This window comes from Chlorogloeopsis fritschii PCC 6912, assembly GCF_000317285.1.
Classification (GTDB): Bacteria; Cyanobacteriota; Cyanobacteriia; order Cyanobacteriales; family Nostocaceae; genus Chlorogloeopsis; species Chlorogloeopsis fritschii.
The window spans coordinates 403,700-461,370 of sequence record NZ_AJLN01000116.1 but is presented as its reverse complement, the minus strand read 5'-3'; the positions used below and the strand labels follow the sequence as shown (position 1 = coordinate 461,370).

The following is a 57,671-nucleotide window of genomic DNA, read 5'->3' as shown; positions in this document are numbered from 1 at the left end:
ACGCATCAATCGAACTCCAGAAGAAGCTTTCTTGGGTTTTGTTGGCGCAGGGCAGCCGTTTGAAATTGTTGCTCAGTCACCATTCACGCTCCAAGCATACGCACACGTTGACCAAACTATGGTGTTGTGGATGTACTGGCACGATTTAGACAACTGGCCTCACTTCCGCCGTGAAGTGATGGATGCCTTCAGGTTACAGCACCAGCGCAAGTTGCTGTGGTTGAGTGCTTTAGGACAGCGACGCACAATAGACCGACTTTTAGGATTCCTCACATTGTTGATTGAGGAATACGGAGAGCCGGCTATGAGCGAAACCGATCCTGAAGTAATTCGTGGTTATTGTTTACCTTTCCCCCTCACCCACGCCCAAATTGGCAGTGCCATTGGTTCGACTCGTGTCACCGTCACCCGTTTGATGGGTAAGTTGCGTCAACGCGGCTTGATTTTAACTCAAGGGGATAATCTCATCTGCTTGCCAGCAGAGTCAATTAATAGAGCCAGCTAAAGTGCGATCGCACAATTTCTAATGAGAAGTTGCCTTACCGCACAAAGAGTGTAAACCACACTATCTTGAAGGAAAGGCACTACTCTCCAATCAGAAAAACCATCCAAATGAGTTTTGTTATTTTCATAAATTGAAGCAAAATTCCATGGGTGTGTGCAAAAGCAAGCACTATTGTGGTTATCTATTCATGACAGGTGTCAGCGTACTTTGACAAACCCAGCTTGGGAGATAAGTTCTTGTCCCTGTTCAGTTAGCAGTAAGTTGGCATAAGCAGTACCCGCTCGCTCCTCAATTTGAGCATTCTGTTTGACCACCACAAATAGATTGCGGGTGATTGGGTAATTTCCTGACTGGAAGGCCTCAATGTTCAATGTGTTCCGTTTACCAGGGCATTCTGAAGGGAGAACAAATGGCTCTTGGTAAGGAGGAACGTACTGTCCTTGCGTTCGCCCCAACGGCAAGGGCCTAATTGAACATTGGGGAACAACTTCTGGGGCAGAAGCATAGTATATGCCACCAAGATTACTAGCCACTTTTTGTAGGGCTTGAGTGGTGGTAGAAATAAACTCTACATTAGATCCAAAAGCTTGACCTCCCAAAATATCTTGGGAAAAAAGTTCTACTGTGCCGCCATCACTAAGGCGACGAGAATATGCATTAATAGGAATATTAGGGCCTCCTACTTGGCTCCAGTTTGTGATTTTACCACTGTAAATTGACCTTAATTGGTCTATTGTCAATCCTGGAACCGGGAGATTGGGATTTACTGCTACTGCTAAACCATCAATCGCTACAGGAATTTGTTGCAGACTAAATCCACGCTGCTTGGCACGAGATAGCTCTTCATCCAATATTGGTCGAGATGATTGGGCAAATGCTAATTTACCATCGATTAAGGCTTGAATACCCGTACCAGTGCCAGGAGTACCAGTATTAGGTTCTACATAACGCATTCTAAATTCTGGTCGCCCAGCTTGAAGTGCCGAATCAACAATCAGCCGGATTGGTGCCCAAGAAGTACTACCTCCATAGTTGAATAATCCGGTGGGCACATCTTGTACGGAAGCAAAAGTCTTACTGCTAGGTTCTGACTTAGTAATATTAGAACTCGGAGTAGTAGATTGAGGCTTGGAGACTTGATTTATAGTCAAGTCAGTTTTTCTTGTAAACCACCAAAATCCGCCAGCTATAAGTCCTACTGTAATCAGTAGGGATAATATCAGAATTGGTGTCTCATTTTTTTGTGACATAGTAATTTACCAGGTGTTGGTTGCTAGTTGTGGATTGTCAAAAAAAATACCACTAACCAATAACTACTATCCACTAACTAAACTTAATTATCGAATTCTGACAAATCCAGTTTTAGAGATTAATTCTTGACCTTGATTTGTAAGCAGCAAGTTAGCATAGGCTTCTCCTGCTTGCTGATCGCTGTGGCTATTTTGTTTAACAATTACAAATAATCTACGGGTGATAGGATATTCACCACTTTGAAAAGCAGCTACATTTAGCTGGTTACGTTTTTGTGGACATTGAGAAAGAGGGACAAATGGCTCTTGGTAAGGAGGAATCAACTTATCAATTGAACGTCCCAGTGGTAAATACTTAATGCTACATTGACCAATAACTTCTGGGGCAGAGGCGTAGTAAATACTGCCAGGATTTGTTGCTACTTCTTTTAAAGCTTGGGTTGTTGTGGAGATAAATTGGACGTTGTCACCAAACTTCTCCCCTCCTAAGACATTTTCACCAAAAAATTCTACAGTGCCTCCCTCTTGTTGGCGGCGAGAATATGGTGTAATTTTTAAATTCGGCCCGCCCAATTCTTGCCAATTGGTTAATTTGCCAGTGTAGATATCCTTGAGTTGGGCAACGGCTAAACCGCGAATATTAAGCTGAGGGTGAGTCGCGATCGCAATACCGTCAATTGCTACCGGAATTTCTTTGAGTGTGAAACCCCGTTGTTGTGCTTGTTTAAATTCCTCATCTTTAATTGAACGTGAAGACTGGGAAAAAGCTAGCTGGCTGCTTAACAGCATTTTAATTCCGCTTCCAGAACCAGGGGCACCTGTAGTTGGATCTGTATAGCGTAGTTGAAATTGAGGAAATACAGTTTGAACGGCTGTATCAACTTCTTTACGAATTGGTGCCCAAGTAGTGCTACCACCGTAGCTAAATAATCCCACAGGAACATTTTGAACTTGAGCAAAGTTATTAATATCAGTTTGTTTAATAGTTTGAGATAGATTATTGCTACTTCGGAAGAATTTTATACCAGAGTTATTTGCTAACCACAAAAATACACCGCCTACAAGTCCCAAGGTAATTATCAGGGCTAAAACCAAAACTGTAGTTTCGTTTTTTTCAGTCATCACAGTTTTTTAACTTTCTGTTAGTAATACCAATTAAAAAAACATTCTAACAAATGGATTCACAGCAATTAGATACAGAAGGTGATTTCAAATTCAAAAGGGTATGAGGCTATTTTCCATCTTTTTATTAATTTATTTAGGTTAAGAAATGGTTAACCTTACATATTTTTAATCAGAACTCCACATCTAGTGTAAATTAAGAAACCAACCCTGGCGATTGGAAATCGCGGCTAAACAGACAAAACTCCGAAGTTCTGAGTGGAGGAAACCTCCCTCTGGGTACCCTACGGAAATGCCTCCGGCGAACGCAGTCGCACGCCACCTGCACTCAAAGAGGGAACCTCCAAGGGCGCAGTGGCTCCCTAAGTCGGGAAAACCACCTAAGGCGATGCTCACCTCACCCCTACGGGAAGTTGCTTTGCGTCTTGTGAATTCTTTCCACCTCCGTGGGTTTAAAACTCTGGTTTTTTAGTTAGTCTGCGGAGGAAAACTTAAGTTGGTGTAGTAGCGAATTATATTCGCCCAAAAATTAAGAGTATCAAGCTATTAAATCAGTAACTCTAGTTAAAAAATTAAAGATAATAATTTATAAATCAGACGAAATAGTGTTGTAACTGCAATTGCCACTAATCCAGCTGCTACAGATAGAATAATTACTTGTTGAATACCAAGACTCGCCTGCAATAAAGGTACAAAAAAAATAATTGCAAAAGTAATAGTAGGAATAATTAATAAATCCCATTTTTCAATCCATCGCCGCGTTTGAGCAAAAATTAGTATTCCTAAAATTAGCGCGGAGGCAGCGAGAGCCATAACTGGGGATTTCAACAAACTATAGAGGGCGATCGCAATTAATCCACCTTCAAACCCACTAAATCCTGCACCTGCTAAAAACTCCCAAGTGGAAAATGGTGCTACGGAGGAAGTTCGAGATCGTCGCTGTTGTTGTGGTTGATTTGCTACAGGCTGCGGTTGTTGTAATTGGTTAGGTTGTTGGGGGTGAATTTGGGTAGGTACAATCGGTTGCGGCGGTGCATTCAGGGCATCCAAAACTTCCTGGGCTGACTGAAAGCGTTGATTGGCAGCAGGTAAAAGCATCTTGTCGAGAATATTAGCAAGATGAGGGCTAATTGCAGTTTGACTGCGCCATTTCCACTGATTGCTATACACATCAAATAGCTGATTTACATTCTTTTCACCCGTGAGCAAAATCACAATTGATACAGCCAATGCGTATAAATCTGTAGACGGAAATACCTGTCCCCCAGACATTTGTTCTGGTGGTGCAAAGCCCAAAGAATAAATTCCTGTTGAAGCTGCTGCTCCAGAGGGAGCATTTGCTACCTGCTTAACTGCGCCAAAATCTAACAAGTAAAGTCTGCCATTGCGATGGCGCATGATGTTAGAAGGCTTGATATCTCTGTGAATAATGCCTTTATGATGGACAAACTGCAATACCTTTAGAACGTCTCGCAGTACTTCCAATACTTCTGGTTCGGAAAACTTGCCTTTTTGGGCTAATTCCTCGTCAAGATTCTGTCCATCAATGTATTCCTGAACGAGATAAAAAAATTGGTCTTGCTTCCCCCGTTGGGAGAAACTAGGAACTATCACCGGGAAAAAAGCATATAAATCGGGAATTTGGTCGTGTTGAGAGCCGATCTCTTCTAAGACTACAGCTTCTCTCTCAAACAAATCTTGGGCTAGTTGCAATTGAGTGGTGGTTAAATTGCCTGCTGGTTGGAATTGCTTAACCACACACTGACGCATCCCAGGAGTATAGCGATCGCGCGCCAAAAATGCTGCCCCAAATCCTCCTTTACCTAACAACTTTGTAGGCAAATAGCGGCCAACTAAAATTAGGGGCATACCACAAGCAGTGCAGTATTTTTGCTGTACTGTTCTTAAGGTGGAATGATCGTCTAAATCTTGAAAATAGTTTTGTGGACGGGGGCAACCGGGACGAGTGCAATAAATTTCCATACTTGTCAATAGTCATCAGTCATTTGTGAGCCAGCGCGCAGAAAGGGGGTTCCCCCCCATGTAGACGCCCTCCGGGCGGCTTCCCGCAGGGTACGACTGGCGTAGACGCCTGGAGGGCGACTTCCCGCAGGGTACCCGCAAGGGTCATTAGTCAGCAGCCATTACTGAATGACAAAGGACAAATGACAAATGACGAATGACTAAATTTTAACTCTCATCAGAGTGGGATGTGTCCGTGTCTACAGTTGTATTTATTGCCATACTGCGATGATGGTGTGTCGATTTTAACACATCAAGATTCCAGCCAGGGGCAGCAAACTGAGGCAAAATTTCTTTACTAAAAGCTTCTGCTGCCTTGGAGCGATAGCGATTGGGATTAAAAATTAGCCACAGTGTTCGCTTAACGATCACACCTTCAATGGGAGTACAGTGTAAAACTCCCATTTGTAATTCTTTAGCGATCGCTGACGTGGAAACAAAAGCGGCTCCCAAACCAGATTGCACAGCATTTTTAATTGCTTCTATAGAATTGAGTTCCATTTCCACTTTCAAACGCCGTGTATCAATATCATGACGTGCTAAAACCTGATCTATGACCTTACGGATTGTCGATTGGGAATCGAGAGCTATGAATTGTAATTTATATAGGTCTTCTTTTTGAATGGTTTCGAGTTTTGTAAAAGGATGAAAAACAGGCAAAATTAGCGCCAATTCATCTTCAGAGTAAGGAATGATTTCTAGCGATTCTGCCAACTCACCAGGAATTTCACCACCGATAATTGCCAGATCGACTTGTCCGTTGACTACACTCCAGGCAGTTCGGCGAGTAGAGTGGACATGCAATTGCACCGCCACATCGGCATATTTTTGTCGGAACAACCCAATCATTCGGGGTAACAGATAAGTACCAGTAGTTTGAGAAGCCCCAACAATTAAAGTACCGCCTTGAAGATTTTGTAGATCTTCGATCGCACGGCAGGTTTCCTGACATAGACTGAGGATTTTTTCTCCATAACTTAGGAGTAGATGTCCTGCTTCGGTTAATTGTGCGCGGCGTCCTCCACGATCGAATAAGGGAACATCGAGTTGCCGTTCAAGGTTTTGTACTTGTAAGCTGACGGCAGGTTGGGAGACGTAGAGGCTATCAGCAGCACGCTTAAAGCTCCCTTCTGCGGCGATCGCTTTTAGAATACGTAATTGATCTAAGGTGAAAGGAAGGTCAGACATAAGGCTCAACCCACAAACAAGAAAGGAGCAGCATTGGCAATAAACCAGCAATTCATAGTATTCTGGCTAGGCGTAATTTATTGCATCTTAAACTTGGAGGCTTTATCCGCAAAAGACAGTAACACAACATCTTGACTAAAGTCCCCCTTTGAATACTTTGTGGTATTGATTGTACTGAATTAAGCTCGCTTTAAGTTACTTCACTTATGTTTATGATGCTGCCACCTTGGTTAACCACCAGCCATTTCACCATCTTGGGATTACAATTAGGTTTTGCAATTGCCCATAGTGGAGGAGCTGCTTTGCGGCCTTGGGCAGAAAAACGGATCGGCCCGCGACTCTATCGCATTATGTTTGCGTTGACGAGCCTACCTTTGGCTGTAATCTTGATTATTTACTTTTTTAACCACCGCTATGATGGTTTACAGCTTTGGCAGATCCAAAGTTTACCTGGGGTAAAACCATTAGTCTGGATTTTATCAGCAATATCTTTTTTATTTTTATATCCTGCTACTTTCAATCTACTAGAAATTGCTGCCATCACCAAACCACAAGTCCATCTCTACGAAACAGGAATTATTCGTATTACCCGCCATCCTCAAATGGTCGGACAGATAATTTGGTGTGTCGCCCATACTCTTTGGTTGGGTACTACATTTACTGTTGTTACTTCTGCGGGGTTGATTTTACACCATTTGTTTGGAGTCTGGCATGGCGATCGCCGCTTAAGCTGGCGCTATGGCACGGCTTTTACTGCTGTGAAGCAGCGCACAAGTATTATTCCTTTTGCTGCTATTGTTGATGGGCGTCAACATCTGGAGTGGCGAGAATTTTTTCGCCCTGCCTATTTAGGAGTAGCTATCTTTGTAATACTCTTATGGTGGTCTCATCCCCTGTTGTTGACGGCAACTAGTAAGGTACAATGGTGATCCAGGTTGAAACAAAACTGACAGGAGCATAGGATAGAAATTAGATGAGCATTTTGGCTCACTAGTTACTACCAAATCAATGTAGGATGAATTGAAGTAGCTGTCAGGGAGGGTAAGAGCAAGCGATTTCAGACATTAATATTTGGTAGTTGCTAATTAACTATCAGTTATGGGAGTAAATCGTACCGAGCATTTAATTTTTCTTCCCTGTAGCGGCAAACAGGAGTTGATAACCTTAAAATCCTACTATGATTGATGCGTTGGCTTTTGTGTCGGCATCAATAATGATCAAGATAAAATCAAGGCTGAAATCTTTGTACATCTGTTTATGCCCTGAAAGCGTCTATCGGCAGTTACTGACTTAATCTACCTTCCTGTCGATACGCTATTTGGATATGAAAACCCTATAATTTTAGAGGCATCATGGTGTTGTCGGTTAGTGAGCGGACGTTTACTCAAGAAGTTTTAGAATCTCCTATTCCTGTTTTAGTAAATTTTGAAGCTCCTTGGTGTGGCTTGTGCCGCATCATTCACCCCTTGTTATTGCAATTTAAAGCTCAATGCGGCGATCAAATTAAATTAGTCGGTATTAATGCTGATGACAATTTCAAATTGTCCACTACATATCGACTCAAATCGTTACCAACTTTGCTATTGATTGAAAATGGTATTGTTAGGCAACGTTTGGAAGGTTTTCGTGGGCGTGAAGATTTACTTCAAGCTCTAGAAGAAATTAAACTTAGCTACGGCAAGCATCATAAAGTCCACACAAACACTAAAACAGCAGAACTGGGATATCGTTTAGCATAAAAAGACTTAATAGTCAATAGTTACAAGGTGGCTTTTTGAGTAGGATATGACCACTGAGGGGAGGTCAGCCCAAGAAGCTAAGGGTGAAGGATAGCGGAATCCTTAGCATCACGCTATCAACTTTTGGCTCATGACTGCTAAAAAATGCCAAAAATATAAAACCATGTTTAATTACCTCACCTAATCAGTATCGGGTGGGGTATTTTATCCTGGAGGGTGTGTGTCACAATTATTAACAGATCCGACAAGTTAGTCAACCAAAGGTTGAAGTATGAAGTATGAAGTATGAAGTATGAAGTGTGAAAGATTAATTTATCCTTATGCCTTCTGCCTTATGCCTCTTTGAAGTTCAAAGTAGAGTCTTTCTTTGCTCTGACTTCTCTAGTGACTTGTACCTTCATCCTTTTTCATGAAGAATTCTAAAAGTAGGCGTCAGTGATGGAAGTAATCTATCAATATGCCTGGCTGATTCCGGTATTACCCCTTTTAGGGGCAATGTTGGTTGGGCTGGGATTAATCTCTCTAAATCAGGTGACGAACCGCTTACGACAGCTTAACGCCGTGCTAATTATCTCCTTGATGGGAGCGGCGATGGGGCTGTCGTTTGCCATATTATGGAGTCAATTGCATGGTCACGCCCCTTATATTCGCACCCTAGAATGGGCGGCAGCTGGAAATTTTCACCTGAGCATGGGCTACACTATTGACCACCTGACAGCCTTAATGCTGGTGATTGTGACAACAGTAGCTTTCTTGGTCATGGTTTACACGGATGGCTACATGGCGCACGACCCCGGCTATGTCCGGTTCTATGCCTATCTCAGCTTGTTTGGCTCCTCAATGTTAGGTCTGGTGGTTAGTCCTAACTTGGTGCAGATTTATATCTTCTGGGAACTGGTAGGGATGTGTTCCTATCTGCTGGTTGGTTTCTGGTACGATCGCAAATCAGCAGCAGATGCAGCCCAAAAAGCGTTTGTTACCAACCGTGTCGGTGACTTTGGTCTTTTGTTGGGTATTCTGGGGCTATTTTGGGCAACAGGAAGTTTTGATTTTCAAGTTATGGGCGATCGCCTTGCCCAACTGGTGCATACAGGTTCGATCAGCAATGTGCTGGCAGCTTTGTTTGCGATTTTAGTTTTCTTAGGCCCGGTAGCTAAATCAGCCCAATTTCCCCTCCACGTCTGGCTACCAGATGCAATGGAAGGCCCTACGCCCATCTCTGCCTTGATTCACGCGGCAACGATGGTGGCAGCAGGCGTCTTCCTCATTGCCCAGATGTACCCAGTGTTTGAACACGTCCCAGCGGCAATGAATACAATTGCCTACACAGGGGCGTTTACGGCTTTTTTGGGGGCAACAATAGCCATTACCCAAAACGACATCAAAAAGGGTTTAGCTTACTCCACCATTTCCCAACTTGGTTACATGGTGATGGCAATGGGAGTAGGCGCTTACTCTGCTGGGCTTTTCCACCTGATGACCCACGCCTACTTTAAGGCGATGCTATTTTTGGGTTCAGGCTCGGTGATTCACGGTATGGAAGCAGTCGTCGGTCATGACCCTGACTTAGCCCAGGATGTGCGGTTGATGGGTGGACTGCGCAAGTTTATGCCGATTACGGCACTGACCTTTTTGATCGGTTGCGTGGCAATTTCTGGTATCCCGCCTTTTGCTGGGTTCTGGTCAAAAGATGAAATTCTCAGTGCCGCCTTTGCCTCTAATCCACTGCTATGGGGTATAGGCTGGCTAACAGCTGGAATTACTGCCTTTTATATGTTCCGGATGTATTTCACCACCTTTGAAGGTCAATTCCGGGGCAATAAAACTCAGTTGTGGGAGAAACTCAAGTCTCCTATCGGCATGGCGATTGTTGCGGGTTTTGAAAGAACCCCCGCTTTTGGGCCTGGTGCAATGACTAAAGGAGAACTGGAAGCCCACGAAGAACATCACGATCACGACAGCCACGGTCATGGTCATAGTGAATATCCACACGAGTCCCCTTGGACGATGACCCTGCCGTTAGTACTGCTGGCAATTCCTTCGGTTTTGATTGGTTTGGTGGGGACACCTTTTGCTAACTACTTTGAGGAGTTTATCTATTCTCCCAACGAAACCCTTGAGGAAGTGGTAACAAAAGCCGCAGAAGTTGACCTGCATGAGTTTTACATTATGGCGGGTGGTTCAGTCGGAATTTCCTTGATTGGGATTACGGTCGCTTCTTTAATGTATTTGTGGGGTAAGATTAACCCAGTGGCGATCGCAAACAAAATCAAACCACTTTATGAGCTATCTCTCAATAAGTGGTATTTCGATGACATTTACCACCGCGTCTTTGTTCTCGGCTCGCGTCGTTTAGCTAGACAAGTGATGGAAGTTGACTACCGCGTTGTTGATGGTGCTGTCAACCTTACAGGCTTTTTCACCCTTGTCAGTGGTGAAGGCTTGAAATACTTTGAAAACGGTCGCGCTCAGTTCTACGCCTTAATTGTGTTTGCAGCGGTCTTGGGCTTGGTGATTGTCTTTGGTGTAACTTAAATTAACCAAAGTTGAAGTAATCACTGCTGCTATCTCATGAGTTATTTATTGCTCAACAAGTGTGTTTTATGAGGATGAGGGCAGGTAAATGTATTTACCTGTCTTTATCTTTTTTGATTTTTGTTAAATCAACCTAACAAATGAAGGCCCGATCGCGAAAAAACTGCTAGTTAATAGCTAGTAGCCTAAGCCCTTACATTACGAACGACTTCGATGAATACAGCTAATTTTCCTTGGCTGACCACGATTATTCTGTTACCTGTAGTAGCATCGCTGCTAATTCCCATCATCCCAGATAAAGACGGCAAAACAGTACGCTGGTACGCCCTGATTGTTGGGTTGATCGATTTTGCCTTGATTGTTACTGCCTTTTATTTTGGGTATGACTTCTCCAATCCTGATTTGCAGTTGTTTGAGAGTTATGCCTGGGTTCCGCAGCTGGATTTGAATTGGTCAGTAGGGGCAGATGGCTTGTCAATGCCCCTCATTATTTTGACTGGATTCATTACCACATTGGCGGCTTTGGCGGCTTGGCCTGTGACGCTAAAGCCCAAGCTATTTTACTTTTTGTTGTTGGCGATGTATGGCGGTCAAATTGCTGTATTCGCCGTCCAGGATATGCTGTTGTTTTTCCTGGTGTGGGAACTGGAATTGATTCCGGTTTACCTGCTCTTAGCAATTTGGGGAGGAAAAAAACGGCAGTATGCAGCAACTAAGTTTATTTTGTACACTGCCGGCGGTTCCTTATTTATTTTGGTAGCTGGCTTGGCGATGGCATTTTATGGTGATACGGTCACATTTGATATGCGATCGCTTGCTGCAAAAAATTATGCCTTAAACCTTCAACTTTGGCTGTATGGTGCCTTTTTGATTGCCTACGCTGTCAAGTTGCCTATCTTCCCACTCCATACCTGGCTACCAGATGCCCACGGTGAAGCCACAGCCCCTGTACATATGTTACTAGCTGGTATTCTGCTGAAAATGGGCGGTTATGCCTTAATTCGGATGAATGCTCAGATGCTTCCCGATGCTCACGCTTATTTTGCCCCTGTATTGGTGATATTGGGGGTAGTTAACATTATCTACGCAGCCCTCACATCCTTTGCGCAGCGTAACCTAAAGCGAAAAATTGCTTACTCTTCCATTTCCCACATGGGCTTTGTGACGATTGGTATTGCTTCCTTTACCGATTTGGGTTTGAATGGGGCAATGCTACAAATGGTATCCCACGGATTGATTGGGGCAAGTTTATTCTTTTTGGTAGGAGCAACTTACGATCGCACCCACACCCTAATGTTGGATGAGATGGGTGGTGTCGGCAAGAAAATGGGGAAGATTTTCGCTATGTGGACAACTTGTTCCTTAGCGTCATTGGCATTACCAGGAATGAGTGGTTTCGTGGCAGAGTTAATGGTGTTCGTAGGATTTGCCACAAGCGATGCCTATAACCCGACTTTCAAAATTATTGTCGTGTTCTTGATGGCAGTTGGGGTGATTTTAACTCCAATTTATTTGCTGTCAATGCTGCGGGAAATTTTCTACGGTGAAGAGAATAAAGAATTAGTTTCTCACCAGAAACTCGTCGATGCTGAACCCCGCGAAATCTTCATCATCGCCTGCTTGTTAGTGCCAATTATTGGGATTGGTTTATATCCCAAGATTTTGACTCAGGTATACGATGCTTCTACAGTACAGCTAACTGAAAGATTGCGAAATTCTGTACCGTCATTGGCTCAACAAAAAGCCCCTGCGGTGTCCTTAAATGCTCCTCAAATTGGGGAAGCAGTAAGGTAAAAGTAAAAGGCAAGCTACCTAAATAAACCCGCCCCTACTAACTATTGTACGGGCGGGTTTTAAAGGTAATCTCTTTAGAATGACGAAGATATCTAAATAAACCCGTCCCTACTAACTACTAACAATTTTTACAATTTGATATTTTGCAAATGACTGCGGGGATTATAGGTACGCATAACGCGGATTTTTTCATAGTACTCCCGCTCTTGTGAACTGATTTCTCTGGGAGTAGCGATCGCAATCTTCACCAACTGATCGCTACGTCCACCTTTAGGTTGCGGCCAACCCTTGCCTCGCAGGCGCAAAGTCTGCCCAGAACGTACTCCAGCCGGAAGTTTAACACTAACGCTGCCATCGGGAGTAGGTACTTCAATAGAGGCTCCCAGCACGGCTTCATCTGGTGTGATTGCTACCTCACAGACCAAATTATCACCTTCAAATTGGAAGAAAGAATGGGGCTGAAGTTCAACTTTTAAGTACAAATCTCCTCGTTGTTGCGTAAAAGGGCTGACTTGTCCTTTACCCCGCACGCGCAGACGGGTTCCTGGTTTTGCACCAGGGGGGATGCGAACATCAATAGTTTCGTTGCCCAGACTGAAGCGCTTTTGAACACCATGAAAAGCTTCAGAAAAAGTCAGGGAAATTGTTGCTTCACTGTCTTGGGTAGTGCCTGTGGAAGCAGCATCTTGAAAGCCAAAATCACCAAAGCCACCAAAACCACCAGGAGCAGCACCTGTGGAAGTGCGGTAACTATAAGTTTGTCGCCCACCACGAGCACTACCACCGCCACCACCAAAGCGTCCTAACAACTCATTGATAAAATCATCAAAACTACCGTATTGACTGAAGTCAAAGCCACCCGTATCAAAGCCAACACCGCCGCCAGGGAAACCTTGACCGACTTGTTTCCAGTATTGGCCGAATTGGTCGTATTTGCTACGTTTTTCTGGATCTGACAAAACTTCGTAGGCTTCGTTAATTTCCTTGAAGCGTGCCTCTGCCTGTTTATTGCCAGGATTGACATCGGGGTGATATTTGCGGGCTAATTTCCGAAAGGCTTGTTTAATTTCCTCTGGACTGGCAGTTTTACTAACTCCCAAAATTGCGTAATAGTCTTTAAAATCGGTTGCAGCCATCTACCAGCCTCCACTAGCAATTCCCTTTATGTTTTTTTCTAGGTAAAATTTGAGTCGTTATTTTGTACCCGGTATAATTCCAGGCATACTAAGTCTGATTTTAAGTTAACAAACCTTATATAAAATCAAGTACGGTTCTTGCTGACTGCACGAGCGCAATTTCCGTACTCTCCTCGCTCCGGAGAAAAACAAATCAGGCTGTCTAATCCTTCTACTAAGCTAGGAGGAGCATCTCGCAGTTGGCGATACATACGAAATATTACGTCCTCTGGCACTTGACGTTTTCGTCTTTTATTGCGTGCTAAACATAACCAAATTGGTGTTTCTACCCAAATTCCGACAATTTGAGTAAAACCGATGTCGCGGGCTAGAGCAATGATTTCACGGCGTTGGCGTCGCTGCGCATTAGTGGCATCATAAATTACCGTAACATTTGCGGCGATCGCTGCTTGAAATTGCTGCCTGATTTCTCGCCAAATCAATAACCACGATCCCTGAATTGCCTCATCACCAAATAACTGCCCCCGGATAGCATCGGTGGAAACCAGCCGCCACGGGGGGCATTCTGCTAGCAATTGTTTTGCCAAGGTTGACTTACCGCTACCAGGAAGACCAATTAGTAAAATTAGTCTTGTCATTTGTCATTTGTCATTTGTCATTTGTATTTGTAACAAATAACCAATGACCATTGACTAATGACTATTGACTAATGACTAAATAATCGTTCCATCAGGAATGACAGCATTTTTCAACACCACGACAATACCATTGCGGATGTAAAAACCTTGATTTTCGCGTTCAGCTTCTTGAACGTTGTCTTTGTTGACAATTTGTACATCACAACCAATGTGAGTATTTTTGTCAATGATGGCACGACGAATCGTTGTGTTAGCACCAATTCCTACTGGAATGCTGCGATGATCGCAATCAGACTGACGTTCAGCAAATGGCTGATAGAAGTCTGCACCCATGATTAAAGAATCTTGGATCACACAACCTGCTTCAATGCGCGATCGCACTCCCAAAACCGAATTTTCGATGCGGCAATTTTTGAGAATGCAACCTTCACTAACAATTGATTGCGTCACATGGCAATCTAATAATTTGCTGGGGGGTAGGTAACGAGCGCGAGTGTAAATCGGCGCGTGCTCATCGTAGAAACTAAAAGGCGGGCGGGGTTGCTTAGTTAGTGCTAAATTTGCATTATAAAACGCTTCTATTGTTCCGATATCTTCCCAATAACCATCAAACAAGTAGGCTTGAATGTTGTAGTCATTGGCTGAATCAGGAATAATTTCTTTGCCAAAATCTGTGCGCTCTGTAGCATCTTTCAACAACTTGATCAAAACATCTCTTTTAAAGATATAAATCCCCATTGAGGCAATATAAGGTTGTTGCTCGGCTTGGCTTTTATCTAAACCAAGAATGGTAGTATCAACCGCCATTTTCTTTAGAGCATCGCCTTTGGGTTTCTCGCTAAAGTCGATTACCCTCCCAGACTGATCAATTTTCATTAAGCCAAAATCGGAGGCGCGGCGCTCGTCGATGGGTATAACTGACAGAGTAATATCAGCCCCAGTTTCCCTGTGACGCTGGATAAATAGGCGATAGTCCATGCGGTATAGGTGATCGCCTGATAGTATTAAATATTCGTCTACACCCCATTCTTCAAACAGCCATAGGTACTGACGAACCGCATCTGCTGTACCTTGGAACCAACTAAGGTTTTCTGGCGTTTGCTGGGCGGCAAGCACTTCCACAAATCCCTCAGTAAAACCAGAAAAATTGTAGGTACGCGCAATATGGCGATTCAGCGAAGCCGAGTTGAATTGTGTCAGGACGTAGATTTTGAATATTTCGGAATTTATACAATTACTGACAGGAATATCTATTAAGCGATACTTACCTGCCAGTGGTACAGCTGGTTTAGCGCGTAGTTTAGTTAGCGGATATAGGCGGGTACCTGCACCGCCACCGAGAATAATTGCTAAAACTCTTTTCACAAGTTTTCTCCCGACTGCCTTTCAACTCTCACCTACAGTTTAGGACTGTCTGCACCTGCTGGTAAGGGGGGGATCGGAGATTTCTAGTGAGTTTAATTTGCTGTATGCTGCCACAGGCAATTAGCACTTTCCATGACTACTACAGGGAAATTAGTGTATAAATTTAACTTAAATTTTTGACATACCCATGTTTCTTCCACCTAGCCCTCTATCTATCAAACGCATCTTTTGGGAAAGTTTCAGATACTGCACCCAAGGTTGCTCTGATAATTTAGAAATTTCATTAGGTGATAGAGTAGCACTGAATACATCCTTAGCCACGTTAATATCACTAACACCCAAATTTTCTAAGACAGCGATCGCAGCAGATCCTTCTGTAAGTCTTTCGGTATGAATGAAGACTACCAAACTACGTTCTTCTGGATCGTGAACCTGATTTAGCGCCATCGCAAGGGCAGCGTCTAGCTTCTGATAGTTCATCTAAAAAATCTCCCATCAATACCCCGTCTATACTTTCTTGCTCAGACAGATGGAAAGCAGGGCGAGATATTACCACTTTCCGAATCACAAAGGACAGGCTGATTTTAGCCTGCCCTAAAATAAAACTATCAAATTTACTGCTATAAATTGCCTACCCTTGTGTAGAGCTAGCTTACGCTTGCCTACTACTAATTACAGATCCACTGATGGGGCATCCCTGTTTTTAAAATGCCCACAGGCTATAAGCCTTTCGCTAGCCACATCTTTTAAATCTCCGCTGCGTTGCCATCCCGCCAGCAAATTTTGTAGCAAATTTTGTAGGGTGGGCACTGTTCACAACCTAAAAATAAGGCTTTGAGGAAAGTTAGACAGTGCCCACCTTACGCTTTACTTAATTTTATAGCTGTTGGTAATAGTTAGTATTTGAAATTATCCGTTACCAACAGCTTCATTAACTACGCGATTCTACTCTTCAGCGAGCTTTAGCGTATCAATCAATCCAAAACCCCATTTACTATCAAAAGTTCCCGCCGCTTTTCCGGGGATAGAACAATTTTTACATAGCATTTCTTTGACCTTCGCTGGATCTAGATTGGGGTTTTTCTGCAACAACAATGCAACTAAACCAGTTACAAATGGTGTTGCCATACTTGTACCAGCCATAGCTACAAATTTAGAATTTACCATCATTGAGCGATTGAGATTGGCATTCGAGGAGAGGGCAGAAATAATCATCGCTCCTGGTGCTGCAACATCGGGCTTTTGGGCACCATTACGCAGTGGCCCTTCACTGCTAAATTCAGAAATATTATCTAACTCTAAGCCTATTTCTTGCTTGTTGTTGTCAATATCCGTGTACTTCACTTTAGTGGTGTAAGAAGCAACTGTAATCGCACTGCTGGCTGCTCCTGGCGAACCAATTTTTACTGCATCGGATACGCTCTTACCTGTGAAAAATACAGATGGAGAGTCACTTAAAGTCCACACGTCTAACCGTACATCACTTCCTGATGCTTTGCGTACTCGCAATTGCCAAATGCCACCTTGTACAGGTTGGATAAACCTGTCGTTACCGACACCGCGAATTTGTACGAAGAAATTATACTCTCCGTTGACTGGATCGGGGCCAGGTGTGACTATTTCTACTCGTGCATCCGATAAAGTGTACGCTTTAGAAGGATTGCCATCAGTAACGATCGCTTGGAAAGGAGTCACAAAACCTTTAGGACTGCGCACAGAAACTTCTAACTGTCCGCCTTTAGAATACCACCCGTTTAACCAGACTATGCCTGCTTGATCTGAGGGAACGTTAAAGCGCATTGTATGCATTCGATTGCCAGTAACCTGGGTTTGACCGTGAATATTGTCGTTACCTTCGTTACCTGCTGCACAACAGACAATCCGTCCTGGGCCAGTTTCGGCATCAATGATTTTTGATAGAGAATCGCTACCATCATGAGCGTCAGCGTGTCCACCCAAACTCAGATTTACCACTGCTGGGCATCCCATTTCCCTTGCTACCCGGAAAATATAACGAACCCCATCGGCAATGTGGGCATCTTGTAAGTCAGTTTTAACGATTACCAATTCCGCTTCGGGTGCAACACCGTTATAAGAGCTGTCAGAAGCAGCAGCAATTCCGGCTACGTGAGTACCATGCCCATCTGTATCTTGAGAAACACTCAACAGTGCTTCGGTTAATTCAGCTCCATAACCACCTTCTGATACTCCCTCCCCTGGTAAAGTCTGATCCCAAATGCGGAGAATACGTCCCGCAAAGGCAGGATGTTTGGGATCGATACCACTGTCTACGACACCGATAATTACTCCCTTACCTGTCAACTCAGTTGCCTTTTTGAACTCTGGTAAATTTACTCGCTCTGATGCTACATCCATCCGCAAGTGTAATTTACGCGATGGTTTGATCCTTTGAACGGTATCCTCTTCTGATAAAGCATCTAAACTTTCTAAAGGCAAATAAGCCGTCCGTACAGTTCCTGTATTTTGATTAACCTCTATCCCGTATTGTAATAAATGACTCAAATCTGCTTGTTCATCACAGTAAATAAAAACGACACTACGGGTTGGCTTGAGTGTAGTTTTGGGGGCAACTATGCCGAGTGATTTCTTGTGGGGAATTAGAGCTTCTTGTCCTTCTCTTTGATAATCTTCATAAGCTAAAAGCAATCCAGGAGAAAGTTTTTCGTGTCTCATTTCTACCTCAAATTATGTCCAATCGCTGCAAGATTTTACTAGGATAAATCGCTTGAGCATTGATAACACACAAGTAATTTTTTTTGCTTTTATTCTTTTATGTAAATATAGTTATTAATATTTACAAGTAAATTTTATTACGCACTAAAAGAAGCACAAAATTACTTGCTATTGGCATCAGCTAGAAACTGATGCTTGAAAAAAGCTATTTACTTGATACAGTGTCTAACTCGCTAATTACGCACAAAGTGAAGAGAAAAATAAATCGATTAAGAATTAAGAGAGCCAGAGGCTCTAGTTCTCGTTACCAGGTTCAACCTGGTAACGAGGGAATCCCTTATACCCAATCACTACTTATCCCTTAATTTTGTTAAATAAAGATTCGTATTTAGCAGTTACGCCGGGTGGTAAGGGAAGTAAAAATTCGCTTTTGGCAAAAATTTCATTATTGTTTCTTAACAAGTTACGTAATTCTGCTTGGAGATTAGAATATTCAATTTTTGTAGAAATAGGTGAATTTGTTTTGGCAAGCAGAGAAATTTGTTCAGCTATGTTTGGTAGCCAACAAAAATCGATCCATTGGTATGCTAAATCCTCACCTGTAACGCCCGCAGGTTTTACCCACACGTCTGCCCACAATGCTGTTCCCGATCGCGGAATAACTGCGGCAAGTTGAGGATAACGTCCAAGTACGGACAATACATCATTTGACCAACCAACCGCGAGCCAAGTATCTCCAATAATTAGAGGTTCTAAATATCTTGTGGAACTGTAAAGCTTAACCTGTTGATTGAGAGTGCTTAATTCTTCTTCCAAGTTAGGAATGCTGTCCAAATTTTGCGTGTTGTAAGATTGTCCTAGCTTCTTTAACACTAAACCTATTACTTCTCGTGGCTGGTTGAGCACAGAAATGCGATCGCGCAGTTCGCTTCGCCACAAATCGCTCCAGTCTGTCGGTTCCCAACCTAATTCTCGGAATTTGTCGCGATCGTAAACAATCACTGTACTACCCCAACTGTAAGGAGCCGCCCAAACTCTTCCTTGGGCATCTGGGTAGCCTTGCTCGTTGCGTGTTACCAATTCTTGCCAGCGTTGAGGTAAATTAGACCACTGTTTTAGCTGTTCTACTTCTAGTGGTTGAATTAGTTTTTGCTCAATAGCTGCTTTTAGCCAATAATCTCCCAAAGTCACTAAATCAGCAACAGCATCTTTTGCCGATGATCCTAAGGGTAAGGGAAAATTCCATTTTTTCGGAGAATTTGTTTTGGACTGATTGTGCCAGGTTTGTAATTCCTGATATAAATCCTGTAACTGCTCTGCAGGAGCAAAATTTAGTTGTGCCTTCTGCTGTAAAGCTCGTCGGAATTTATTAACTACCTGAGCAGGAATAGAGCCTTTTAAAAGTTGAACACTTAATTTCTCCTGGCTGTTGTTAGTACATCCAAGCAGTGACTGTAAGAGTACTAGTGTAATACTGCCTTGCAAAAAAGACCGTCTATACATTGAGTTGAGATTTTTGTTTCTAACTCATACTATTTAACCAAATTGCCTGATTACCTTTGCTAACGACTGAGTAAGAGGATAACCAGCCGTAATCGAGAAAATTTGCGTAAGCAACAAGCACAAGTTATTGAGATTAGAATGCATACCTGCTTACCAAGAATTTTATTATTTAAGTTCTCGCAATCAAAATAATCAGCCAAAATAGCTATATTTTGATAAGCATAATTACTGCCATCTGTCTTAAGTTAGGAGCTAGAGGTGCTTGGGGTATGGAAGAGAGTTTTCCATTACAAGCGTTGGGCAATGAAATCATATAGATGCCTGCCTAATGGCATATTAGTCGATTCTTAGCTTTTTAATTGATTTGTCAAAATTTAGTGATATGTAAGCTAACAAATTTCCATTAATAGCTTTAAGCGTTAGCTTTGCCGAACCTGGTTATGCTTTTATGATTTTTTCTTCGTGATACTGCCAAAATCTAGACATAGCTAGATAAAGCATGATTTTTGAAATTTTTTCAAAAAGGTAAATTTTCTCAATGCTAAAATTTAGTAAGGCTATAGACAATATTGAGAAATGTTAATAATTGATTAATTAAATATTCATTCCTAAAAAATAATCTTAAAAATTAAAAAAATCATAAGTATATTTAACGTTGCCAGTAAATTGAATAACATAGAGAAAAACAAGCGGACGAGGGTATTAAATGGAGCCATTACAAAAGCAAGTCCTGACATTGAGTTATAAACTAGATGCCCTCTACCAAGTGATTGAGCAGCTTGATAATAAAGTATCTCAAGCTTTATCGGCGTGCTGCTTGGAAACAACACACGAGGATAGAGATAATGTTTTAGAAAATGTTGAGACTGGCCGCTTACAGTTCAAAGGACAATTTAGTCTTAACCCGGAGATGGAACACAAAGATGTAATAGCAGATGGTATTTATCCAGACTCAAATCTTCAGGGAGGAGACAAGCAAATTACGCCAGAAATTCAAATTCAAAGACTAACAGCACAATTAACAGCAGCATACAATCGGATTGCTGCTCTAGAAGAGCAATTACTGCTCAAAAGAATTCACTAACAAATCAATAGTCAATATTCCACAGCCGACGCTGTTTTGACTCTGGACTACTGACTATTGAGTTGAAATAGTCCGTCAATTTGGGCTTCAATGGCTTTTAAAAGTTGATGTTGCTGCCAATCGTAAGTGAGATGAGCGGCAATGCAAGCTCCTCCAGCCCCCATACCTTCTTTTACAAAACCCTGTTCATATGCTCGAAGTTGGGGGTAAGCAGAATTAGCAAAACTTAATTGAGTGGCTAGTAAGGGCGGAGGAGTACCGCCCAATTTTATGCTGTATTCACCCACTAGCTGGGCTAAATCTACAGTGCCTCCTGTGGAATCTTCTACTACCCAGCGCGTTGTACCTACGACTACTGCTTCTGGGTTCCAGGGTAAATTATAAGCTTGAGCGATCGCGCTCATGAGTGCGTATACCGCCAGCATTTGCGTACCACCAGCAAGCAAAACACCACAACTGCGGCTGAGAGCGATCGCTATTCCTGCTGCAACAACTTGCATGGGATCGCCCACCGCCGCCACGAGTTGGAGAGGATCAATTGGGGACGCGGGGAAAGAAGAGGACACGGGGAATATTTTTGATAGATTCTCCGTGTCTGCCCCTCTCTGCCTCTCCGTGTCTTCTCCTGTCCCCCTCATCTTCTCCAAACCTGCCTGCACTACTGCCCACTTTTGGGTGTGGTTGCAAACAGGGTGGCTGCTGTTGACTTTTCCAACTGCGTTTATACCCAAACCAGTTAGGATAGCCAAAGCGGTTGTGGTTCCACCTACGACACATTCACCCAAGACTAGATAACCTGTTTGCATTTTGTCGGCTAGGCGATCGCCCCATAACAGTCCTTGTTCTAGCAAGTGGTGTACCATTGCTAGTTCCATCGCATTACCGTGACTTAAGCACCGAGCCGGAGAACCACCTAAATCAATTACCGGGACGGCAGGGGATTGAGGCAAACCAGCATTAAATAAATAAATTGGTATATTTAATTCCTCCACCACCGCACGGGAAATTAACACTGGAGATGCACCAGCAATTAGAGGTGGAAGAGGATATTGGGGTTTTTTTGCTGTGCCGCAGTAGAGAAATTCAGCATCAGCAACTGCTGTATATTTACGATCCTCAATTGTGCGACCGGCTGCGGAAATTCCGGGAATTAAACAAGTGTCAGTAAAACCTAAAACATAAGCAAATACAGGTGAGTAACCATGATAGCGAACAAGCCATTCCTGCCCCTGTTGGATTTGGGTATAAATGCGAATTAAGTCATTAGTCATTAGTCATTGGTCATTGGTGAGCCAGCGCCGTGGGCAGGTTCCCCGACTTGGGGCGACTGGCGTAGACGCCTGGAGGGCGACTTCCCGCAGGGTACCCGTAAGGGTCATTAGTCATTAGCTTAGAACAAATAACAAAGGACAAAGGACAAGTGACCATTACTCATAATCCATCAAAACTTGTACCCAGCGTGGCGGGCGGGGAATGGGGTTGCCTAAGCGATCCAAGAGCAGCCATGCTGCTAGATGTACGACGAATAGGTAAATAAAATTGTTGAATACGATTAAAGCGATCGCTCCGAGATTGATCGTATAAACACTGGGAGATGATAGTATACCCAGCCTGAGGAATAACCACTCGATCATATCTGTGACTTGGTTAATTACATAAACCCAAAGGTCTTCCCCTGACAACAAAGATAACAGCCACAACCGAAAAAATACCCCTACAGTGCCCAATATTGCACCCAAGCTGATCGAAACAATCCAGGGAACGCGGCGATGCCAAGTTGCCCCTAAAAGTACTCCCATAAAACCAAAAGGCATGACAAATAGCGAACTGCGAACAGGCCCCATCAACACCGATAGCAGCAAACCACAAGTGACTGCTGCCATCCATGCTGCTCTTTGGCCCCAACGCAGGTAGACTAGAGCGATCGGTACTGGGAAAAATATCCGCAACACCGGGCCTAAGGGAAAATAAAAATTAATAAACCAAATTAAGCTAGCGGCACTGGCTAAAAATGCTGTTTCCACCATTCTCAATGGTGCATCCAGCTTTAATTGGGGTTGTCTTAAATGATTTTGTTTATCTGTATATGAAGAAGTTACAGAGTCGTAGGGTTGGGGGTTGGGACGTTCTTCTGGCTCATCGGTTGGAGAATCTATAATGCTCATATTAGAGAATCTAAACAATCATTCTTTCTAAAGCTGACACATCTGGGATACAAATAACCTCCTGATCCCTTTTGATCAACCCTTTCTTTTCTAGTCTTGTCAACACTCTTGTCACTGTTTCCCGTGCCAGTCCGCTTAAACTACTTAATTCCCGATGAGGCAAATTAGGAATTTCTGTTCCCGTTTCTCCTTTTTTCCCTTGTCCCTCTGCCAAAAATAATAACGTATCTGCTACACGCGATTGGCTATCAGATTCCCGCAAACGCAATCGCCGATTAACTTGCCGCAAGCGTCGTGCCATTAGTTGCGCCAATCTTACTCCTGCCAAAGGTTCTGTTTGAAGTAACTTGAGAAAATCTTGAGCAGGCATACTACCGATCGCAGTCGTAGTCAAAGTGATCACGTCAGTGGAGCGAGGCACTTCGTCGAGTGCAGCCATTTCACCGAATAATTCTCCTTTACCGATGATATTTAGCGTTACTTCTTTACCTTCTAAATTGTAAGTACGAATTTTTACCCATCCCTCAATAATAAAATATACAGAACCTCCCCAATCATTTTCCAGCAGGATCACTTGATTGGCTGGGTGAGTGCGGGTCACAAGATGAGTCAGGGCTACTTCTATAGCGCTTGCGGGCAATCCTTGAAAAAAGGGAGCCGATAAAATCCAAGGATTGGCGGGTGTCTGGACGCTATGCCGATCTTCCATTACGAAATCTAATTGATAAACGCTGCAGTAAACACAACAAACAAAAGCGCCATTCTCAGCCTCAGTACAATTCGTCGTGAATTAGGGTAAGAAAACAATAGTGCCGATCGCTCTAGGTAAAGAGTTGGACTTCAGGCTACTTCCGAACCCCTTTTCATGATCACGTGTACTAAACTATCAAAGCACAAGCCCTTTCCAAGATAAAACTAAACTATGTTACACAATCAAGTGACAAGAGGATTCTCAACTATTTTTACCTGGTGCTGAAAACTAGGTAAAGTTTGGGTGGGTGTTTCGCCCGTCTTTGGAACTGGTACAAGATATATGGCTGGCTACCTATACTCAACCATGATGACTGGAGTACAGGCAAGTTATATCAATCATACTCAAGCTCCTAAATTTTTGCTAAGGCTGTTTTTAGCGCTTGCTGAAATTTGTAGCAATCATGCCTATCGCCGAAATTAACCGCTTGTTGTAAAATATTTCGTTTTAGTAACTTCTTAAAATTAAAAAGAAATTTTGGAACTTTTGGAAAATTAGGTTGAGGTTGGTTTTTTAGCTCATATTTACAAAGAGTACAGATGGTCGGAATGAACTGACCAGTTTAACAAGAGGTTAAAAATTAAAAATAATGCATAACCTTTGGTTTTTTAGTACCGTGTAAACACCGAGCAGCTTTCTTGGGGGTAGCGAACTAAGTGGCGATCGCCCACGAGTTCGGAACGCTCAACTGATGCATAACATCATCACAGTAGTAATTAAAGTAATTTCTGCACTATCAGACGTACAGTTTTAGCGAAGGTAAATGAAAGTGACTTCCCGCACAACTGAAATTCAAACATTGATCGCAGACATTGATAGTTTACTTACCAACAAACGCCTCTCTAAGCTCCTCTCTAGCGAAGGGGAGCAACCAAAACAAGTTTTAGAAAGAGTTCGTAACTTTCTTGTGAGTTGCACGGAAACTGAGGCGGAAGTAGGTAGCCCAGAAAACGAGGAACAACACCAGCAACAGCGACTGCTGTCACCTTTACTAGCGAGATTTGTTGTTAAAAATAATCACTCTTCATCACGGCACAAGCAACCCAACCAAGACACAGAAGATGTGAATTCAACCGAGACGAACGCATTTTCGTCATTGCTGGCACCATTACAAGCAGAAATACAAGGGCTTTTACAAGAGCGGGCAAGCCTTGTTCAGGAAATTAGGCAGCTAGAACAAAGGCGTTTACAAAGCTACTCCCTTGCCCAGCAGTTGGCGAATCAAGAACAAATTATTACAGATTTTTTACAAGCGGTAACAAATCGGCTAGGGGGCAATTTCCAGCCTCAGAAGCCGCCAGCTTTGGCGAATTCTTCGCAGGAGCAATGGCTCGCCCTTGGTGCTGCTGGTTCGTCTGTGGCAAACAACAAAGGCGATATAGAACCAGCATCTTCTGGTGAACCTTTATTGGAGTCACAAGATCAGTTGGCGCGGTTAACACGTCTTGCTAATGAATTGGATCGACGATTACTTGCCCTTGATGGCAGTGTAAATGTGGTGTTTGAGTCCCTACAGCGCAATATTCACACCTACAATGAGTCGTTGTCCCAGGCATTAGCAAGAATGTACAGCAAGGGGCTGCAAGGAGAACAGTTATTGACGGGCTTGATTAATAATTTTGCCCAGCAGGCGCAGCTACAAATTAGTTCTCAAGAACCGTTTACCATTGATATCCATAAAGAAACGCTACCTGCCAATCTCAGAAGTTTACAGGCAGGTAATACAAGTTCGGAATCTACACAAGAAGATACTTCAGCTACATTTACCAGTAATTTCCAAGCAACCGACTCTGTGCTTAGTGAGGATAATTTAGGGACAGAGCTAACTCAAGACGAGCAAAACACGCCGGATGCTACTAATATCACTACTAATGAATTAGAGCCGGAAAGCTCTGTGTCAATTCGTGATGAAGTAGAGCAACTTTATGCTAGTTTGTTTGGAACTGAAATTGTAGCTAACTCTGAAACTCCTTCTGAGGAAGTGAATAATGAAGTTGCAGAGCATGAGCTAACTGTTGATGAAACTACTGCTATCAATCAGCAAATATCAGAAATTTTTCATCAAGAAGTAACTGTCGAAAATACAGTTGTCCCAGAAGAAACATCTGTTGATGAAACTACTACAATCAATCAGCAAATATCAGAATTATTTCATCAAGAAGTAACTGTCGAAAATAAAGATGTTCCAGAAGAATTTCTGGTTGATGAAACTAATAATATCAGTCAACAAGAATCAGAATTTGTTCCTCAAGAAGTAGTTTTTGAAGCTCCTAATCTCCCAGATGAATTACCTGATGATTTTTTGAATAATATTGAAACTCAGACTCCAGACACCAGCGATGAAGTTCAACTACCGGATTCTATTTTTGGTGGCTCAGATCCTTGGTTTGACGAACCAGATGCGGGTTTGTTAGATTCAGGCAATGCCAACGCAATCAATACACAAGATATATCCGAAGTTGTCAGGGAACAATTATTAGATTTATCGAATAAGATTGAATTTACGGAAGAGACACAGAATTCATCTTTGCCACCAGAAGAGCTAATTAGTGCTGAGACAACTACAAATTTCGGCATTAGTGAACAGGTATCTGAAGTAGAGTTACACGCATCAGTTCCCACAACCGAGGAAGAAGGCATTTCCTCAGATAACTATGTTGTTGCTTCACCACAGGAAAATTTACTGGCACACGCAGAAAATCAGAATTCAGATGTACCGGAAATTTCCTTGAATCGAGAGCAATTACAGCAATTGGATCTGGATTTAGCTAATTTTGATGAACAAAATCATTTGGAGCAGCAGCCTGCTAAAAATTTAGAATATCAAGAACCAGTCGAGGGACAACTGGCTACTACTTTTTCTGGTACACAGTTAGCTGCAACTGAAAGAAAGGAAGAGACAACAGATTCCTCAGAAATTATTTTGCCTTCAGATTCTAAGTTTGGAAATATTACAGAATCTAGGTACAATAATCGGAACTCAGCTTGGTATCTCGGTATTGATTTGGGTACAACGGGGATTTCTGCGGTACTGTTAAATCGCTCTACGGCAGAATTACATCCTCTCTATTGGTCAGCAGAAAACCAACCAGAAGCAATTGCTAACACCAAAGCATTTCGTTTACCAGCAGAAGTTTATTTGCCGCCCACAGCTTATTCTGGACATCACTTAGAAACAGAAACTAAACAAGCACAGGAGCAAGCTAATGCGAACAATGCACCTGCGGTGTCACAAAATCTTTTTTCAGCACAGTTAAAACCCTATTTGCAAATCGCCCTCCCCTATAAAAACGAACGGCAAAAATGGGAACCAGTATTGCAGTTCAATGAAGTTGCGATGGTTCCTTTGGTTTGGGTAACGCGATCGCTCTCAAAATTGCTGTTGACGTTAAAATCCGATCGCAATAGCACGACTCTCGGTTTAACAGCATCGGCTGCTGGTTTAGATCAACAAATCTTCCACGATGCGATCGATAATATTGCTGGTGTCATCTGCACCTGTCCTTGGAATTGGACGGAACAATATCGTTTTAACATTCGCGAAGCCTTGCTGATTAGCAAAATTGTCCAGCATCCTCAACAAGTGTTTTTTGTCGAGGAAACGATCGCCTGTTTGCTTTCAGAACTCGATGGAGCTAACGGTGAAGTCGTCAAATTAAGTGAGAGCCAAGTTCCTCATGCTGCCAAAATTAGCGATCGCCCTCTGGTTGGCAACACTCTGGTAATAAATATTGGGGTATCGGCAACAGAAATGGCATTGGTTGATTTGCCAGAAAACCTGGAAGACTTAACCCACGATAATTTTATGCTCCACGGTTTTGCTTATGCAGCTAAGGGAATAGAGCAAGATATAATCTGCCAATTGCTGTTATCACCAAAATGGCGACAACCGATTAGCTCCAATCAAGACAATAGCAATGCAACAAGCGGTAATGCCTGGAACTGGCAACCAGCCGTTTATGGTGTGGAGAAATTGAGATTTGCGGATTTGGGGTTAGAATCATTGACTTTACCGCGCCCTGGGGAACCGGATGTTGGCGATCGCATTCGTCTTCAGCAACGACTCGAAAGCTCTTTACTTGGTAAGGCGGTTTTGGATGCAGCCATAGCCTTAAAGTTAATTTTGCAACACCAAGAATCTTTTAGCATGGAATTGTCGGATCAGCGTTGGAACCTCCAGCGACGGGATTTAGAAAGCCTAGTCTTTGTCCCGTTTGTGCGCCGCCTCAACCGTGAACTCAACAAGTTGTTGGTAGCAAAAGGCATACCAACAGAAGCAATTCAGCAAGCAATTTTGACTGGTGGCACAGCTAGTTTGGGTGCAGTTTCTCGTTGGCTGCGGCAAAAACTCCCCAACGCCAGGATTATTCAAGATGCGTACATGGATGAAAATGGCAGTCCGATTTGCAGCCGGGTAGCCTATGGTTTAGCGATGCTGCCTCTACATCCGCAGGTTTTAGAGGTACCCAAGCAACAGTACACCGATTATTTCCTGTTTACAGAGTTACTGCGCCTGATTCCAGAGCGAGCCGTATCTTTAAACGATGTGATCGAATTATTCGAGAATCGTGGCATCAATACTCGTACTTGTCAGCAACGCCTACTAGCTTTTCTAGAAGGTGAACTACCTCCTGGTTTTTTGCCTAGCGGTACAGCCTATAACTGGCTTGCCCAAATTTCTAGAGAAAATTCAGATTATAAGGCGATCGCAGAAGCACCACTTTTTGAAAAACAAGGCAACTTTATCTATCGTCCCAATACCACACAATTGCAGTCTCTGCGTCACTATCTGGATATCATCAAAGCCAGTACTCAGCAATCTTTGGAGGAACCCTACACGGTGAATTTTGCCTTAGGGGTTGTGCGTTGATAGAATTCAGAATTCAGAACAGAAGAGGGATTGGGGATTGGGGATTAGGAATTAGGAACCTAGTACCCAATTCTCGATACCCCATGAGTCAGTTTTGTCACATCCACGTGTTCGACTGCGACAATTACGTGATTGCCTTAACGGCACAACACTTGTCTCCACTCACTCAACTACTACAGCTTTAGAAAGATTTCATCGAACCTCAACAGAAAGTAACCCGTCCAGCCCTTAGAGTAGCTCCAATAACCACTTAGCGCGAAAATGTATTCTCTTGGTAAACTCCCTTGAGGAGCCTCAATGCCATAGTTGAAGGAATCCCACGGAGATAGCCATCTACTACCGACACGCCAATGAACAGATTGAGCAAATTTATTTTCGCTAATTGTCTGTGTAGATATGCTATCAGATGACTCGCAACCGAGCATACGCCAAATCTTACTTTGAACGCTAAATCCAAAGCGACCATTGCTATATTTAGTCCAAAGTTGATCAATAGCCGATAGAGCCTGGGGAAAAAGAGCTTTAACATCCTCTGGTAATAACCAACCTTCCTTTTCTCGACCTGCTAATTCAAGCAAAAGCCGTTTAGTTTCATGGTCAGCATCTTTCAATTTGCCCAACTCAAGTAGTTTATCCAGCTTTTCGCAATTGAGAAAAATTTCGACAGATTGCTTCTGCTCAGATTCTACTTTGCTTTGAGTAGTTTGGGGTTGATAAGATTTTAGGAATTCATAGGCGGCATTAATTTGCTTCATCTTCTCTTCTGCCTTCTGCTGTAGTCTTGGATTGTAGGAGAAACGGTCTGGGTGCCAAACCTTAGCTAAATCCTTGTAAGCCTGCTTAATGTCATCCTGCGATGCTCCTGCTTCAATTTCAAGAACCTGATAGTGTATATGTGGTTTCATAATCGCGATTCTATTTAGGCTATGAATTTTCAATAATAAATTTTTCAACTTGCAGAATTGCTTGATCGATCAAATTGATAATTGCCTCAACAGCATTTTTATTTTCTTCTAATGGTGCAAGCTCTTGAGCTAAAGTACGACGAGCAGCATCACGATAGCAGCGATTGTCACAAAACTATTTTGGTTGGGCAACATATTGGAGAATATTAATGTGCTTGTAATCTACACTTGTTTAGGATACCCAAACCTTATTAGGGACTTAGCATTACCTTCGTATTAAGACATTTAGTTCAACAATTTTTGTAGGGTGGGCACTGCCTAACTTTCCCCAAACTCTTATTTTTACGTTGTGAACAGTGCCCACCTTACGGTTATTGCGATCGCTAGTTCTGAAATTCTTCAGGTGCAAGCAAACTCGCCCTTTACAGACACGAATTAGAAGGTTACAGATCTAATGCTTGTAGCTTTTTTTCTTTAAAAAAGTTTTTACCTACTGATTGTCAGGACAATGTGTGTATGTTAACTTTGGCTTAGAGAGAATAGCCTAATTAAACGTATGAGTCACCTAACCGAATCTAGGACTGAACGGATTGATATCCGTACTAGCTCTAGCGTTAAAAAGCTTTTACAGCAAGCAGCAGCAGCAAGTCATAAAAATGTTAGTGAATTTCTGCTTGAACATGGCTTGCAAGCTGCACAAGAAACTTTAACAAATCGAAAGCTTTTTGCGCTAAACGATGAGCAATGGCAAGCTTTTCAAGACGCTCTTGATGCTCCATGTGTTGAAAAACCACGTTTACGTCGTTTGTTAACTGAGCCTAGCGTATTTGAGTAGTCTTGTGGCATCTAACAATTTATATATTACTAAATTATCAAAATCCCACAATCTAAAAAACTTTGATTGTGGGAATTCTGATTTAAACAATTATTTAAACAAATATGCTTTAAAAAATCAGCAATCTGATAGCTCAACAACCTATGTCGCTTGCTTAGAAAGTGATGTAATTGGTTATTACATTATCACCGTAGCGTCCGTTATTCACGAGAATGCACCACCTCGTATATCTAAAGGTTTACCAAAATATCCTATCCCTGTAGCTTTATTAGCTCGGTTAGCGGTAAGCAAAGAATTTCAAAAAAGAGGTATAGGGAGAGGATTACTAAAAAACTGCTTAATTCGTGTAAACCAAGCATCTGATCTGATTGGTATTCGTGCATTATTAGTTCACGCGAAAGATGAGAACGCGCGTGGCTGGTATCAACAATTTGATTTTGAACCTAGCCCAACAGATCCATTACATTTATTTCTGATGCTAAAAGATATTCGCGCTATGCTAGAAAGTTAAAAAGAACTCTTCGCGTAAGATGAGATGTATTAGCCATAGCAAAAGATTGAATAGTAAGCTTCTCTAATTTTTTTCTTAATTTTTGATTTCTACTGATTGGGCGATCGCTAATCTATAGTTGATTGCTCTTTTCCAGATAGTTCTAACGCCTTAGCGCCCGACACGAAAAACTTGATCGGCAGTCAAATTTAGTTCTGGGAATGTTGGTGATTGAATGCGCGAGCCTTGCCGAAACTGGCTGACTTGATACTCACCTTCAACCAACTGGCAGACAGAGATAGTCGGCTGTTTAGGGTTACCGATAAATGCCCTACCACCTAATGCGGCGTAATCCACAATCCAGTACTCAGGAATACCCATTTCCTCATAATCGGCGCGTTTCTTGTAATAGTCGTCCCGCCGGTTACTGCTGACAACTTCAACAATCAACTTTACACTTGCAGCATTCTCAATGATCGATTCATTTTCCCAGCGATGTTCACTGCTTAAGGCTTGTTGATTCAAAACAATGATGTCAGGTTCATACCCTGATTCACTGGTAGGTTTAACAATCGATTCTCTGGGAATAGTCCAAATACCGCGTTTTCCTATCTGGATAATTGCTAGAACTAATTCTTCTATCAGGAAGCCAGTCACATTGGAATGCTGTCCAGTCGGCTTTGGCATTTCGACAATTACTCCATCGTGCAGTTCGTAGCGCACCTCCGAGCTTTCTGGTAGCCACTCAATAAATTCATCAAAGGTTATTTGTTTGGGTAAAGCTTGAGTCATGCTGTACCGCCTTCGTGTGAGTAATGCATCTGTTACGCTGCCCTCTTGTCTTTATTCTGATTGCTTTTCGATAAATTACTCAAATACTACTGTACGGTTTCTATACACCAACACGCGATTCTGTAAATGCAAACGCACTGCTCTTGCCAATACAACTCTCTCTAAATCCTTACCTTTTCTAATCAAATCTTCAACTTCATCACGGTGGCTAACTCGCACTACATCTTGTTCAATAATTGGCCCTGCATCTAAATCAGAAGTCACATAATGCGCTGTGGCACCAATAATTTTCACACCACGTTCAAAAGCTTTATGATAAGGATTTGCTCCTACAAATGCTGGTAAAAATGAGTGGTGAATATTGATAATTTGTGGAAATTTAGTAATAAAATCAGCACTCAAAATTTGCATATATTTTGCCAATACAACTAAATCTATTTTGTACTGCTGCAACAATTCTAGTTGTTTGGATTCTTGTTCAATTTTATTTTCTTTTGTAATCGGAAGATAGTGATAGTCAATACCAAATTGCTCTGCCATCTCTCTTAGATGGGGATGGTTACTGATAATTAAGGGAATTTCAGCAGTAAATTCTTTGGCACGATTGCGCCAAATCAAGTCCAACAAACAATGATCTTGCTGGCTAACCCAAATTGCTATGCGAGGAACAGTATCGGAAAAGTGTAGTTCCCATTGAGCTTGTAAAGGTTGGGCGATCGCATTAAATGCAGGTGCTATTAACTCACGGGGTAAATTAAAGCCTGTTAATTGCCATTCAATACGCGTCAAAAATAAGCCTGCTGCAAAATCTGTGTGTTGATCTGCATGGATAATATTGCCACCATTAGAATAGATAAAATTCGCAAATTTCGCCACTAGTCCCCGTTGATCGGGGCAAGAGATTAACAAAGTTGCTGTTGGACTTGTCATAAGAACGTTAGTATATTGAAAGGTTGATGTTAGTAAGGATAGCTGTATTTCAGCTTGATTAAGTTTGCAAAGTTAATATGTTTTTTTTAATAGAGCTTTTATTATTATAAGAACTTTGTAGTATTAACTCAGTTATTATGGTTAATTGTCTAGAAATCAGTTGAAATTAAGAATATAACAATAATCATGGACATCAGAGAACACAATATTCTCTTTTACATAGTTATCTTAATTTACTTAATAATGTCTTACTGTTTCTTTACTAGTTGGTTGGAGTTATTTTTACAAGACAAAGAAATGAATGCAGTAGAGCGTTCTTTTTCTATTGTCATTTTAGTGGTAGCTACTATTCTGTGGCCGATAATAGTTCCTTTTGCGTATTTGGAGTTATTAAGGTTTCACAAAAAACATAAAGAGTCTATTGATAGATTAATGAATGAGTCCACCTCTAATATTGGCGATCGCTAAGTCAAAAATGCTGTTTTTTTAATAAAAAATTTAAAATTTGTATATTTAAGATAACGCACAATCACCCACCTTTTGACTGTAGTGGGTGACGGTGCAAATTCCAGTAAATATAATCATTCAATTTTGTGGAGTTGGTAAATTGAGGCTAGGCAAAGGTTTGCCTTCACCAACATCTGGAGTTTGTTTCCACTCTGATAGTTCGCGATTGACTGCGTTTTCAAAATCTTTGGATACTAGTAGCACATCTACATTCCCAGTTGATTTACGATCGGGATCGGCTTGAGCATACACAAAACTACGCTTAAAGTCGGGCTTACCCAAAATTAACTGATGACTTTGCTGATTTTTTAGTGCAATGACGATTGTTGATTGGGGTTGAGCTAAACCAAATTCTGCAAGCCGATCAACTGGAATTGATAAAGTGCGATCGCTTTTACCCTTGACCAATAAATCCATTAAATAAGATACGATCGCGTCACTAGCTGGGGCTTGTTGGGGAGATGTCATCAACCACTTTGGTTGCTTAGAATTACTGTTACGCTCCAAATTGAGAGTATAATCTTTGGTTTTTACTGTCAAAGACTGCACATCATCTGCTGTAAAAGAGAAAATTTGCTGTGTTTTTTCTTGTATTTTCTCTTGTTGAGTCTTTGAGTAAAACTCATAGAAGTAAACAAAACCCCCCAAACCCAAAGCTAATAGTATCAAAATTAAAGTTGTTCGCTGTAGTTTCATATTTTAGTCATTTGTCATTAGTTAACAGCAACCACTGTACGGGCGGTTTAGAAGATAAATTATCCGTTTGAACGGCAAGATTATCAATAAAACCCGCCTCTACTAACCACTAAGTTTTTTATCTTCGCAGCCACCACAGAACAAATGCTGCTGCAAACCCAATTAATGGTAAAACTAACAGAGAAGATAAGCCAATAACACTGGCTTGCAAGTTTGTCAGATTGATACGACGGTTTTTCGATTCTTTAGGGCGAATGGAAAGGGTTTGTTGATTTTGCTGAGTTGCCCAACTCACTGAATTAAGGAATACATCTCCATTTAGCTGCTGTAAAAATGAGCCATTGGTGGCAAAGTCTGAATCTCCTATGATTACCATGCGGGATTCGGTGGCAGTTGGGCTAGGGGTTGGAGATACTGCTGGTAGTTTACGCTTTAAAGCTACCCCTAATGTTAAAGGGCCTTGGCGATCGCTTTCTTTGTCGAACTGCAAATTTTCGTTTTGGAGGTCGCTTTCTGCCCAGGTATTGGGATAAGCTTTAGTCAAAAGTATAGGAGTAGCTTCAACGCCAGGCACTGGTGTGGTATAAATCGGTCGTGCTAAACGATAAAAAGAAATACCGTTACCAAAATCTTGAGTGATCGGATGTTGACCGTAATCTGTCACAATAGGCACAGCTGGGCCGAGGGCAACACTACCAGAGACATCAACCGCTAAACGATTATCCAGTTTCACACCCCATTCTGAGAGCAAACTATCGAGTTTAGGATCTGTACCCGGATCGAGCATCAGTAACAAATTACCTCCGCGATTGAGATAGTTGCGCACTGCTGCGACTTCAGTATCCAAAAGTCCTCGCTTGGGATCGGCTATCACCAAGACATTTGCATCACTGGGAACACCGGATTTTTCGGTGAGATTGAGTGGGGTTGTGGTGTAATTTTTGTTGCCCAAAGCCTCAATTGCTTGTGACATTCCACCTTCTGTTGCATCGAGCGGGCGTTCACCGTGTCCTTGCAGGAAGTAAACTTTCGCACTGGTGGGATTAACGATTTGTTGCAGACTGTTGGTTAACTTTACTTCTGAAAGGCGATCGCTAACATTTACTTTCTGCACCAATTGGCGTTTATTTCCAGATTCTAGGTAAACTTCACCATAATCTTTGACACCAAATTTTTCTGCCAGTGCAAATCTAGTTTGCGGATCGACGTACTCAAACTGGAATTGAGGGTTTTGTTGCCGATAATTGTCCAACAATTCTCGATCTTGGGAATTTTGAGCTACATCAAATACCCAAACTTTTACTGGTTGTTGTAAATTTCGCACCAATTGCTTTGATTCAGGCGCAAGGGTAAATAACTGAGTTTCTGTTAAATCTGCTCGGAAGTAGTAGCGAGTAGCTAAGAAATTAATTAACCCTAAAATTGCCAATACAGCTATAGTTGCTACCACGGCATTAGTACTAGCTTGGGTAGAACGGCGTCTCCACCAGCTACTAGTTCGGCTTTTTCCTACCAACCAAAAGCCAATAATCAGTATTCCAGAAATTATCAATGCTAGGGGTATTACTCCCCATTGATCTGTAACTAAACCTGTGATTAAACCAGCAACAACTAGGGATTGGCCTAGCCAAAACAATAGATAGTTCCAAGTTTTATGTTTCGTAATACTTTTCATTTTTTTAGTCACTTGTCCTACCTTTTTCCATACTAATGACCAATGACTAATAACTACTGGCGTTGAAAGCGGAGTGCATCAATTGATTGTGCTGTGAGAAAGATTCCTAAAATTATGTAACTGCCAAATAATACCAAGCTGCTAGTGTCAAAAATGCCTTGAATGAGATTATTGTAATGTTTCAATAGTGATAAATGACCCAAAGCTTCTCCTATCGGGCCACTAATATTTTTAGCTACTAAATCAATAAATAGCAGCAACAAAATTACTGCAAAGGTGAGTACTGCTGCCAAAATTGTGCTATCTGTCAAAGAAGAAATAAACATTCCCAACGATAATATTGCTGCTGCTAGCAAGATTAGTGCTAAATGTCCAAGCAGGGGAATGATTGGTGGCATTGTTGGAGTTGAGCCACTCAAAGCGATCGCTTCCAATGCCAACAACGGTACTACCATCGTGATAAAAAACGTTAGCACTCCCAATAATTTACCTACAGCTACCGCCCAATTAGTAACTGGTGATGTAGCTAGCAGTTCTAAAGTGCCACGCTTGCGTTCTTCGGCATAAAGTCCCATCGAGAGAATTGGCAGTACAAACAACAACAACCACCCCATCCTGTCTAGAAATGCCCGCACAAATTCATAAGGCACGTCTATTGGTGGTACTGGTACTCCAAATTGTTGTCCTTGCAAATCTGCTGCTGCTACTGCTGTTAAAATACCGTCTGGCCCCATCAAAATTAGAACCAAGAACAATCCTGCTAAAAACCAAAAAATGCCAGCGATCGCGTAAGCCAAAGGAGATACAAAATAACTCTGTAACTCTCGGCGATAAATGGCAATAATATTACTCAGTATTACACCCATTTAAGCTGCCTCCTCTTCATCAGTTATTGTTGAGTCAGCCTCATTTCCTGAAATATTTTCTTCTGTAGTTAGCTGCAAAAATACATCTTCTAATGTGGCACTAACACGTCGCATTTCGTACAAACTAAATCCAGTACGCAGCAATGCTGCGGCAATTTCCTTTCCTGGTTCTGTACCTGGTTGCGAAATTACCCGCAGGTAAATACGCCCATCTTGAATCGGAGTATGACTTGGTAGTGCTGCTGCAGTAATCGATTCTACCAGCTTCACACCTGGCAGATTTTGCAGCATTTGTTTAGCCAAACTTGCTTCACCTTCAATTTCTAATTCATAGCCTGAACCAACTGTTAATTGAGTCAACAGATGTTCGGGGGTATCGGTAGCTACTACTTTTCCGCGATTAATAATAGTCACGCGGTTACAGGTCATACTTACTTCTGGCAAAATGTGAGTCGAAAGAATAATAGTATGAGTACCAGCCAAGCTTTTAATTAAATTTCGCACCTCGATAATTTGTCGAGGATCGAGTCCCACTGTGGGTTCATCTAAAATTATTGCTGGTGGATCATGAACAATTGCCTGGGCAATACCTACTCTTTGACGATATCCTTTAGATAATTTGCGAATAATGACGCGGCGCTTTTGTTGCAAGTTGCAACGTTCAATCGCTGCTTTTACTTTCGCAGGGCGATCGCCTGCTGGTACTCCTTTAATCCGCGCCACAAAATGCAAAAATCCTTCCACTGTCATTTCTGGATATAACGGTGGTGTCTCCGGTAGATAGCCAATCTTTTGCCGCACAGCAAGAGAATTTTCGTGGACATCGAATCCAGCAATTCGGGCTGTGCCACTTGATGCGGGCAAATAACCAGCTAAAATTCTCATAGTAGTAGTCTTGCCAGCGCCATTTGGCCCTAAAAATCCTAAAATTTCCCCTTTTTCGACGTTAAAAGTTACATCAGTAATTGCTGGGGTAGAGCCGTATATTTTACTCAAATGCTCAACTTCAATCATCGGTTTGGGCTAATTGGATTGGGGATTGGGTACTGGGGATTGGGGATTGGGGATTGGGGATTGGGGATTGGGGTTTGGGAAAAGGACGCTTGAAGGAGTGAGAGTATGAAAGAGGGAAGGTATGAGGGTATTTACTCTACATTCTCTCTTTCCCTCACTCTCTCACTCCCTCACTCTCTCACTCCCTCACTCCCTCACTTCTCTTCCTAGTCCCTAGTCCCTCTTTTATCTTGCATTCTGACACCTTCTAGATTTCTTTGTTGTGACATTCTCTCATAGAGGTCTGCCTTGTAAATGACGAGTTTATGAAAATGAAACCACTTTTGAGAATAACGCAGAACACGGTACTCAAAATGCAGTCGGAAATTTTGTGTTTTGAGTTGTTTGTTCACCATATTTTGATAAGCAGACATAAAGTTCTTGTCATCAGGTAAATCAACAGTTATTTTTGATTGTCATGATTTAAAATTTTTGCTCGTATATAAATAATCAATGTCTATCCTCGTTGCTACACTTTATGTCAACCCCGTAACGGGGAATGATAAAAATGCGGGGACGCGGTTGCTTCCCTACAAAACTCTTACCCATGCCTTAAAATTATCCAGAACTGCAATCATTATTCAGCTAGCACCAGGAACTTATAGTTCTGCTAATGGTGAGCTTTTCCCGCTGATCGTTCCAGGTGGAGTGATGGTAGTGGGTAATGAAGCAACCAAAGGTCAAGATATTATCATTTCCGGAAGCGGCGAATATCAAAGTGAAAGTTTTGGAACGCAAAATATTACACTGCGATTGCTAGATGATTCTAGTCTGATGGGTGTAACGGTTACTAATTCTATTGCCAAAGGTACTGGTGTCTGGATTGAATCAACTGCTTCACCAACTTTGGCTAATAATACTTTTGTTGGCTGTGGACGTGAAGGTGTATTTGTCAGTGGTAATGCTAAACCAGCAATTCTAGATAATGTGTTTGTAGAAAATCGTGCCTCTGGGTTATTCATGGCACGGAATAGCAAAGGGGAAGTGTTGCGCAATGTTTGGCAACGTAATGCGATCGCTATCGCGATTAGTGATTTTGCTGCTCCTTTGCTTGCGAATAATCAATTCTCAGAAAACCAGACTGCGATCGCTCTTGCTAGAGAAGCACGACCGGTACTGCGGCATAATGTAATTGAAAAAAATCCCCAGGGCGGTTTGTTAGTAAACGGTAACGCTATTCCCGATCTCGGTAGCGCTCAAAACCCAGCAGGTAATATTTTTCGCGACAATGAAGCCTTTGACATTCACAATGCGACATCGAATAAATTAGTTTCCGCTGGCAACCAACTAAATCCTGTAGGCATCAAGGGTTTGGTGGAATTAAGTGCAACTGCTACAGAAACTGCCAAGTCAGTAAGTGTTAGTACTAGTTTTTCCGATCTGCGGGGGCATTGGGCAGCAGCTTTTGTGGAAGCTTTACTTAGTAAAGGTTTAATTAGCGGATTTGGCGATGGTAAGTTTCAAGCTCAAGCCCCGATGAATCGTGCTGCTTTTGCTGCCATTATTGCCAAGGCTTTTGATGTACCAGCAAAAAATCAAGTACCTAAATTTACAGATGTTAAACCTGATTTTTGGGCAGCAGCTGCCATCCAGCGTGCTGCGAGTATGGGTTTTTTAGGTGGATTCCCTGATGGAACCTTTAGAGCCGGACAAAATTTAACCAAAATCCAAGCAATTGTATCTATAGTAAATGGATTACAACTGAGTGGTGGCAATCCAAATGTGTTAGCAGTGTATCGCGATCGCGCTCAAATACCGAGTTATGCAATTGACGCCATTGCCATCGCTACTCAAAAACTACTGATAGTCAATTATCCACAAACCGAACTATTAGAACCATTGCGAGAAATCACTCGCGCTGAAGTAGCGGCATTAATTTATCAAGCATTAGTAGCCAACGGTAAACAAAAGCCCATTATCTCTCCTTATATTGTCAATCCCGATGCAGATATTCCTTCGTTTACCGACATTATGGGGCATTGGGCAGAAGGGTTCATACGGGCATTGGTAAGCATGAACTTAACTCGTGGTTTTGCCGATGGCACCTATAAACCAGACAAGCCTATGACTCGCGCTCAATATACAGCTTTAGTTGTAGCTGCGTTTAATCCAACTCCCAAACGCCCAGCACCAGATTTTACTGACGTACCTTCAGAATTTTGGGCATATAAAGCGATCCAACAAGCAGCACAAGGTGGTTTTGTCGGTGGATTTGGCGATGGCAGTTTCCGCCCGCAACACAATGTGCAAAGGTTACAAGCGATCGTCTCCTTGGTAAACGGGCTTACCTTGCCACCAGCTCATGCCGATACTTTATTAAATTTTAAGGATCGCAATAAAATCCCTGAATATGCCCGTACAGCTGTTGCAACGGCTACTGTGCAAAGAATTATAGTTAATTACCCAGATTCCAGACAAATCGAGCCTCTGCGAGAAGCAACACGGGCAGAAGTAGCAGCAATGGTGTATCAAGCTTTAGTTGCAATTGGGCGATCGCCCAGCATTCATTCACCATATATTGCTTCCCCTTTTGCTATGACCAGCAAGTAGAATTAAGAACACCTCTCAAAAAAGACACTCTTGGGACAAAACACTGTAGCAAAAAGCGCGGAAGGCTATATGCGACGGGAGCACAATTTAGCTGTATTGCCTCATGTCGATAACGCAATGTTCACACCAACCTTGGGAACATCTGCTGATTTGGCAATAGCCTTATTAATTCACTATAGTTTCGACCTCAGCGGTTATGGCGCTGCTGAACTAGTTGAGCGCTGGCAAAATCAATATCCAGATGGCTGGCTGCACTTAGCGGTGATTGAAGCTCTTTATCAAGGTCGCTACAAAGCAATATCAGTACAGCAAATACTAACACTTTGGCAGCGACGCGATCAGCCTAGTTTTCATTTCAATATGGAGTTTGAACGTCTGATTTGCGGTAAATTTCCTGAAAACTTAACCTCGTTTGCAAATCCATCCCTAAACCCTGCTCATCTTCATGAACAGAGATATCAAGCTTCTAGTTCACCTCAACTGCCATCTTATAAAAAATACCCTTCTGAGCATTTACAAATGCAGAAACCCCACTATGGGAATGTTTCTTCCACTCTCAAGCTTCCTACTCCCTTACCTCCCATCTACCCTTCCCTATCAAGCGATCGCCAGGAGACAAAGTTACTACCACCTGCTGTCAATCACCCACCGATTGAACAATTCACCCCCCACACAAGCGATCGCTCGGCATCTTTTACAGAAAAACTCAAAGCGATCGCCCAAGAAGAAAATCAAGATGAAAATAGCTTAGAGTAATCCCAAGCACTGATTACCCCTGTGTGAAATATTGTCTCAACTTCTCAGCGACAATTAAATCGTGTTTTTAACTGTTATTTCGGATCTAGCAGCTTTTGTTGAGTCTGTTGCTACAATTAAGTCTTAATTTATACTTTTATATAAATTTAATAAATCCTCTGTCAAAATAAATTTTTTATGTACAATACGTTATATAATAGCTGTTTGTATGCCGATTTTTCACGTATCCGCCTAGTTTCAGTAAAAAGCATACTTACTTACATTAATATACAGATTATTCCGGTTTCATATTTCATTCCTAATCTACTCAAGCTACGTTCATAATTTATTATTTACCTCAAGTTAATATATATCTGCAAATCTACCTCTTAAATAGAGATATTCATGACAAAATAGGGATTTGCTGAATTATGTTTAATTGAACAAATTTCATATTAACTATTAGATTAGAATCAATAAACTTTACTGGCTAAAACAAAGACTGAAATAGCATTTTCAAGAAATTTAATTTTATTTTTTTAAGAGATTTAAAAAATCTAATCTAAAAAAAGCTTGTTTAAAGTTGCATTTCAGTTATAATAAATCGTGGTGTTAAGTAGAAGGCAAATTAAAGATAGCAGAAACTAAAAGCCTTATCCCACCTGTTATCTAAGAGTTATTAGTATTTCGGATTTAAATAGTGTTCACCTACTGTCTAGAAACTAGTATTTCACATTTAGATGGTGTCCACCTAGTGTCTAAAAAATTAGCAGCTTATCATTGAATGAAGTTCACCTATTATCTTGGCTGAATCTAAGTAAGTAAAAGCGTCACGAAGCGAGAAAAAGCTCAAAAAATATAACAATCGCTTTATAACTTTAGAGTTTAGTGGAAGTAAAAATGCACTGCTGATTATATTGACTACAAGGCGGTTTGCAACCAAAGATTGGAAATTGCAATCAACCGTTTCGATAATGCTGTTTCTCAAGGAAGCTATTCATCATGAGAATCTTGCTAGCAGAGGACGATAAGCGTATTGCTGAATCACTTGCAGAAGCTCTTGTCGCCCAACATTACATTGTTGATATCGCTACTGATGGTGAAAAAGGTTGGGATTTTGTCAGGGCTTTTGCTTATGATTTATGTTTGCTGGATGTAATATTACCAGAACTAGACGGTATCAGCCTTTGTCAGCGGGTGCGTTCTCATGGTTATCAGATGCCAATTATGCTAGTGACTGCTCGTGATGCAACTAGTGATATAGTTACAGGGCTAGATGCCGGTGCAGACGACTATGTGCGTAAACCGTATAAGCTACAAGAATTATCGGCTCGCATCCGAGCTTTATTGCGCCGTGGAAACACCACTTTATCCCCTGTGATGAAGTGGGAAAGCTTGCAAATCGATCCTAATATTTGTCAAGCCACTTATGAGGATCAGCCGTTACATCTGACTCCCAAAGAGTATCGTCTGTTAGAGCTTCTCCTTCGTCGCAATGGTTGCGTTCTCAAAATTCCTCTCTACATCCAGCTAAAGATTTAAATGATCGCTTGCTGGCTTTAGCTGAGATTGCTGCTCCTTCTTTAAGGAGAATTAAAACTAAAGGATTGCAAGGTATAGAAGAAACCGGGTTACCTTGGCGTCAGTCTTTAAAGCAAGGGCAAGGTTTGGAATGGTTCGATGCTAACGGCAAACATCTAGTAAGTGAAGGAAACACCGCCCCTAACGCTCCCTTAGCGAGAGTCTTCTTTTCTTCACGTTTGAACAAAGATGCTCCAGTGATAGAACAACATGGACATATTCGTTCTGTGTCGATTGCTGTATATACTAAGGAAGCAGATCAGGAAAATGAGCGGCTAGAAGGCTACATTCGAGCGAACGAGCTTACCCATCAAGTGGCATTGGAAGCAAAGTCGCTGGAATTGGAACTAGAATTAGTTGAATTAGTGTTCATCATCTTAGCCGGTACCATTACCGTAAGCCTGTTTTGGTTTATGTTTAAGCCACTCAAGAAGAGTATCTTAGCCGGTACCATTACCGTAAGCCTGTTTTGGTTTATGTTTAAGCCACTCAAGAAGAGTTTCCGGCAGTTACAACATTTCAATGCCGATGTTGTGCACGAGCTACGCAATCCCTTGACGGCGATAAATATCGCCGCTGAAGTGATGCAAAGTCAATCACAACAGCTAAATCCCTTAATTGCAAAAAAGCTAACAGTTATTCTTAGTTGTACCGAGCAGCTAACACGTCTTGTAGATGATTTATCTATGCTATCAAAGCTAGATGAAGTGGACAAAGACTCTCGTGTTCATCATTCTCTGATTCCTTTAGATGAACTGCTACAGGATTTAGCAGAGCGCTTTGAACCTCAAGCCGAAAATAGAAACATTCATTTCGAGTCTCAATTACCCGCAGGCATCTTTGTGACGGGTGATACTCACCAACTCAGTCGCTTATTTTCAAATCTTCTAGAGAATGCCCTCAAATACACGCCAGCAGGAGGAAGAATTGCTCTGATGTTGAGAATTGAGAAACGATTTGCTGTTGTACATATTGAAGACACTGGTATTGACATCCCACAGGAGAATATACCACTGATCTTTGAGCGTTTTTGGCGCTCTGATAAAGCAAGATCTAAACAGAAAGATGGTTTAGGATTAGGATTGGCGATCGCAAAAACCATTGTCGACAGACATAATGGTCAAATTAAAGTTAGAAGTTCAGTTTCGTAAACAACATTGACTACTCCCTTTTTTAGATAATTGAAAAACTTAAGAAAATCTGAGAATAGATATCTTTCACTATTCTCAATAACCGTAGTCTAGACATTTCTCAATAACGTAAGGTGGGCACTGTCCACAATTTAAAAATGAAGGTTGAAGAAATTTAGGCAGTGCCCACCCTACAAAAATTGCAAGCAAGCAACTGGTGCAAGATGTGAACTTACTAATTATGAGCAATAATGTGTTATATCTTCTCCACATTCATCCGAAAGAAAACACAGACATCGGAAGCGAAAACTAACTAATTGCTGTAAAAGCTAAATTGTGTTTTCGATTATTTTGGAGCGTGACGATGGAGTTATTCTTTACATATAGGATGCCTAAAAGAATTCCCTCGTCACCTCCTCTCTTTTCCTTTCAAACCCTAAGGCAGCAGACAAGATTCCACCATTACATAGTCAGACTGAGTGGGTGTATAGTTCTGGAATGACCATTTTTCACTGTAGGGAATCTCTGTGATTGTCTTTTCTTGGTAGCCGTGAGCTAATTGCACGTTCACGTTTACTACAGCATGATTCAAATTTCTAAGTGGGTAATCAGCGGTAACCCAAGGTAAATTATCGGCGGCTTCTTGAGTTGTAATCACCGCTCCAGCAGGAATATACCTTCCATCAGGAACGTTTACTCCCATTACCAAAGCCTTAGGTTCTAGAACACAGTGACTGCCGATAATAGCTTTGAAAACTAGAGCTTGCATTCCAATAAAAGTATTAGCGCCAATTTTAGCAGGGCCATGTACCTGGCATTGATGGGCAAGCGAAACATGATCGCTGATATAAACACCATAGAATCTTCCTTCAACTTCAACGACAGATTCGCGTACTAGCTCACCATCTACATGAGTTTCTAAAGCATGAACGACAACACCATCTTGAACATTTACATTATCACCTACCCAGATGGGTTGTCCTTCATCTCCTCGTACAGAAGCTGCTGGGGCAACCATCACATCTTTGCCAAGATGAACGTTACCAATGACAGCTGCTAAGGGGTGTATATATGCTGTTGGGTGGATTTCTGGAATCGTTTCCATCAAGTTGAAAGTTGCAATGATGTTGCTATGGATATTTTGCATGAGATAACCTTCTTGATTCTTGTCAAAGTTAGTTAACACTATTCTCAATAACTGTAAGCTGGGCACTTTTAGCTTTTTTGCGTTTTTAACTGTGCCCACCCTACAGAAATACATAGGTTGTCATAAGTAGACTTCGTTTTTCTGTTTTATTGGTGAATGCATACAAGGCAAGATGAATAAAGGTAGCAGTGGAGTAACTAGACGTAGAATTTATCTAGTGACTGCTTTCTGCTGTGGAAGACTTTTAAAAATCTTCTCGATGTCTTTTGGTTATCTTATGAGTTAGAAGGTGACAAACCTGAAATAAAAAAGTGACAAAGTCGAGACATAAAAAAGCGATCGCTCGGAATCTTTGACAGAGAAACTCAAAGCGATCGCTCAAAAAGAAATTAAAGACGAAAGTAGCTCAAAGCAGCTATAGATTCATCATCAATCCATGAATACGTTGATACTCACGGATCATAATCGCGTTTTTTAGTTCGATTTTAGAAAGTACAGAGTCAGGAAACTTTTCCCCTGGGTAGCGAGGCTGATACCAACTTTGACTCTCAAAGTGCCGTTGCAATTTCGGCTCTTTAAACATACGCCCGTGACGCGCATAGATTTCGTTACGCATTATTGTTAGTTCCCAAGCGCTACGCCCTTTTAAGTCTGCTGAAGTTAGCAACCGCTGTTGAAATAAGGGTGTTGTTGTAGCATTTAAAGCCTGAGATTTAGGAGGCTGTGAAGTCGGTTTTTTCAGTTCACTTTTGTGATTGGGTGCTTGGGAAGATGCTTTTGATACAGTTGGTGAAGTTGAATTTTCAGGCGTCAAGGTTGGTTTAGGTGATACAACCTTTGGTATGCTGGTTTTATTTTTAACTTCTGCTTTTTTAGTTTGTGCAGGACTGAAGCTTGATTCTGGGAGCGCAACTTCTGGTGCACTGATGCTATTTTTAACTTCAGTTTTTTGAGTTTGTGTTTCGGCAAACTTAGGATGTTGCCGTACTGAATTTAGCGGTTTATCCTTGGCTGCAACCTCTTGATTCGATAATACAGCCCAGGAGCAAGCTCCTCCAGCAACAAATCCCCCCACGAACATTACAGAAGCCAATCCTACCTTAGAGCTTACATCCCCAACAGATGAAGCGCTTGGTTTTCGGATCGCAAATTTGGGTTTTTCCAAAGGAATTTGAGATTCTCTGGTGTATGAGTCAATTTCTTCCAGATTGTCTTCTTCTAGGAAGATATAAGAAATGGTATCGAGTAATTTCTGCTGATTTAAAGGTTTGTCATGGAGGTAGTGTCTAGTGGTATCTTTTTTGGGCGTTACTGATTCTGGAACTAGATCGGTTAATTCTAGTTCAAAAGCCAATATCTGTTGTGTTTGTTGTTCAGAATTATGGGCATTTTCTTGAGTTTCTTGAGCTTGAAGAGCAATAATCTCGCTATCTTCCTCCCCCAAATCTAGAGCAAGTAGACTGGAGATAATCAAAGGTTCTTCCTGCTGTGCATCAGGCTCATGAAACTCCTGAAAGTGATTTGTGTTGATAGTGCTGTTACAAGTGCTATTAAGAGTGTCATCCATATTGATGAATTGCGAGTACAGCTAGGCAGTTACCTGAAAGTGAAAATGAAGCACTAGGAAACTGGCTTGACAATGCTTAAAGCCATTACTTGTGAAAACTCAAAGCAATGTTTTGGGCAGAAGTAATTATGGCAAGATGCACAACTGTATCACATGAGTCGATTGTTTCCCGTCATTTTCGGAAAACGAATCGTATATATCTATTGAAGAAATTTTATACTACCCTATAAGAAAAGCGATCGCCCCCAATACCCCACATCAACAAGCGATCGCTTATGAAAAATTAGATCCTAAAAACTGTTAATGGTTAACAGTCAAGAATTAACAATAATGCATGAATAACTATTAACTAATTGCCTATTAACTCCATCGTTGCTTGTAAACCATTGTTATTAAGTATTTTCAGCATTTGCTCCGCATTTGGGCGACTGCTAAAAACTCCTACTTGCATAGCTGCTTTACCTTGCCAAGAAGTGGCAAAGGCACCAGGAGCAAGTAATTTAACTAATTCCCGATCTTGTTGTGTTTGCACTGCTGCCAGCACTCGGTAACGTTCTACCCCTTGAGGTTGCCCTACTTGCTCACGCAATGAACTTCTAGCTTGAGTTGGTTTAGCAATCCTCCCAGGTACTGGAACTTTTCGCATATTGGTAGTATTGCCAAGAGGAATTGGAGCAGGTGGAACCGACAAAAGTGCCGCTTCCCCTGGAGGTACAGGTTCTAGTACTGGCAATGACTGGGCAGGTGCGGGAGTGACTGGAGTGGAGAGGGGCTGGGCTTGAGGTGCGACAAACTCTATGACATTGTCAGTATTGTTAGCTATCTGCACAGAATTCATCTGCGATTTGTTAGATGTATCTGTTTGTTGCCATCCTCTGACTGTTTGTCTATTCGTCAAGCTACTCAGAATTGGAGATGCTGCAGTTTTTTTGGAAGTAGGTTGCTGTAAATTTCTGTTGTTGGCGCTTCTGAGCGCTCTGATCTCAGTTAACGCCCGTGGCTGTGACTTACTATTAGAAACACCCGTGGCAATTTCTGTTTGCTGGGGTTTAGATTCCAAGTTCCGGGCGATGGGCGCTGTTGTACCTTTTGTATCTACCTTACCAGCAATGCGATCGCTTGCTAGTGTGTTGCCGTAAGCAGCAACCGTCTGCTGAAGGGCGTTGGCATTAATGTCATAACGTTTGTTGTTACGAAACTCGTTGCCACCAGCATCTGAAAGGTTACCTAAATCTGGCTGTGCTTGAGCGATCGCTACTAACCCATCTTCTTTGCTACCCTGAATTACATTCTTCCGTATAACTGGACGAGAAGCGGCTTGCACAATAATTCCACTTCTGTTGTCTTGAATTTGATTGCCCACAATTATCGGTTGAGCTTTTTGGGCAATATTGATCCCAAAACCCGTTTCTTTAAAAACATTTTCTCGAACTTCTGCATCAGAGGAGCCGGTAATTGTAATGCCGTTGGCTCCGTTGCGGTAAAACAAATTATGACGAATAATTGGTGTGCCGCTACCAGTAACGGTAACTCCATCCTGAGTACTGCCAGTAAAAGTATTATCTGCTACTGTAAGATTACTCGATTCTATCCACAAACCATAACCGCGCGGGTTAGAGTTGGTAACGCTTACTCCAATTAACTGCGCTTCCTTGGCTCCCACAATAGCAACATTTTTACTACCAAAACTACGACTGAGATAGTCACCACCACCAGTGATAATAATATTGCGACCTTTGCTGCTAGCATCTCCTTGAATAGTCACACCAGGCTTTAGTATTAAAGGAAACACTTCTCCTGTTTGAGAACTGTAAGTTCCCTCTGCCAGCTTAATTGTGGTATTGGCTGTAGCTATTCTTAAAGCTTGAGTGATAGTTTTCAAAGGAGTGCTTTCACTACCGTTGCCTTGCTTGTCATCTCCGACACTTGGGTTGACAAAAAGCACGCTAACCTGAGAAATTGTACTCTCACTTAGGTGTATCTGCACTGGTGTTTTGGGTGTCTGAGCAACAGCATCATCCAAGCAACTGCTAAGGAAGGCTGCGATCGCTACTCCCATACCAGTAAGCAGAAATAAAAATGAAAAACGCGACACATGAGGAATTGCTACTAAAAGACAAAAATATCTTTTGCGCTTTTGAGTAACTCTGTGTGTGCATCCGATATCCTGCCAGCAAGACTTAGAAAAAAAATGGAGGTCAATCACTTTTGCTGCACTCCCTATAACAAACTAGCATTTTTTATACTCTTTCTTTTGCAAAAATGTCGATAATACTGCTTAGTTACCGTAATGGTAGCTATTTTTGATACAAAGTGTTTTAATGAAGTGCCAGGGACTAGAGTGAAAATATTCTACAATCCCTGCTCTTTAAATTCTTAGTAAAAAAATCGTAGAGATGCAAAAAATATTGAGAATATGAAACAGGCTGACTGTTACGATGAAAGCACTAATGGGGTTGTTGTAATGGTCGAGCCATACAGCCAAAGAGAGCAAATCCAACAAGTTGTTTACCGCATCTTAGACGCAAACTTAGATCGGGTGCGGGAAGGCTTGCGAATTATCGAAGAATGGTGTCGCTTTGGCTTGAATAGTTCCCAGCTGGCTGGGGAATGCAAGCGAATGCGGCAAGAGGTAGCAAGCTGGCATACAGCCGAATTGCGGGCGGCGCGTGATACACCAGGCGATGCTGGTACTGAATTAACCCATCCTCAGGAAGAGCAGCGAGCAAGCATAAAATCGTTGCTGCAAGCTAACTTCTGTCGAGTGGAAGAAGCCTTGCGAGTGCTAGAAGAGTACGGTAAGCTTTATCGCCCAAACATGGGTAAAGCTTTTAAGCAGATGCGATATCGGGTTTATACCCTAGAAAGTAATTTAATGGGTTATCAGCGGCATCAATTACTATTGCGATCGCGTCTTTATCTTGTCACCTCCCCAACAGAAAATTTACTGGAAACTGTCGAAGCTGCCCTTAAAGGAGGGTTAACGCTAGTACAGTATCGCGATAAAAATGCTGATGATGCTACCCGGATTGCACTAGCCGAGAAATTGCGGCAATTATGCCATAGTTATAATGCAATTTTCATCATCAATGACCGGGTGGATTTAGCTTTAGCGGTAGATGCTGATGGGGTACACTTGGGACAACAGGATATGCCCATTGCCATTGCCCGACAGTTACTAGGGCCTCATCGTTTGATAGGTCGTTCTACCACAAATTCGGATGAAATGCAACGGGCAATTGCTGAAGGTGCCGATTATATAGGCGTAGGGCCAGTTTATGAAACTCCTACAAAAATTGGCAAGCCAGCAGCTGGCTTGGAATATGTCAATTATGCTGCCAAACATTGTTCCATACCTTGGTTTGCCATTGGGGGTATAGATCCAAACAACATCAATGATGTAATTGATGCTGGGGCACAACGTGTAGCAGTGGTACGCAGTATCATGCAAGCCGAACAACCTACTTTGGTAACACAATATTTTCTATCGCAGCTAAACCGCATTCAACCATCTCCTGAAAAGTCCTATGTCTAATCAAATTACCCTTCAGGTAAATGGGGAAACTCGTAGCTGCCCATCTCAGACTCCTTTACCTGATTTACTTCAACATTTGGGGTTTAATCCCCGTCTGGTAGCAGTAGAGTATAACGGTGAAATTCTTCACCGCCAGTTTTGGCAAGATACCCAGGTGCAGCAAGGCGATCGCTTGGAAATAGTCACCATTGTTGGTGGCGGTTAAGTCAATAAACAAGAATAGCGAGACTCACGGATGTGAAGCCATCGGTGCAAACTTCTTTTGTTGGCAATTACTCTTCCCTTGCGCCCTAATTGCTCGCGCCATTGCCTGTCTTCACAAAGTTGCCTAAATGCTGCCAACATCTCGTTACCAGAATTAGGATTCACCAGTATGCCATTTTCTCCGTGGCGGATGCTATCTGTTGCACTGCCCAAGCAAGAGGCAATTACTGGCTTGCCAAAGTAACCCGCTTCCAAGTGGGCAATACTAAAACCTTCAATACTAGCAGTCTTGCGATCGCTTAAAGTTAGCATAGCAAAAAGGTCACAAGCTGCATAGTAGCCAGCTAACTTATTGTTAGATATATGTCCGCTAAAGTGTACCCACCGCTCTAAACGCAAACGCTGAACTTGAGAGCGAAGCTGTTGCTCAAAAGGCCCTTGTCCACAAATTATATAGTGGACATCTAGCCCCAAAGTCAACAGTGGTGGCAAATTATCAATCACTAAGTTGCAGCCTTGATACTTATGAAGTGTTCCTACCGAAAGTATTACCACGGCGGATTCTGGGATATTGTAGCTGTTTCGCACCCGCAGGCGTAAATCTTCAATACTTGCGGGATTTTCAATGTCAAATTTTTCTCTTCTTACTACCGGGTGAATGACATGGGTAGGAGTATTAAATTGAAAATTGGTGGTAACAAAATCACGAGTCAAAGAACTGTGACAAACAATGCCTGTAGCGCGTTGTAGGGTGAATGCAAATAGCGATCGCCCGATGGGATTGCGAAAATTACGCAGAATTTCATTACCGTTTAAATAGATAAAAAAGCGAATAGGTAAAAGATAACTCAAAACCAATAAAGAAATAAAATCACAGCCGTATGTCCACTCTATATAACGGTAGTGATAGCGAAAATAGAGTTTAATTGCTAATAGAAATGTGTATACCCAATTGAGCAACGGCGCTATGAAAATTCCCTTCAAACCACCATACCAAAATTTAGGAATTTGCCAGCGATATATGGGAAATTGTTGTGTTCGATCAAATGCTCTATCTCCTACACAACTAGCCGCGAGCACAATTACTTTTTCCCGTTCTTGAAGACAGCGATTGTATATATATTCCTCGAACCCACCCTCTGTTGGTAAAAAAGTACGAGACATGACTAAGATATCTGGAGATGCAGCCGTATCTCTAATTGTTGCTACCGTTTGTGAAATTTGTTTCATCGGGAACTGGATAATGGAAATTTTAAAATAGCAGAAAAACGCAAATTATTTTTTTAATTCAAGATTTTATAACCGTGTAATTTAGGAAAGAAAAAAGAAAATTATACTCTCCTTTAATCAGATATCGATATGATTTACTTACACCACGAATTAATGAAAATCTCTCTTCTAGTTACTAGCCTAAGCAACACTATTTTTAGAAAAACTACTATAGTAATTTTTATCTTGCATCTCTAATTTTATCGCTATATATATTTTGAGGATAAGCTACCTCAAAGCAATTTTCTCAATAAAACTAGATATTTATTTATGCTTATAGACACTTAGCAAAAACAACAAATAGAATTTTTTTAGGTCAATAAAATACAATTTAGTTTTAATTTTTCAGTCTTTTATAATTTATCTTCAAAACTTTCATATGCATCTGTTTATAGGCAGATATGTATAAAAATTCTATATTTATATAGATTTTTTTGCATTCATTTTAATTTCTTAATATTATTTAACAGCTATTTGTTAAGACTCAGTATTTAGTACTGCGATCGCAGCCTACGTAGCAATTAAAAAATAATTGTATAATGGCTAATTTTTAATTAAGTTAAGAATTTTTCTAAATATGAAAAATTATCGGGTATTCTTTTTGGTCATCAACACAATAGCTGAATAAAGCCAAAATGTCTTGCCAAAATGGCAACTTTATTGGGGATTAGGGATTGGTGAGTGGGTGTTGGGAGAAGAGGAAGAGATGGGGGAGATGGGGGAGAATTTACTCTTACCTATCTCAACTCCCTCAACTCCTTGTCTCCCCTGCCCCTTGTCCTCTTCAAACGTCCCCTTTTAGAACAAAAAAATTACAAGTACGGTTATCGCGATCGGAATACCCTCTAAAGATAGCTGTTGATGTCGGGTTGGAAACGGTACATTGAAGATGTAGCCTGTGATGATAGCTACTACTAATGGAAACTCGCTCCGGGCAATGGACTGGCGTCACTGACTAAACAAAAACATCCCACCCTAGTGAGAAAATCATAACCAAATACCGTTTCTCAAACAACTGTATTATGCGTAAAAAACTACAACAAACCATCAAACCGCTTTTAAAATCTCTGTTTGTTCTGGTCGCGGTGTTCGCACTGGTGCTAAGTCAAGCCGATGGAGCACTAGCAGCCCGTAGTGGAGGTAGGATTGGTGGTGGTTCATTCAGAGCGCCCAGTAGCCGCCCCTACTCGTCACCCCGAACTTACGCACCTCCTGGTGGAGGATACTATCCAGCGCCCTATCCTGTTTATCCAGGTGGTGGATGGGGATTCCCCTTTGTTGTGCCGATTTTTGGTTTCGGTGGTGGATTATTTAGCTTGCTAATTTTTCTGGCGATCGCTGGCTTTTTAGTCCAAGCTTTCCGTCGTGCAACTAGTGGAGGCTATGAAGGTGGCTACGACGAAGTCAGCTACAGCAGTAATCCTCCTGTTTCAATTGCACGTTTGCAAGTCGGCTTATTAGCTCAAGCTCGCGATTTGCAACCCGAACTCAACCGCATTGCTGAAACTGCTGATACCAACTCCCCAGAAGGTAGAGCCGAAGTATTGCAAGAAGCCAGCCTAGCTTTACTCCGCCATCCAGAATACTGGGTATATGCAGGTGGTGGCACGCAACAAGCACGTTTGAATGCAGCTGAAGGTGTATTTAACCGTTTGGCATTGGCAGAACGCAGCAAATTCACCGAAGAAACTTTATCTAACGTTAACAACCAGCTCAAAGCAGCTAATCCCAAAGGCGCTTTACCGTCTACTGGTGAACTAGACAATCCAACCCGTCTAATTACCGAGGGGCCAGGAGAATACATTATAGTGACTTTACTGGCGGCAACTCTGGGCAAATTTGAGATTCCTCAAGTTAACAGCGCTGATGACTTGCGTCAAGCCTTACGTCAAATCGGTAGTATCCCCAGCGAAAAACTTTTGGCGATTGAACTGCTATGGACTCCCCAAGCTGAAGGCGATGTGCTTACAACCGATGATATACTGGCGCAATATCCTGAGCTAAAACTTGTGTAGATTGAGGTGAGAATTCTATCAACTACACTCTGTAAGATCCCCGACTTCTGTTGAGAAGTCGGGGATCTGTGTTTTGAGTTTATTTATGTTGACTGACTTACCAAAAGACGGCCGCAGATTATGACGGGTAACACACCAGACGCAGAGATTTATCTGTTGCGAGATTATAGAGAATTAGTAATAAATGCATAATTTAATGTGAGTACTTGCTTAAATGTTTATTTTTATATTTTTAACGTGACAAACATAAAAAAAAAAAATAAAACTTGTATATTAAACTACTTGGAAAATTACCAAGATGAAATACAAAATTTTTTCTGCATTAGCTGCTTTAGCTACTCTAGGGTGGTCTATTATGCCTGCTGTTTCTGCACCTCTTAACCCTCATGCTTATGGAGTTCAGAGGTTTTCAGGGATTAACCTTGGCGGTAATATCCGTATGGTTGCTGGTCAAAGTCATTTAGAAAATACTTGTAATACTTCAACTCAAAATGCATCCATCAATAAGGTGATGTGGGTCGCTTTTGATCTAAACCCATCTACAGCAGAATGGATTGAAGCAGGATCTAAAAGAGGTTTACAACTACAAGATTTAACTGTAAGTAGTTCTGATCCTAACCCGGCTGAGATCTGCTGGCGTGGACATTACATTGGTAGAGCAATATTTGAATGGGATCAAGGCATGATCGTTTATCGTGCAACTCCTTATAGCACTATTGATCCAGTGGGTAACGCAACTTACCAGATTAAACAATCAGGGATCGACTACCAATGGAAGGTCTATGTTAACGGCTACCAAGCCCTAACGATTGACAATACTGGGTATAACGACGCGATAGCCATTGAGGTAGGTATAGAGTCAAAAGATAATACAAACTTATTCACTTCGGGAACTTATGCCGATTTATGGCAGTATTTAAAGCCTAGTAATGTGTCATGGGCAAATGTAGTTTCTGCCGCTATTAGTGACCAAGACAGATACATCTATAGAGCTATAAACTCAACATACGACGCAACTAACAATAGAGTGACCATCACCCATAACTAACTGACAAAACCAAAGGATTAAACACATGAAATTTGTAACAAAAGCTTTAGTGTTAGTTGCCCTAGTTATTTCCGGGGTAGGGGTATTCACACTTGTAAATTCTCAAGCCCATTCTCAACCTTCTTCACAGGAAGAATTACCCACAGATCCTAATGATGTTAGACCACCAAAACCAGCTAGATATCAAGATAACAAAAGTATCCCACCGGGACAGTTAATCAGTCAGGAAAGGGCGATAGGGAAGCTTACTAGTGGGGCGAAACTTGTAGAAGCTAAATTAATGCTTTGGGGAGAAGCAGAAAAAGCACATTTTCGCAACGAGAAAAACAACAACATTGATGTAAATCGTCAGGTGTGGGTTGTGCGGAAAGTTTATGCCAAAGGTATAGGCTTTGATAGTGCCAGATGCAAAGCTAACGCCCAAGTTAATAGTATTGTGGATGCAGAAACGGGGGATAACTTGGGGGTTGAAATCCGATGCCCTAAAGGTAATTTTGAGGCTGATTTCAATCCCCTAACACCTCAAGAACAAGAAATGATAAAACAGCAAAGATTGGAATTACAGAGGCTTAGGCAGAATCAACGGTAAAATTAACTTAGACTAGTTGCCGGTGCAAAATAGTCTAAAACCCGTGCTGAGTAGGGTAGCTTCTCTGAAACTTGCACCACTCTCAATAAAGGTGGGCACTGCCTAACTTTCCTCAAACCCTTATTTTACGTTATGGACAGTGCCCACCCTACAAAATCAAAAAGAGCCAAAATACTCTAATTCTCGTTACCAGCTTGAACCTGGTAACGAGGGTTTGGAGGCTTCGCCTCCAGGCTGGTTCTCCTAGTTAGACAACTGCCAACACTTTTTCATTGTTACTAGAAGAATTTATTTCAAATTCATTTAATTACTTATCATTAAAAACTCTCCGCATCAGTTTCAATGATAAGTTTCCAAGCGAACTCGATATCATTCTTCTAAATCCAGTTCTTCAGTTTCCTGTTCCTCATAATCATAAGTAGTATTACTCATGATTGAGCTTAATTCTTCTTCTTCCTCATCATCATAATCGTAGTATTCTTCCGTACCACGTGATATTAATCGGCCTCTATTTCTCAACCATTCGAGAAATGATTCTTCATGCTTGAGAGGAATAACAGCAGCTCTCTGATTACGGGGTTCTTCGTGGAGAACTGGCTCGGATGGCTTCACCATATTCCCTCACCTCCACTAAGCTATATACTTATATGCTATCTTTGCATATCAATTATTAGGGACTGTCAATTGTAGTATTTGTTTCTGTTACTTTGGTAGTACATCAATAGACTGAGTTTCATCAAAAGATAATCATTTTATTCAATTACGATTTTTATTAACTAAAAATATTTTTAATAGTCATTGTATCAATATTTATTTCGATTTCTTTGACTTGTGGAGTGCATAGTTATAGTAACCACAGCGCTGTTGAATTGAGGCGATCGCTTCTACTACTGAGCTAAATTTAATATCAGGTGTAGTAATTAGTATCTCCCACAGATGAGTCAGTGCTTGAGGAGCGCCGATTTTTCCTAAAGCCTCTGCTGCACTTTCACGCACAGCAAAGTCTTCGTGTTGACAAGCTTCAACTAATATATCTAATGACAACGGATTGGTTACTTGTGCTATGGCATAAAGAGAATCATAGTAAATATAGCTACCTTGTGCACCGTTGCAAGCTTGAACTAAAGCATCCACCGCTAAAGGAGTGCCAATATTTGCTAATGAAAAGGCAGCCGCTTCGCTGATGCCTCCATAATTCAAAGCATGAATCAGAGCAGGTACAGCCACAACATCGCCGATATATCCTAATGCATGGGCAGTGCGGATGCGAACACCATAATCTTCATCTTCTAAAGCTTGAATCAACACATCCAATGCTTTTGGATCTCGAATTTTTCCTAAAGCACCAGCTGCTCCTCCACGCACTTCCGGCATTTCATCTTTTAAAGCCTGAATCAGTGCATCCACCGCCTTGAGGTTGCCAATTTTTCCTAACGACTCAGTAGCGTTTTCCCGAACCTCAAAATTCTCATCTTGCAACGCCCCAATCAGATTATCAATCACAGAGTCATCACCAATTTGCCCTAAAGCGATCGCTGCATAACTGCGAACATTAAAATCTTGATCCTGTAAAGCTTCGATCAGGGCATTGATTGACGAGGGATGGTAAATTTGTCCTAATGACTCAACAGCACAAACACGAACATCAGAGTCATCTGAGTTCAAAACCTGAATCAGCGCATCTACTGCCAATGGATCGCCAATATTTCCTAAAGCACAAACCGCACAAGCACGTACAATCGAATCTTCATCCCCTACAGCTTGAATTAGAGCATCTAAAGCTTGTGGTGCGTTAATTTGCCCTAATTGAATCGCAGCAGATCGCCGCACACCAGAGTTTTGATCCAACAATCCCTCAATAAGAGCATCTACAGTTACGCTATCGCTCGTCGGTTCTAAGACAGAAGTTTCTGCGGTGCTATGCTCACAGTTTTCTTTGTTTTGGGGATAGTCATCTTCATGAAATGCGATCGCCCTTTTATAACCTGTTATCCTCAACAGATAATTCCAACAAGTTTCAGACACTTTTAGGGAAGCAACCAAACCCACTGCTTGTTCTTGAAACTCTGGTTTAACTACTCCTGCTAGCTTTGCCCCCAAAATCAAATCTACTTCTAAAGCCAACCGAACAATTCGTACCACCTGCACCTCATCGTCTAGTTGCTGCAACATCTGTATTATGGATTCTGTCTGTTGCAGGTGATTCAAATAATCTCGTTTAAATTTTTTATCACTGAGATTGAGCACAACAGATGGGGAACTATACAGCAACTCTACAGGCGGCAACTTATATTTGCTTTTATCCATGCCAATTTATTAACAGAAATGATTAATTCTAGGCCAAGATAGGATAACTAGGGATACTTGAAGAGCAGAGCAAGGAGACAAGCAGGGGAGCACCAGGAGCAGAGGGGCACCAGGAGAACAACCAGCTGCTAACCACTGTACGGGCGGGTTTTAACCGCAATCTCTCTGATGATTACGAATATATCTAAATAAACCCACACGGCAGTCGCTACAACGGAGCGGAGCCGGAGACGCTCCGGCTCCGGGGAACCTCCAAGGGCGCGCTGCCTCCCCTACTAACCAATGACTAATGACAAATGACTAATGATTAATCCCCAATTAAGCTGTTGTTTTTATATCATTTTTTATATTAATGGTGGCATTTGTTGGCTTTTAATGCAATGATCTAAATTAAGAGTAGAGTTGTTGTCACCTAGATTCATAAATTCAAAAATATCCCAATTCCTAATTTTTAACTCCTAAATGTTAAGCGGTTTAAAGTAGAGCGATCGCACTTATGGCTCACTTGCTCTTTTCGTCTAGGGAGGTGAGTATAATAACCCCTAAAGCAAATAAGCAAAAATTACAAAAGCAAAGACATAAAAAAACAACAATTATCCAATCTTTGCCAAAAAATTGTTACTCAGCAAATACCTCCACGCCTATTTGCAACTCAGCAAGAGCATGAATGCAAAAGTGACTGAGAGGAAGCATCTGAAGTCAAACCCTTGAAAAACTCATTCCCATTAGCAATAAATATTTAATAGTGAGGAGGGATTATGCAACTGCCACAGCAAATCACCTTTCACAATATGTCTCTATCAGAAGCAATATAAGCAAAAATTCGCCATTCTGCCGAATAACTACAGCATTAATCTTCCTAGAAGGTTATAGCTTTATTAAAA

The 57,671-nt window shown here is 41.8% G+C and carries 46 protein-coding genes and 1 pseudogene (1 of these 47 cut by a window edge); 20 read left to right on the top strand and 27 right to left on the bottom strand.

The annotated features are described in order from the left end of the window. On the top strand, window positions 1-505 hold the 3' portion of the coding sequence (locus UYC_RS0125950) for a Crp/Fnr family transcriptional regulator (RefSeq protein WP_016874375.1). The gene continues 254 nt to the left of window position 1, outside the view; only the last 505 of its 759 coding nucleotides appear in the window; the start codon falls outside the window, past its left edge; the stop codon is at window positions 503-505. A 197-nt stretch (window positions 506-702) separates the two neighbouring features. On the opposite strand, the gene UYC_RS0125945 is transcribed toward UYC_RS0125950, so the two are convergent. From UYC_RS0125945 to UYC_RS0125930, 4 genes are all read right to left on the bottom strand, one after another. Beyond that, entirely contained in the window at window positions 703-1,755 is a 1,053-nt protein-coding gene (locus UYC_RS0125945; RefSeq protein WP_016874376.1) for a PstS family phosphate ABC transporter substrate-binding protein, read from the bottom strand. An 87-nt stretch (window positions 1,756-1,842) separates the two neighbouring features. Beyond that, the gene (locus tag UYC_RS0125940; protein ID WP_016874377.1) at window positions 1,843-2,877 is read right to left on the bottom strand and encodes a PstS family phosphate ABC transporter substrate-binding protein; all 1,035 of its coding nucleotides are present in this window, start codon (window positions 2,875-2,877) and stop codon (window positions 1,843-1,845) included. Window positions 2,878-3,441: 564 nt separating this feature from the next. After that, entirely contained in the window at window positions 3,442-4,860 is a 1,419-nt protein-coding gene (locus UYC_RS0125935; protein WP_016874378.1) for a protein kinase domain-containing protein, read from the bottom strand. 207 nt (window positions 4,861-5,067) lie between these two features. Further along, window positions 5,068-6,087, bottom strand: a complete 1,020-nt coding sequence (locus UYC_RS0125930; RefSeq protein ID WP_016874379.1) for a LysR family transcriptional regulator — start codon at window positions 6,085-6,087, stop codon at window positions 5,068-5,070. Between the two features lie 212 nt (window positions 6,088-6,299). Between UYC_RS0125930 and UYC_RS0125925 the strand changes: the two genes are divergently transcribed. From UYC_RS0125925 to ndhD1, 4 genes are all read left to right on the top strand, one after another. Further along, window positions 6,300-7,016, top strand: a complete 717-nt coding sequence (locus tag UYC_RS0125925; protein ID WP_016874380.1) for an NnrU family protein — start codon at window positions 6,300-6,302, stop codon at window positions 7,014-7,016. Window positions 7,017-7,439: 423 nt separating this feature from the next. Then, window positions 7,440-7,826 carry a thioredoxin family protein gene (locus UYC_RS0125920; protein WP_016874381.1) on the top strand — a complete coding sequence of 129 codons (387 nt, stop codon included), beginning with the start codon at window positions 7,440-7,442 and terminating at the stop codon, window positions 7,824-7,826. Window positions 7,827-8,264: 438 nt separating this feature from the next. Then, complete coding sequence (locus UYC_RS0125915; protein ID WP_016874382.1) at window positions 8,265-10,361, top strand: NAD(P)H-quinone oxidoreductase subunit 5; 2,097 nt, start codon at window positions 8,265-8,267, stop codon at window positions 10,359-10,361. Between the two features lie 213 nt (window positions 10,362-10,574). Further along, window positions 10,575-12,155, top strand: coding sequence for a photosynthetic/respiratory NAD(P)H-quinone oxidoreductase subunit D1 (gene ndhD1, locus UYC_RS0125910; protein ID WP_016874383.1), 1,581 nt, complete (start codon window positions 10,575-10,577; stop codon window positions 12,153-12,155). A 128-nt stretch (window positions 12,156-12,283) separates the two neighbouring features. Here ndhD1 and UYC_RS0125905 read toward each other — a convergent pair whose 3' ends face one another. From UYC_RS0125905 to UYC_RS0125880, 6 genes are all read right to left on the bottom strand, one after another. Continuing rightward, window positions 12,284-13,291 carry a DnaJ C-terminal domain-containing protein gene (locus UYC_RS0125905; RefSeq protein WP_016874384.1) on the bottom strand — a complete coding sequence of 336 codons (1,008 nt, stop codon included), beginning with the start codon at window positions 13,289-13,291 and terminating at the stop codon, window positions 12,284-12,286. A gap of 125 nt (window positions 13,292-13,416) precedes the next feature. Beyond that, entirely contained in the window at window positions 13,417-13,929 is a 513-nt protein-coding gene (locus UYC_RS0125900) for an AAA family ATPase (RefSeq protein ID WP_016874385.1), read from the bottom strand. 75 nt (window positions 13,930-14,004) lie between these two features. Beyond that, window positions 14,005-15,294 carry a glucose-1-phosphate adenylyltransferase gene (locus UYC_RS0125895; RefSeq protein ID WP_016874386.1) on the bottom strand — a complete coding sequence of 430 codons (1,290 nt, stop codon included), beginning with the start codon at window positions 15,292-15,294 and terminating at the stop codon, window positions 14,005-14,007. A gap of 168 nt (window positions 15,295-15,462) precedes the next feature. After that, complete coding sequence (locus UYC_RS0125890) at window positions 15,463-15,774, bottom strand: hypothetical protein (RefSeq protein ID WP_016874387.1); 312 nt, start codon at window positions 15,772-15,774, stop codon at window positions 15,463-15,465. A gap of 465 nt (window positions 15,775-16,239) precedes the next feature. Next, window positions 16,240-17,988 carry a S8 family peptidase gene (locus tag UYC_RS0125885; RefSeq protein WP_016874388.1) on the bottom strand — a complete coding sequence of 583 codons (1,749 nt, stop codon included), beginning with the start codon at window positions 17,986-17,988 and terminating at the stop codon, window positions 16,240-16,242. A 354-nt stretch (window positions 17,989-18,342) separates the two neighbouring features. Then, window positions 18,343-19,491 (bottom strand): extracellular solute-binding protein, encoded by a 1,149-nt coding sequence (locus tag UYC_RS0125880; RefSeq protein ID WP_016874389.1) that lies wholly within the window; start codon window positions 19,489-19,491, stop codon window positions 18,343-18,345. 706 nt (window positions 19,492-20,197) lie between these two features. Here UYC_RS0125880 and UYC_RS0125875 point away from each other — a divergent pair. Next, the gene (locus UYC_RS0125875; RefSeq protein WP_016874390.1) at window positions 20,198-20,575 is read left to right on the top strand and encodes a hypothetical protein; all 378 of its coding nucleotides are present in this window, start codon (window positions 20,198-20,200) and stop codon (window positions 20,573-20,575) included. A gap of 47 nt (window positions 20,576-20,622) precedes the next feature. Here the strand turns inward: UYC_RS0125875 and UYC_RS0125870 are convergent, their stop codons facing one another. The 3 genes from UYC_RS0125870 to UYC_RS0125860 all read right to left on the bottom strand — a co-directional run bounded on the left by UYC_RS0125870 (window position 20,623) and on the right by UYC_RS0125860 (window position 23,449). Then, entirely contained in the window at window positions 20,623-21,846 is a 1,224-nt protein-coding gene (locus UYC_RS0125870) for a nicotinate-nucleotide--dimethylbenzimidazole phosphoribosyltransferase (RefSeq protein ID WP_016874391.1), read from the bottom strand. Window positions 21,847-22,002: 156 nt separating this feature from the next. Continuing rightward, complete coding sequence (locus UYC_RS0125865) at window positions 22,003-22,740, bottom strand: DUF2232 domain-containing protein (RefSeq protein ID WP_016874392.1); 738 nt, start codon at window positions 22,738-22,740, stop codon at window positions 22,003-22,005. Window positions 22,741-22,750: 10 nt separating this feature from the next. Further along, a complete protein-coding gene (locus tag UYC_RS0125860; protein ID WP_016874393.1) occupies window positions 22,751-23,449 on the bottom strand; it encodes a Crp/Fnr family transcriptional regulator in 699 nt (232 codons plus the stop codon). Window positions 23,450-23,773: 324 nt separating this feature from the next. On the opposite strand from UYC_RS0125860, the gene UYC_RS38655 reads away from it, so the two are divergent. Then, window positions 23,774-23,914, top strand: a complete 141-nt coding sequence (locus tag UYC_RS38655; RefSeq protein WP_016874394.1) for a hypothetical protein — start codon at window positions 23,774-23,776, stop codon at window positions 23,912-23,914. Window positions 23,915-24,254: 340 nt separating this feature from the next. Continuing rightward, window positions 24,255-28,361, top strand: a complete 4,107-nt coding sequence (locus UYC_RS0125855) for a hypothetical protein (RefSeq protein ID WP_016874395.1) — start codon at window positions 24,255-24,257, stop codon at window positions 28,359-28,361. Between the two features lie 173 nt (window positions 28,362-28,534). Here the strand turns inward: UYC_RS0125855 and UYC_RS0125850 are convergent, their stop codons facing one another. Then, window positions 28,535-29,314, bottom strand: coding sequence for a GUN4 domain-containing protein (locus UYC_RS0125850; RefSeq protein WP_235082934.1), 780 nt, complete (start codon window positions 29,312-29,314; stop codon window positions 28,535-28,537). Between the two features lie 508 nt (window positions 29,315-29,822). Here UYC_RS0125850 and UYC_RS0125845 point away from each other — a divergent pair. Together UYC_RS0125845 and UYC_RS0125840 are read left to right on the top strand one after the other, a co-directional pair. Continuing rightward, window positions 29,823-30,101 (top strand): type II toxin-antitoxin system TacA family antitoxin, encoded by a 279-nt coding sequence (locus UYC_RS0125845; RefSeq protein WP_016874397.1) that lies wholly within the window; start codon window positions 29,823-29,825, stop codon window positions 30,099-30,101. Window positions 30,102-30,105: 4 nt separating this feature from the next. Further along, window positions 30,106-30,612, top strand: a complete 507-nt coding sequence (locus tag UYC_RS0125840) for a GNAT family N-acetyltransferase (RefSeq protein ID WP_016874398.1) — start codon at window positions 30,106-30,108, stop codon at window positions 30,610-30,612. 150 nt (window positions 30,613-30,762) lie between these two features. Here UYC_RS0125840 and UYC_RS0125835 read toward each other — a convergent pair whose 3' ends face one another. Further along, window positions 30,763-31,383, bottom strand: a complete 621-nt coding sequence (locus tag UYC_RS0125835) for a Uma2 family endonuclease (protein ID WP_016874399.1) — start codon at window positions 31,381-31,383, stop codon at window positions 30,763-30,765. A 75-nt stretch (window positions 31,384-31,458) separates the two neighbouring features. Continuing rightward, window positions 31,459-32,313 carry a formyltetrahydrofolate deformylase gene (gene purU, locus UYC_RS0125830; protein WP_016874400.1) on the bottom strand — a complete coding sequence of 285 codons (855 nt, stop codon included), beginning with the start codon at window positions 32,311-32,313 and terminating at the stop codon, window positions 31,459-31,461. A 243-nt stretch (window positions 32,314-32,556) separates the two neighbouring features. Between purU and UYC_RS0125825 the strand changes: the two genes are divergently transcribed. Then, window positions 32,557-32,781 carry a hypothetical protein gene (locus tag UYC_RS0125825; protein WP_235082935.1) on the top strand — a complete coding sequence of 75 codons (225 nt, stop codon included), beginning with the start codon at window positions 32,557-32,559 and terminating at the stop codon, window positions 32,779-32,781. 117 nt (window positions 32,782-32,898) lie between these two features. Here the strand turns inward: UYC_RS0125825 and UYC_RS0125820 are convergent, their stop codons facing one another. The 4 genes from UYC_RS0125820 to UYC_RS0125805 all read right to left on the bottom strand — a co-directional run bounded on the left by UYC_RS0125820 (window position 32,899) and on the right by UYC_RS0125805 (window position 37,071). Then, window positions 32,899-33,516 carry a DUF4340 domain-containing protein gene (locus UYC_RS0125820; RefSeq protein WP_016874402.1) on the bottom strand — a complete coding sequence of 206 codons (618 nt, stop codon included), beginning with the start codon at window positions 33,514-33,516 and terminating at the stop codon, window positions 32,899-32,901. 118 nt (window positions 33,517-33,634) lie between these two features. Continuing rightward, the gene (locus UYC_RS0125815; RefSeq protein ID WP_016874403.1) at window positions 33,635-35,191 is read right to left on the bottom strand and encodes a GldG family protein; all 1,557 of its coding nucleotides are present in this window, start codon (window positions 35,189-35,191) and stop codon (window positions 33,635-33,637) included. Between the two features lie 53 nt (window positions 35,192-35,244). Next, window positions 35,245-36,057 (bottom strand): ABC transporter permease, encoded by an 813-nt coding sequence (locus UYC_RS0125810; protein ID WP_016874404.1) that lies wholly within the window; start codon window positions 36,055-36,057, stop codon window positions 35,245-35,247. After that, entirely contained in the window at window positions 36,058-37,071 is a 1,014-nt protein-coding gene (locus UYC_RS0125805) for an ABC transporter ATP-binding protein (protein WP_016874405.1), read from the bottom strand. A 492-nt stretch (window positions 37,072-37,563) separates the two neighbouring features. On the opposite strand from UYC_RS0125805, the gene UYC_RS0125785 reads away from it, so the two are divergent. The 4 genes from UYC_RS0125785 to UYC_RS0125770 all read left to right on the top strand — a co-directional run bounded on the left by UYC_RS0125785 (window position 37,564) and on the right by UYC_RS0125770 (window position 43,127). Beyond that, on the top strand, window positions 37,564-39,660 hold the full coding sequence (locus UYC_RS0125785; RefSeq protein WP_016874407.1) for an S-layer homology domain-containing protein: 2,097 nt from the start codon (window positions 37,564-37,566) through the stop codon (window positions 39,658-39,660). 69 nt (window positions 39,661-39,729) lie between these two features. Next, complete coding sequence (locus UYC_RS0125780) at window positions 39,730-40,416, top strand: hypothetical protein (RefSeq protein WP_016874408.1); 687 nt, start codon at window positions 39,730-39,732, stop codon at window positions 40,414-40,416. A gap of 981 nt (window positions 40,417-41,397) precedes the next feature. Further along, window positions 41,398-41,937, top strand: a complete 540-nt coding sequence (locus tag UYC_RS0125775) for a response regulator transcription factor (RefSeq protein WP_016874409.1) — start codon at window positions 41,398-41,400, stop codon at window positions 41,935-41,937. Then, window positions 41,895-43,127 (top strand): sensor histidine kinase, encoded by a 1,233-nt coding sequence (locus UYC_RS0125770; protein ID WP_016874410.1) that lies wholly within the window; start codon window positions 41,895-41,897, stop codon window positions 43,125-43,127. Before UYC_RS0125775 ends, UYC_RS0125770 begins: the two co-directional genes overlap by 43 nt. Before the next feature lie 218 nt (window positions 43,128-43,345). Here the strand turns inward: UYC_RS0125770 and UYC_RS40420 are convergent. From UYC_RS40420 to UYC_RS0125755, 4 genes and pseudogenes are all read right to left on the bottom strand, one after another. Beyond that, window positions 43,346-43,420 (bottom strand): annotated as a pseudogene (locus tag UYC_RS40420) (Mo-dependent nitrogenase C-terminal domain-containing protein); the annotation flags it as partial. A gap of 122 nt (window positions 43,421-43,542) precedes the next feature. After that, window positions 43,543-44,319 carry a gamma carbonic anhydrase family protein gene (locus UYC_RS0125765; RefSeq protein WP_235082936.1) on the bottom strand — a complete coding sequence of 259 codons (777 nt, stop codon included), beginning with the start codon at window positions 44,317-44,319 and terminating at the stop codon, window positions 43,543-43,545. A 349-nt stretch (window positions 44,320-44,668) separates the two neighbouring features. Further along, window positions 44,669-45,820 (bottom strand): YARHG domain-containing protein, encoded by a 1,152-nt coding sequence (locus tag UYC_RS0125760; protein ID WP_016874412.1) that lies wholly within the window; start codon window positions 45,818-45,820, stop codon window positions 44,669-44,671. A gap of 349 nt (window positions 45,821-46,169) precedes the next feature. Continuing rightward, window positions 46,170-47,879 (bottom strand): DUF1565 domain-containing protein, encoded by a 1,710-nt coding sequence (locus tag UYC_RS0125755; protein WP_016874413.1) that lies wholly within the window; start codon window positions 47,877-47,879, stop codon window positions 46,170-46,172. A gap of 357 nt (window positions 47,880-48,236) precedes the next feature. Here UYC_RS0125755 and UYC_RS0125750 point away from each other — a divergent pair, with 357 nt between their 5' ends. Then, window positions 48,237-49,355 (top strand): thiamine phosphate synthase, encoded by a 1,119-nt coding sequence (locus UYC_RS0125750; protein WP_016874414.1) that lies wholly within the window; start codon window positions 48,237-48,239, stop codon window positions 49,353-49,355. Beyond that, window positions 49,348-49,560: a sulfur carrier protein ThiS gene (gene thiS / locus UYC_RS0125745; RefSeq protein WP_016874415.1), complete on the top strand. Its 213-nt coding sequence runs from the start codon at window positions 49,348-49,350 to the stop codon at window positions 49,558-49,560. Before UYC_RS0125750 ends, thiS begins: the two co-directional genes overlap by 8 nt. Here the strand turns inward: thiS and UYC_RS0125740 are convergent. Then, a complete protein-coding gene (locus UYC_RS0125740; RefSeq protein WP_016874416.1) occupies window positions 49,557-50,789 on the bottom strand; it encodes a glycosyltransferase family 4 protein in 1,233 nt (410 codons plus the stop codon). The two genes, thiS and UYC_RS0125740, sit on opposite strands and share 4 nt — an antisense overlap. Window positions 50,790-51,850: 1,061 nt before the next feature. On the opposite strand from UYC_RS0125740, the gene UYC_RS0125735 reads away from it, so the two are divergent. From UYC_RS0125735 to UYC_RS0125725, 3 genes are all read left to right on the top strand, one after another. Further along, entirely contained in the window at window positions 51,851-52,843 is a 993-nt protein-coding gene (locus UYC_RS0125735) for a DUF1517 domain-containing protein (protein WP_016874417.1), read from the top strand. A gap of 298 nt (window positions 52,844-53,141) precedes the next feature. After that, entirely contained in the window at window positions 53,142-53,891 is a 750-nt protein-coding gene (locus tag UYC_RS0125730) for a hypothetical protein (protein WP_016874418.1), read from the top strand. Window positions 53,892-53,916: 25 nt separating this feature from the next. Beyond that, window positions 53,917-54,480 (top strand): hypothetical protein, encoded by a 564-nt coding sequence (locus UYC_RS0125725; RefSeq protein ID WP_016874419.1) that lies wholly within the window; start codon window positions 53,917-53,919, stop codon window positions 54,478-54,480. Window positions 54,481-54,849: 369 nt separating this feature from the next. On the opposite strand, the gene UYC_RS0125720 is transcribed toward UYC_RS0125725, so the two are convergent. Beyond that, on the bottom strand, window positions 54,850-55,095 hold the full coding sequence (locus tag UYC_RS0125720) for a DUF3134 family protein (protein WP_016874420.1): 246 nt from the start codon (window positions 55,093-55,095) through the stop codon (window positions 54,850-54,852). A gap of 195 nt (window positions 55,096-55,290) precedes the next feature. After that, window positions 55,291-56,787: a HEAT repeat domain-containing protein gene (locus UYC_RS0125715; RefSeq protein WP_016874421.1), complete on the bottom strand. Its 1,497-nt coding sequence runs from the start codon at window positions 56,785-56,787 to the stop codon at window positions 55,291-55,293. Window positions 56,788-57,671: the final 884 nt, after the last annotated feature.

Bases quoted from the DNA above. Each gene is read 5' to 3' on its own strand.
- UYC_RS0125725 (WP_016874419.1), top strand. From the start codon at position 53,917: ATGAAATTTGTAACAAAAGCTTTAGTGTTAGTTGCCCTAGTTATTTCC.
- UYC_RS0125845 (WP_016874397.1), top strand. From the start codon at position 29,823: ATGAGTCACCTAACCGAATCTAGGACTGAACGGATTGATATCCGTACT.
- UYC_RS0125835 (WP_016874399.1), bottom strand. From the start codon at position 31,383: ATGACTCAAGCTTTACCCAAACAAATAACCTTTGATGAATTTATTGAG.
- UYC_RS0125900 (WP_016874385.1), bottom strand. From the start codon at position 13,929: ATGACAAGACTAATTTTACTAATTGGTCTTCCTGGTAGCGGTAAGTCA.
- UYC_RS0125775 (WP_016874409.1), top strand. From the start codon at position 41,398: ATGAGAATCTTGCTAGCAGAGGACGATAAGCGTATTGCTGAATCACTT.
- UYC_RS0125915 (WP_016874382.1), top strand. From the start codon at position 8,265: ATGGAAGTAATCTATCAATATGCCTGGCTGATTCCGGTATTACCCCTT.
- UYC_RS0125815 (WP_016874403.1), bottom strand. From the start codon at position 35,191: ATGAAAAGTATTACGAAACATAAAACTTGGAACTATCTATTGTTTTGG.
- UYC_RS0125870 (WP_016874391.1), bottom strand. From the start codon at position 21,846: ATGACTAATGACTTAATTCGCATTTATACCCAAATCCAACAGGGGCAG.
- ndhD1 (WP_016874383.1), top strand. From the start codon at position 10,575: ATGAATACAGCTAATTTTCCTTGGCTGACCACGATTATTCTGTTACCT.
- UYC_RS0125820 (WP_016874402.1), bottom strand. From the start codon at position 33,516: ATGAAACTACAGCGAACAACTTTAATTTTGATACTATTAGCTTTGGGT.
- UYC_RS0125750 (WP_016874414.1), top strand. From the start codon at position 48,237: ATGAAACAGGCTGACTGTTACGATGAAAGCACTAATGGGGTTGTTGTA.
- UYC_RS0125945 (WP_016874376.1), bottom strand. From the start codon at position 1,755: ATGTCACAAAAAAATGAGACACCAATTCTGATATTATCCCTACTGATT.
- UYC_RS0125875 (WP_016874390.1), top strand. From the start codon at position 20,198: ATGGAGCCATTACAAAAGCAAGTCCTGACATTGAGTTATAAACTAGAT.
- UYC_RS38655 (WP_016874394.1), top strand. From the start codon at position 23,774: ATGGCTGGCTACCTATACTCAACCATGATGACTGGAGTACAGGCAAGT.
- UYC_RS0125760 (WP_016874412.1), bottom strand. From the start codon at position 45,820: ATGGATGACACTCTTAATAGCACTTGTAACAGCACTATCAACACAAAT.
- UYC_RS0125855 (WP_016874395.1), top strand. From the start codon at position 24,255: ATGAAAGTGACTTCCCGCACAACTGAAATTCAAACATTGATCGCAGAC.
- UYC_RS0125730 (WP_016874418.1), top strand. From the start codon at position 53,142: ATGAAATACAAAATTTTTTCTGCATTAGCTGCTTTAGCTACTCTAGGG.
- UYC_RS0125825 (WP_235082935.1), top strand. From the start codon at position 32,557: ATGTCTTACTGTTTCTTTACTAGTTGGTTGGAGTTATTTTTACAAGAC.
- purU (WP_016874400.1), bottom strand. From the start codon at position 32,313: ATGACAAGTCCAACAGCAACTTTGTTAATCTCTTGCCCCGATCAACGG.
- UYC_RS0125860 (WP_016874393.1), bottom strand. From the start codon at position 23,449: ATGGAAGATCGGCATAGCGTCCAGACACCCGCCAATCCTTGGATTTTA.
- UYC_RS0125805 (WP_016874405.1), bottom strand. From the start codon at position 37,071: ATGATTGAAGTTGAGCATTTGAGTAAAATATACGGCTCTACCCCAGCA.
- thiS (WP_016874415.1), top strand. From the start codon at position 49,348: ATGTCTAATCAAATTACCCTTCAGGTAAATGGGGAAACTCGTAGCTGC.
- UYC_RS0125920 (WP_016874381.1), top strand. From the start codon at position 7,440: ATGGTGTTGTCGGTTAGTGAGCGGACGTTTACTCAAGAAGTTTTAGAA.
- UYC_RS0125930 (WP_016874379.1), bottom strand. From the start codon at position 6,087: ATGTCTGACCTTCCTTTCACCTTAGATCAATTACGTATTCTAAAAGCG.
- UYC_RS0125940 (WP_016874377.1), bottom strand. From the start codon at position 2,877: ATGACTGAAAAAAACGAAACTACAGTTTTGGTTTTAGCCCTGATAATT.
- UYC_RS0125885 (WP_016874388.1), bottom strand. From the start codon at position 17,988: ATGAGACACGAAAAACTTTCTCCTGGATTGCTTTTAGCTTATGAAGAT.
- UYC_RS0125935 (WP_016874378.1), bottom strand. From the start codon at position 4,860: ATGGAAATTTATTGCACTCGTCCCGGTTGCCCCCGTCCACAAAACTAT.
- UYC_RS0125890 (WP_016874387.1), bottom strand. From the start codon at position 15,774: ATGAACTATCAGAAGCTAGACGCTGCCCTTGCGATGGCGCTAAATCAG.
- UYC_RS0125720 (WP_016874420.1), bottom strand. From the start codon at position 55,095: ATGGTGAAGCCATCCGAGCCAGTTCTCCACGAAGAACCCCGTAATCAG.
- UYC_RS0125905 (WP_016874384.1), bottom strand. From the start codon at position 13,291: ATGGCTGCAACCGATTTTAAAGACTATTACGCAATTTTGGGAGTTAGT.
- UYC_RS0125780 (WP_016874408.1), top strand. From the start codon at position 39,730: ATGCGACGGGAGCACAATTTAGCTGTATTGCCTCATGTCGATAACGCA.
- UYC_RS0125880 (WP_016874389.1), bottom strand. From the start codon at position 19,491: ATGTATAGACGGTCTTTTTTGCAAGGCAGTATTACACTAGTACTCTTA.
- UYC_RS0125755 (WP_016874413.1), bottom strand. From the start codon at position 47,879: ATGGGAGTAGCGATCGCAGCCTTCCTTAGCAGTTGCTTGGATGATGCT.
- UYC_RS0125785 (WP_016874407.1), top strand. From the start codon at position 37,564: ATGTCTATCCTCGTTGCTACACTTTATGTCAACCCCGTAACGGGGAAT.
- UYC_RS0125865 (WP_016874392.1), bottom strand. From the start codon at position 22,740: ATGAGCATTATAGATTCTCCAACCGATGAGCCAGAAGAACGTCCCAAC.
- UYC_RS0125715 (WP_016874421.1), bottom strand. From the start codon at position 56,787: ATGGATAAAAGCAAATATAAGTTGCCGCCTGTAGAGTTGCTGTATAGT.
- UYC_RS0125810 (WP_016874404.1), bottom strand. From the start codon at position 36,057: ATGGGTGTAATACTGAGTAATATTATTGCCATTTATCGCCGAGAGTTA.
- UYC_RS0125740 (WP_016874416.1), bottom strand. From the start codon at position 50,789: ATGAAACAAATTTCACAAACGGTAGCAACAATTAGAGATACGGCTGCA.
- UYC_RS0125735 (WP_016874417.1), top strand. From the start codon at position 51,851: ATGCGTAAAAAACTACAACAAACCATCAAACCGCTTTTAAAATCTCTG.
- UYC_RS0125925 (WP_016874380.1), top strand. From the start codon at position 6,300: ATGATGCTGCCACCTTGGTTAACCACCAGCCATTTCACCATCTTGGGA.